Genomic DNA, 57,671 nt, shown 5'->3' on the forward strand with positions numbered 1-57,671 from the left:
CAAGAACGGACTGAAGTCCGCACTACGAACAGGTTAGTAGTGAGGACTTTAGTCCTTCTTCGCTTAACTCAAGAACGGACTGAAGTCCGCACTACGAACAGGTTAGTAGTGAGGACTTTAGTCCTTCTTCGCTTAACTCAAGAACGGACTGAAGTCCGCACTACGAACAGGTTAGTAGTGAGGACTTTAGTCCTTCTTCGCTTAACTCAAGAACGGACTGAAGTCCGCACTACGAACAGGTTAGTAGTGAGGACTTTAGTCCTTCTTCGCTTAACTCAAGAACGGACTGAAGTCCGCACTACGAACAGGTTAGTAGTGAGGACTTTAGTCCTTCCTTAGTTTAACTCAAGAACGGACTGAAGTCCGCACTACGAATCTATTCCCTATTTAAAACCCGTCAACACCCCGTAAATCGCCCAAATCGCCATCGCCCGCAAATAGTGACTCGCCCGAAAAGTCCCCCCAGCCGTAATTGCTTCCGGCGTGCGAAACTGTAACCCATTCTCATAAATCTGCTTCACCACCGCATCCGTCAACTTAAACGCTTTATCCTCCATTCCCATCTGTACCAAAAAGGCCGCTAACCCAAAATTAATCCCCGTCCAAACTTCCAAAGGATGAGTCGCATTCGGATTTTCCGGGGAACCGTTCAGCATCACCCCATTCGCTGCGCCGAACTCGCCGTCATTGAAGTTTAAAAAGCAAGATTCATAGACGGTTTCTAAAGCGCTGACTGCACATTCAGGCGGCACAATATCTGGCAATCCCAACAGTTTTGCGTAAAATTGACCGCACAATTGATCCGCCATCACGACTTCGGAATTACTCTCGCTGTCCAAACGGTAATATTGACCGTTCCACAGTTTTTCTTGATAGCTGGGTCTGGCTTGTAGTAGCCAACTGTGATATAATGCAATCTTTGCTTGCGGATTCGGAAGGATGTCCGGTGCTGCATCTTCTAAGATTTCGCCGATCGCGATCGCACTCTCCAACGCCGCCAACCACAAACCGCCACAATACGCACTAATTCCCCGCATTTGCCAATCATCAAACGTTTGATCCGGTGCACCGGAATTCTCAGGAATGCCGTCCCCATCCTCATCAAAGGTTTTCAGATAAGCCAAAGCCTCCACAATTGCCGGCCAACACTCTTGCAAAAACTCACAATCTGTGCCACCAGTCAACAGGAAATCCCGATAAACCTGCAACACAAAATCGCAAGGTAAATCCTTCCACAAATTGCAATCTTGATAGCTAGTATAATTCGTTTTCTCCCAAGGATGTTCGTTCGGAGCACCCAAATCGTGGGGCGTCGCGCCGACAGCTTTTCTAATCGCCGCAGCTTGATTCCAGCCAATAACTCTCGGCGTGTCGTCACCCGCAGAAATTGCCCTCGCAAAGGCAATCATTACCGACTTTTCTAATTCAGGCCACAACATCAACAAAGCAAAAGAACCATAAAGCCGCACGTCCAAACTTTCGTACCAGCGGTAATCAATGCACTCCAAAACCCCAAATTGACCTTTCGGATCGCGTTCATCCGCCGCACTCCACAGAGTACCGCCGTCAGTCAAAATATACAACTCATTAAACAGCGCCATTTTAAAACTATCAGACAAGTCTGTGCGTTCTAAAATGGGTTTTTGCCAAGCTTCTATACTTTCGCGCCAAGTATCGGAATGCTTCATCGCCGTGCGAATCATCGGCCACACATTTTTGCCATTGCGCCCGAAGAAATCGGTATAGCGGCGGTAGTAAGAAATTCCCGATGCAAATTCAGTAACGGGCAAATCCCAAGCTATGATAAAAGGGATTTTGCGAGTTTTTCCTGGTCTAACTGTAAACCGAACTGCGATCGCACAGGCTAACTGTTCCCCTGGGGCGGCGGCTGTCTCATCTTTGTCATCCAACAAGAAACCTTCCGCAGCAAAGTGCCGCCAAATATCCTCACCGTTTCCCGCCGGGTTCCAGCGAGTTTGATAGAATACTTCTACCGCCGGATTAGTAATTGTGGCGATCGCCCACTGTCCCTCCCCTTCTTGCGGTTCATCATCAGCCGTCAGTCGCGTCATCACGCAACCGATGCGGTGAAAGTCTTCCACCAACAAATTAAAATTTCCCGCACTTTCTCCCCACCGGGGTTTATAGTCATAAAATGGACTGCCATCATCTCGCACCTTCACTTCTGGCGACTTGTTGGCGTTGGTAAACCAGCCAACAAGATTCTCCCAAGTTAGCATGATGCTGAGAGTAATCGGCGCATCTGTGGGATTGTGCGCCACCCATTCAAACATGGCTACTGGGTAACTACTTTCTTGATAATTATTGGGCAGAATTGGCGAAAATTGCTCGCAGGTTAGTTGAGCTTCAAATACATTTTCGTAAACAAACCAACTCCGAGGATACAAAGCATGATAAGTCCCAGAATAATTAGATTTTTCCTCTCTCCCTTCAGCCTTCTGTTTCCCATCCGTTACGTCCGTTAAAAAATCCGCTGCCGAACTTCCTTCTTCCGACTTCCCTCGGACTTCTGAAGGATACCATTTCCAGGTAGATAAACTGCCATCTGTAGGCGGTTCAGTGGACAGTGCATAGGCTTGTTTCTTGCCTTTTGTTTCTTCAAATATGCTGAATTGACAAGCAGGTAAACTGCGAAAAATGTGCTCGCCGCCGTCGATGTGCCAGAGGTTAAAATCGCCCCGGGGCGATCGCCCAATGCAGCCTGCACCGAAGCCGCCCAAAGGCATTCCGTGCCAGGGCCCGTCGTCGAGATTGCTTGCGTAGCGGACTGTGTAGGGATTCTCCCAACCGAGGCCGATGGGACGTTTCCAAGCCTGCGGGGGGATGTTTTGGTTAGATGTGCGATCGTTATTCATGGAATTAATCTTAGCGCGCGATCGAAATTAACAATCATTTTTGATTTAAGAAATAGAGGACACGGCAGGGCCGTTTCCCTACCCGATGAAATAGAGGACACGGCAGTGCCGTTTCCATACAGGTATAATCTTCGTCAATTGTAGAGTCAATCTAAAATCTCAAATCGAAAAATGGAAAATCGACTCACAGTTTCGTGGGGGCCCTGTGGGTAATCTGTCAACTAATTCTCCGTCGGCGATCTCGTAGCGGCAGTTGTCACAATATCGATCGAGAAATGCTTCAAAGGTGAGGATTTTTGGCGCGGTGTAAGTCATTGCGAACTAATAGTTTTTTACGGAAAATTTGCTGCTTTCAATAAATAGAATTATCCAAAATATTGCTAGAATATATTTTGGGCATTGTTTATGAGAGTTCTTGAACGGTGCAGGTGCGTCGCTATGAAATTGTGGATTTTTGGGCAGAGATTTTTAAGGGCGACACACCCTACGGCTTATTCTATCAACTCAGCAAACCCCAAATCAGAACCTTTTCCCGCGTGCACTAAAGCCAACTTTTCGTAACGCTTAGCGTGTTCCACCAACTCCGCAGATTCCTCTTCAGACAGGTCTCGCAGCCGCTTCGCAGGCACTCCCGTAACTAGCGTGTGAGGGGGAACGTCTTTGGTGACAACCGCCCCTGCACCGACGATCGAGCCTGTGCCAACTCTCACTCCATCCAGGACGATCGCCCCAATCCCGATCAAACAACCCCGTTCAATGTAAGCTGAATGAATCACCGCTCGGTGTCCGACTGTCACAAAATCTTCCAAAACAGTCGGTTTTCCCGGATCGCCGTGTAGAATTGCTCCATCTTGGATATTGGTACTTTTGCCGATCGCAATTCGCTCTACATCCCCGCGCACCACCGCCCCGTACCAGATACTAGCGCCCGCAGCCACTTCTACCCTGCCGATGACAACAGCGCTAAAAGCGACAAAAGCAGCTTGGGAGAGATCCGGCGCGGGCCAATAGGTAGAAAGTGCAGGCAGAGGTTCGTTGAGATTGCTCATCTTTTTGGTCGATCGTGATACTTCTAGCAGATTAGCTGGTTGTGGATACGGGATATAATAAAACTATTTGCCACTTTTGCAGATAAATATGCTGGGACGCAATAAATGATTGAAGTTGCCTTGCAATACCCGATGTTTGGCCCGGAAATTCAGTGTCCACACTGTCGCCAAACAATTGCGGCTTTAACACTCACCGATACCTATTTGTGTCCGCGTCACGGGGCATTTGAGGCAGATCCAAAAACGGGGGAACTCGTTCACCTTCAGTCTGGGCGACACTGGCGCCGCTGGGAAGATGAATGGTATCGCCAGCACACTCACCCCGACGGAATTCGGTTTGAAATTCACGAAGCGCTCGATCGACTCTATACTCAAGGCTACCGAGCAACTCGCGTGATCGTTGCCCAACGCTATCGGGAATTAATCAGCGCCTATTTAGAACGCAGCACACCTTGGCGAAGCCAGCCGGACTCGCCACGCCCCCGGCTGTACGGTTTACCAGTCGATTTTAGCCCCGATCCCCAAGAGGAACCTTGTTGGGAAGTGATTAATTTTGATTTGGAAAAAGAGCCGGGAGTTCCAATTAGATATCCCTATTTTCGGTTATTTGAATAGTCAGTAGTCATTAGTCAGTAGTCATTAGTCATTGGTTGATTAGTCGTAGGTAATACCATTTTTTTAAAGTTATGAGAAACTTTCATGAACAGGTAAAGGAAATAATTACAAAGCCCAATTGTCCTGTATCTCTATCAGATCTTTAAAAAATGGTATGGCCATAATAAAAATGGTTCGTAGTGTGGACTTTAGTCCGCAATAAGAGCGGACTAAAGTCCACACTACGAACCTTATACCATTTTTTTAAAGTTATGATAGAGTTTTATGAAAAGGTCAAGTAGATAATTACAATGTCCAACGGTCGTTTATCTCTATTGCATCTTTAGAAAAATGGTATAACAACAACTATCAACTATCAACTGTCAACTATCAACTATCAACTGTCAATTGTCAACTGTCAACTGCCAAATGCACCACGCCTCAATTCGCACTGCTAACATTCACCGGGCGATCGCCTTTTACGAACAGTTAGGATTTACTGTGAGCGATCGCTTTACTACAGGTTACACCCTCGCCTGTTGGATGGAAGGTCTCAACGGACGCATCGAACTCATTCAAATCCCGGAACCCAAACCCGCACCCGATGCTTTTGCAGACGAGCATTATGTTGGATATTATCATTTATCCTTCGATTTAACTGAGACGACAACTGATTTGCCCAGTTGGTTGCAGTCTCTCAAACAGCGGTTTGACGAAGCAGCGAAAGACGAACCAAATCAGTTTCAAGCTTTGAAAGTGTTATTAGAACCGACTCAACAGGCGATCGGGCAAAATGTTTATGAAGTAGCTTTTATTGCCGATACCGACGGTTTACCCTTAGAGTTTATCCGGCGCCTTAATTCTATCAATTAAAAGTAGGGAAACGGCATTGCCGTGTCCAGCTCTGGGCTCTGCGATTTTTAACTAAATCTTTGATGCGAGCCACTCAACCGCAGATATCAGGCAGATTAACACAGATAAACGCAGATGAATTCCTGATTGGAAAGTGAAGGAAAGCAATTCAAGTCTATTGAGCGATTGATTTTTGGCGATCGCCCGTACTTCCCTTCAACCTCAAAAATATACACAACTTAATATATACCGGGACTCCGCCAGATTTTGAGCCATCCGACTGATGAAATTTAACGAGATTTGTGAGAATATGAAAAGAATATGAAAAGTCTTGAACCGTAAAACCAATGACCCACTCGGAAAACAGACCCAGCCTTCCTGAAGTCCACCGCAGCATCCCCATTCCCAACAGCAAAGGCTTCTGGCGTAAAATGCTGGCTTACGCAGGGCCTGGATATCTGGTTTCCGTGGGTTACATGGACCCGGGAAACTGGGCGACTGACTTAGCGGGGGGAGCAAAGTTTGGCTACGCGCTATTAAGTGTGATTTTGCTATCTAATTTGATGGCAATTTTGCTGCAATCACTGTGCGTGCGGTTGGGAGTCGCAACGGGACGAGATTTGGCACAAGCTTGTCGAGATTATTTCAGCCCGCGAGTCAGTTTCTGTCTCTGGATACTTTGTGAAATTGCGATTTCTGCTTGCGATTTAGCTGAGCTTGTTGGTAGCGCGATCGGGCTGCAATTGCTATTTCGCATTCCCTTAGTTTGGGGAGTGTGCATTACTGCATTAGATGTGATGATGGTGTTATTTTTACAAGGCAGAGGCTTTCGTTATATCGAAGCTTTGGTGATTACTATTATTACAATTATTGGCGGTTGCTTTGTCGCGGAAATATTTTTTGCTAAACCCGATACCGGAGGAGTTTTACTCGGTTATGTTCCCAGCCTAGAGATTTTGCAAAATCAGGGAATGCTGTATATTGCGGTTGGGATTTTAGGGGCAACTGTGATGCCGCACAATCTCTACCTGCATTCATCGATCGTGCAAACTCGCGCTTGGCAAGAAACTTCTGATAAAAAATGGGAAGCAATTAAGTTTGGCACAATTGATTCTACAGTAGCGCTGTCAATAGCTTTGTTTATTAATTCAGCCATTCTAATTTTGTCTGCTGCAACATTTCACTTTACTGGCTATCAAGAAGTAGCTGAAATTCAAGATGCTTACAAACTGCTTTCTCCGGTGCTGGGTGTGGGTTCTGCTAGTGCAATTTTTGCCTTTGCTTTATTGGCTTCGGGGCAGAATTCAACCTTGACTGCAACTTTAGCAGGACAGATTGTGATGGAAGGGTTTTTGCATTTTCGTCTGCGGCCTTGGTTGCGGCGCTTGCTGACTCGACTGGTGGCTATTGTGCCGGCTTTGCTCTCAATTATCTGGTTCGGTGAAGGCAGTACAACTAATTTACTGGTTTTCAGTCAAGTGATTCTCAGTTTGCAATTACCTTTTGCCGTAATTCCTTTGGTAATGTTTACTTCTAACGGGCGCTTGATGGGAGAGTTTGTCAATCCATTTTGGCTGAAAGCGGTAGCTTGGTTAGTGGCTAGTATTATAGTAGGATTAAATAGTTGGCTGTTATTACAAACCATTTTCTAGTAAGTAATCTGAGGCTAAATCTGGCTTTAATACCGCGTTTATTCTTGAGTCCACGGAGGTGGACTTCGTTTGTATAGCAGCGGTTTCAACCGCCGAATTTTTTCAAATCAAACCACAAAAACAAAACCCGCCGGTGCGGGTTTTATCTTAAAGCTGATTGTTAATCGCTGATAATTTCAACTACTTCTTAGGAACAAGAGCCTCAGCAGCAACGGGACGGGAAGACGAGGCGCTAGTTTTCAAAAGTGCGATCGCCTGCGCGTAGCAAGGATCGTCCTTAGTAGCAACCAACGTCGGTTTGTTAGCTAATTTCAGCTTTTGTTCGTCGGTGACTACCACCTTAACATCGGGAGTAACACCCTTGTGGCTGATGTCCGTACCGTTGGGAGTATAGTAGTGAGCGATCGTCACCGCCAATCCCGAACCGTCAGACAAAGAATGCACCGACTGCACCAAAGCCTTACCAAAAGTTTGGCCGCCCATGACAGTGGCGCGCTTGTTGTCCTTGAGAGCACCGGCCAAAATCTCGCTAGCGCTGGCGGAGTTGTCGTCCACCAGTACCACCAAAGGCTTGTCAGTGATCGCAGTGCGGTTGGCCCGCATTTCCTGAGAATCGCCAGCCCGATCGACTGTACGGACGATCGCCCCAGTATCCATCCACATCCGGGCGATATCAATGCTCACCCGCAACAGCCCGCCGGGATTGCCGCGCAAATCCAACACAAAAGCATCAGCCTTCTGATCCGAGAGCTTTTTAATCGCCGCCTGCATTTGTTCGCCCGCGTGGGAACTAAACTCTTGCAAGCGGATGTAACCCACATTCTTGCCGCCTTCATTCTTGAGGCTGTAGCGCACCGCTGCTACCTCAATTTTCGCCCTAGTCAGAGTGAGTTCAAACTCGCTTTTGCCCTGACGAGCAATCCGCAGCGTGACTTTCGTACCTTCAGCACCCCGAATAATCTGAGCCGCATCCGAGACAGTCATGCCTTGGGTAGTTTTGCCGTCAATCACCAAAATCCTGTCACCCGCTTGAATCCCTGCCTTGAGGGCCGGGGAATTTTCCATCGGTTCGACTACCGTAATCGCTTTGGTTTTCTCGTCTTGTTCCAACCGCATCCCCACCCCTGTCAGTTCCCCAGAAGTTTGATTCGTCAGCGCTTCATACTGCTTGGGGTCCATGAAGCGAGTGTAGGGATCTTGCAATTTCTCCAGGGCTTTGCGGAGGGCGGTGTAAGCAGCTTCGCGAGAAGTATAATTTTTGCCGAGCAAGTCTTGGCGGGCCGCGGCCCAGTCAGTCTTATTAAAGCTGCCATCGACATACTCTCGGTTCACAATTTGCCAAGCTTCGTCTAAAACAGCTTTGGGGCTATCTTGAAGCTCAGCGCGGACGGATTGAAAAACCCCCGGAACGAGTAAAGATATCGAAGCGGTTGTTGCCATCGCCCCAGTGAACAGGGCTGCCTGTAACATAGAAAAGCGTTTGCGGGCTTGATTCATTGAATTTTGGCTCAATTCGATTTTAGATTTTTGATTTGAGATTTTAAATTGCTAAAAAATCTCAGACTACGATTTAAACTATTGTGTGGAGGCTCCACTATCCCTGTGGACAGTTTAACGAGATTCATAGCCGATCGCCAACCAATCATTACTCTATTTTAATAAACTTAATTTTAAACTTGGATTTAAAGGTGCCGTGGAAGCTAAACTCGAACAATTTTCGCGTAAGTGGTTGAGCCTGCTCGTTAGTGGAGCGATCGGTGTAGCAGCGCTGGCGGCCGTCGTTACCATACAATTGAACGGCCCGTTTGGTTCAACTGCCACAGTTAACCAGAAGGGGGAAAAGCCACTCCCTGCCGTGTCAGCAGGCAGATTCAAGCAAGAATCCCAGCAAGAATCCCTGAGGCTGAAAATGCTCAAAACAATGCCTAGTTTCGGATTTGATAATTTAATTGCCGACTGGACATTTCTCAAATTTTTGCAATATTTTGGCGACGACGAAGCGCGGCGGGTGACGGGCTACAATCTCAGCGAAGATTATTTTGACATAGTGACGCGACTAGATCCGCGTTGGGCAGACATTTACCTGTTTCTATCGACAGCAGTATCTTTTTATCAGGGAAAGCCTGAAATTGCTGTTAAATTGATCGAGCGCGGTACTAACGCCCTATCGCCACAAATTCATCCGCAAGCGTGGATAGTGTGGCGAACCAAAGGTTTGGATGAGTTGCTGCTGTTGGGCGACATTCCCGAGTCAATTCGCTCTCATGAAATGGCCGCTGAGTGGATCGAAAAAACGCCAGATGGGCCGAAATTGGCGCCAATGTTTCGAGCAACTGCTGAGTTTTTGCGCCGAGATCCCGATAGCGTAGCGGTGCGGTTTAATGCTTGGAGTGCCGTTTATTATCAAACAACTGATAAGTTAGTGCGTCTCAGGGCGAGACAAGCTCTTGTCAAGTTGGGAGCTCAGGTGAAAAAAAATCAAGATGGAACGGAGATTTTTATTTTACCTCCCAGAAAGTAGGGTACGGGCCGCCCGCCCCAAATGAGGTTTAGCGCAACTCTGAAAACGATGTGATTTCTGTGCGAGTTAATTCGCGCCATTCACCGGGTTTAAGCCCTTCGAGACACAAATTCCCGATCGCGCTCCTCACCAGCCGCAGCGTCGGGAATCCTACTGCTGCGGTCATCCTGCGTACTTGACGGTTGCGGCCTTCAGTCAGAGTCATTTCCAGCCAAGCTGTCGGAATGTTTTTGCGAAATCGAATCGGGGGCTCGCGGGGCGGCAAAGGAGGTTCTGTCGGCAACAATTGCACTTTTGCCGATCGAGTCCGATAATCTTGAATAGTGACACCTGTTTGCAAAGCTGCGATCGCAGCAGCATCAGGAATCCGTTCGACTTGCACCAAATAAGTGCGAGGATGAGCAAATTTCGGGTCACTGAGGCGATGCTGCATTTGTCCGTCATCGGTTAACAGCAGCAAACCTTCACTATCGCGATCGAGCCTGCCGACTGCATAAACATCAGGAATTGGAATATAGTCTTTGAGAGTGCTGCGTTTAGTTTCCCCTGAATTGTCAGTGAACTGAGTTAAAACATCGTAAGGTTTGTAAAATAGAATGTAGCGATATGGCATAATAAATAAAACATAAAAAATCTCCAATGCCCGAGATAATTTTAACATTAAATACCTTGGCATGAACTAACATTATGCGCCCCGCAATCATCTATGAGTTATGTGCAGATTCGCGGAGTCCAAAAACATTTAACTCTTGTGAAACAGGCATCCTGCCTGTTCTTAAAAATAGTAAAAATCTGAACATCAATAAACTCAACTATATTTTACCATGCCCGAAGCCACACACCGCGTTTGCATCGTCCTAGGAACTCGCCCAGAAGCGATTAAACTAGCCCCAGTAATTCAACAGTTCAGAAATTGCCCCAACTTTGACACCCAAGTAATTTTAACCGGTCAGCACCGAGAAATGGTCGAGCAAGTAATGCAAATGTTCGACCTAAAAGCCGATCGAGATTTAGCAATCATGCAGCACCAGCAAAGCTTGACGGACATTACATCCCGGAGCTTGCAGGGTTTGGAAGCCTGCTTTAAAGAGTTGCAGCCAGACATCGTGTTGGTTCAGGGAGATACAACAACAGCATTTGCGGCTGCTTTAGCAGCATTTTACCAGAAAATACCAGTAGGTCACGTAGAAGCCGGATTGCGGACTGACGACGCGTTCAACCCGTATCCCGAAGAGGCTAACAGGCGGTTGATTTCGCAGCTTACACGGCTGCATTTTGCCCCAACAGCGCTGGCCGAGGATAATTTAGGGCGATCGGGCGTTTTAGGAGAAATTCACCGTACAGGCAACACAGTCATCGACGCTTTGCTATCAGTCGCCAAACGCGAACCAGAATGCAACATTCCCAACCTAGATTGGAGCCAACATCGGACTATATTAGCAACAGTACACCGCCGCGAAAATTGGGGACAACCCCTAGCCGGAATTGCGCGAGCATTCATCCAAATATTAGATAAATTTCCAGACACAGCATTGCTGTTACCGCTACACAAAAATCCCACAGTCCGCGAACCATTAAAAGCACTATTGGGCGACCACCCGAGAATCTTTTTAACAGAACCCTTAGACTACGCCGAATTAGTAGGAGCCATGCAAAGAAGTCATTTAATCCTCACCGATTCCGGCGGCTTGCAAGAAGAAGCACCGAGTTTGGGCAAGCCAGTTTTAGTATTGCGAGAAACCACAGAAAGACCCGAAGCAATTTCTGCGGGAACCGCTAAACTTGTCGGTAGAAATTCAGATACAATTACAGAAGCAGCCGCAGAATTACTGAGCAATTCCGCAGCTTACGAGGCAATGGCAATGGCAATCAATCCCTTTGGCGACGGTTTAGCAGCATCCCGGATTTTGAAAATAGTTGCAGACTACTTTTCAGACTAAAAAAGTAATCATAAAATAGGTTTGTAGTGAGGACTTTAGTCCGCATCCATCCGAGGACTAAAGTCCTCACTACAAACCAATATGATTGCGGTCATTATAGAGAAAATGATCTAATTCACAATCGAAGAAAGTGCGCTTTTATAGCACCTTAGAACTATCAGTAATCCCCACCGCCACCGCCACCCCCAGAGTCACCACCGCCAAAGCTACCGCCAGAGTCGCTGCTGCTACTGCTGTAATCACTGCTGCTGCTACTACTGCTACTACTACTGCTACTGCTACCATTAGAAGACCGGATCAGAAGCAAAATCATCCATCCTATCAATAAGGCAACGACTAAGAAAAACATTAACACATCACCGGGAGAGCTATTATCCGCAACAACTGGTGATTGAGCAGATATGGGCGACGGTGTTAGCGCTTGATTTGGTACTGTTCGAGCCAAAGGCAGCGTGTTTTGAGCTTGAGTATTTCCCGAAGGTTTTACACCTTGCCCTGGTACTATTGGAGCCAAAGGCAGCACGTTTTGAGATTGCACGTTTGCAGTGGGAGTTTGTAAAACATTAACTAACGCCTTTGTCCCCGCCAATGTCCCCCCATCAAAGTCTTGCTGTTTAAATTTTGGCGTAATTTCCGTTTGAATAACGCTCACTGTCTTGGCATCCGGCAAAATGCCTTGAATGCCGGAACCTGTTTCAATTTGAACGCGGCGTTCCCCTGCGGAAATTAAGAGTAAAACTCCATTATTTTTACCTTTTTTGCCAATTCCCCAAGAGTTAAATAATTCTGTAGCAAATGCTTTTGGTGTCGCAGATGGCTTAGTATCAGGCACTGTCACGACTGCGATTTCAGAGCCATTTTTTGCCTCCAACTCCGCAATCATCAGATTTAGCTGAGTTTCCGTGCTGTCGCTGAGAATGTTGGCTTTATCCGTTACCCAAGTGTTATTTAATTGTCGGGGATTAGGTACTTATTGTACAGTTATAGCTTGGCTAGCTACCGGAAATGCAATTGCCGATAAGCACAGCAAACTGCTAAAAAATATTTGTTTGTTGCTGGATTGTAACTGCATTGTTTGAGTCTCCTCAATGAGCGCTAATATGAGATTTAAATAGATATGTCCGCCTACTTACAATTAAATAACCAGCTCGCTGTGATGTCAATTCATATTATTCAGAAGTTGGAGTCATAAAAGTCATAATTTTAGCTACTTCTGCACCTTACGTTTATACTCCTAGACACAGGGGTGGCCAGAAACCGGGTTTTTAACTAAAAAATTCCCCATAACCGTCAATCTAGGTTCAAAAACCCGGTTTCTTAGGGTGCTAGTGTCGCTAACTAATTTAGATATGGTTAAGGAGAGGGAAGTGGTGGCTGAAAGTTGCTGCTGCCTTTATAACCGGATAAGATAGCAATTTTTTCCAAAGATAGCCTACCTGGGTAATATTTGCCGCGAATTTCCCAAGTGGGATAAGCTTGAATCTTGGCGGCTTTGCACAAATCTGGTTGAGCATCTTTTCCTCTGGGATCGCACTCAATGTAAGTAATTGCGCTAAACGCTTGTTGCCCGAAAAGTTCTTGTTGCGTGTGACAGTGCGGGCACCAGTAAGCACCGTACATTTTGACTCTGATCCTCTGCAAATGGGTTGCTAAAGCTATTTGATCCGGCCCTGATTCGCTAGTAATCGGCGGCGCTTCTTGTTCGGTGACAGGCAATTTTGCAGGGGCAGGAGGGGGAGGAGGAGGGAGGGTTTGTGCTAAAGTTTGAGTGGATTTGTTGCGGAAACTGAACTGTGCAATTCCTCCGTCTGCTTTGGTGCTGAGGCAAATCCCCAAAGTTAGGAAAATGCCGATCGCACAAAAGTTGAATTTGCTTACTCTCATCTTGGATTTCATCTGGGATTTGCTAGGATTTCACGAACTTGATTCATAGCCTCTACAGCATTGTTTACCACAAAAATGTTAGATTCTGCTAATTTTTTAAAGAAAAGTTGGCTCTCCCGGCTGTCATTTAACAAAATAACTTGCTTGTCAGCTTTGAGGGCGAGGGCTATTTCCGAAGCTGTTCCCGATCCCATACCGCAGGCAATTATTAAATCTGAAGAAAGAATGTTGATGTTATTGCGGGCGTTTCCCATATCGGTGACAATGGCAATATCTACTGCTTGAGAAATGCCGCGAGTGTTATTCCCGGGAAGGATACCGATTGTTAAACCGTTAGCTGCTTTTGCGCCTTTGTTGGCGGCATCCATCACGCCGCTATTTCTGCCGCCAGTTAGCAAGATCCATCCTGCACCGGCGATGAGTTGTCCGAGTTGATAGGCGTTTTCTAAATCGGTTGATGTGGCACTTTCGCCGGGGCCCATGATGCCAATGATGATTTTTTTCATGGTTTTGAACGAGCTGATATCGGCTTAATAAACATCTTACAAAAATAACTATAAAAGGGTTATTCTGCCCGTCCCACATTTTTTGTGGGACGTTGTTCCCAGCATCCGAAAGTTTAATTGAAAGAACTTTTGCACTAAATATAGTTAGCTCATATCGGGTCGATTACCTCAACAAAAACGGTTTGGTTCGTAGTGCGGACTTTAGTCCGCTATAAAGCTGCGGACTGAAGTCCAGCATCCGAAAGTTTAATTGAAAGAACTTTTGCACTAAATATAGTTAGCTCATATCGGGTCGATTACCTCAACAAAAACGGTTTGGTTCGTAGTGCGGACTTTAGTCCGCAGCTTTATAGCGCAATACGGTTTACTTAACATGATCCGAAGAGAGGAACGTGAGCGAAGCGATATTTTATGAAAGCAATCGCAATGTCTATTTATCATCGGTTTTCCCTGTTGTTATTTCTTAAGTGAACTGTATTGCTTTATAGCGGACTGAAGTCCGGACTACGAACTCAACGGTTTGTATTGACAACTTACTTCAGCGAAATTTAAGGTTATTTTTAACTGCAAGCTTCATTTAATGAGTTCTTCTAGTGAGGGAAAAAGTAAGTTTTCGGCGCTTTGTTTTGGGCAGTCGCAAGGCTGTTGAATGGCGGAAATTTCAGATACATTACCCAGCAGCAAACGGATACTTTCTATTAATAGCGGCAGTGTTAATAATACGATCGCCCCGGACACCAACAAGCTAATCAAGCCGTCCGCCCAATTCCAGTGCAGCCAAGCCACGGCGATCGCTGCTACAATTACCCCAATCGAAGAACAAATATCCGCAACTGCGTGCAGAAAGGCGCTTTTAAGGTTGAGGTCGCCGTGGCAGCAAGAATGCAGGCAAAAAGCGTTGACAGAGTTGACGCTTAAACCGACAATGGCGGTAATTAACATCGGCAGTCCATCTACTTCGGGAGTTGGGGACAGCAATCGGTCGATCGACTCGCAGGCAATCCACAGGGCGATCGCCACTAAACTGATACTATTAACTAAGGCGGCAACGATCTCAGGGCGATCGGGCAATCCCGAAGCATGAGGCGCATTTCCGGCTTTTCCTGTCTTCCTGGAGGAAAACCAAGTCGCGGCCAAAGTTATCGTCAAAGCCGCCACATCTGAGAGGACGTGCCCCGCATCCGCTAGCAGGGACAAACTGTGAGAAGCCATCGCAGCGATTAACTCTGCTACAAAAAAGCTGCTAAGCAGTACCAACGCCGTTTGTAACAGCCGCACTTTGCCAACTTTGGGCTGGGAATTTCCGCAGCGGGCGATCGTCTTCGTTGATGAGCCTCCCGTAGGGGCGGGCTTAGCTAACGCATTTTTGGTCTGAGAATCAAAATTGTCCTTAACTGGAAATATCATGCAGCAGTCCTTGAAGTCAAATTCCATTCTCAATTAAACATTAAATTAATGATAACTGTATACGGTTCAGTTAGGATTGTCATTGCGAGGCACGAAGCAATCGCAGAGTCTATTTTTTACATGGTTTTATCTCTTTGACGCTCTTAACCCAATGATATTGAATTATAACGGTATACGGTCGCACAAATAAATTAGCTTTACTCTACTTTGTTTAAGCTGTGTTAAAAGTATCAGGTTCGTAGTGAGGACTTTAGTCCTTTCTTAGATGCGGACTAAAGTCCTCACTACGAACCTAAATTAATATATTTGAGTTACATGACTTCTCATCCGCCAACTCCCGATTCGGAACCGCCTCCTTCTGTCGCCAATTCCCCAGATCCTGCGATCAATTCTCTGCCAGTTAGCGAGAATCAGTCAAATAGTTTGACAGGTGAATCTTTAATTGATTTGCGGCTGTATGATCAGTCAAATTTCGATCGCGGCAGGCCTAATTGGCTGATATTGCTGTGGTGGTTCGTGCAGGCGATCGCCTTTCCCCTCACTCCACACCCTTGTAATAGCATCAGAAGCGGGCTGCTGCGGTTATTTGGAGCAAAAATAGGTCGAGGTGCGGTGATTCGCCCTACGGCTCGTTTTACCTATCCCTGGAAAATTGAAATCGGAGATTATAGTTGGATTGGTGATGATGTTGTCTTGTACAGTTTGGAGCGAATCGCGATCGGCAAACACTGCGTAATTTCTCAAAAAAGTTACCTCTGCACCGGCACTCACGACCCTCAAGACCCAGCTTTTGGCTTAATTACAGCATCTGTTATCATCAATAATGGCGTTTGGATTGCTGCTGACTGCTTCATTGGCCCGGGTGTAGAAATCGGTGCCAATGCTTTAATTGGAGCTCGCAGCAGCGTCTTTAAAAATATGCCAGCTAGCTTTGTTTGCACGGGAACACCCTGTCATCCCCGCTATCTGCGAGAAATTAAAAAAAGTTTGGATTAACTGAGATATTGCACCATTTTCAATCACAGGCTTTCTGACTTTTTCCACAAAAAATCAAGTTGATTGTGGGGTGTCCCGCCCGCTATTGAAAAACTTATTAGCAATGATACAATATCTCAGTAGCAAGCAAGTTCCTCCTAGATTATCCAACTTCGCCGCTCGATATTAAAGCGGTTGAAATAGCAATATATTTACTAATTTGCCACAAAATGACTGTAGATACAATCCCCCAAGAATTACTGACAGATATCTCCCAGGTATTTACATCTACCTTATTTAAAATCGGGGACAATCCGGTATCGCTGCGGTCGATTGTGGAACTGATTGTATTGTTCATGGCTGTCCTGGTTATATCGCGATCTTTTACAGACTTTCTGAAGGAACGCTTGCTGGTTAGATTGGGAATTGACGAGGGAAACCGGGAAGCAATTGCTGTAATTTTGCGCTACTTAATCGTAGCTTTGGGAGTTGTCACCGCCATCCAAAGCATCGGTTTCAATCTCGCTTCTTTGGCAGTAGTTGCGGGGGGATTGGGCGTGGGAATTGGCTTTGGAATACAGGATTTAACCACTAATTTTGTCAGCGGTTTAACGCTGCTTTTAGACAGACCGGTGAAAGTCGGAGACTTTGTGGAATTAGAAGGATTGATGGGAATTGTCAAAAAAATCTCGATTCGATCGACGATTATCACTACCAACGATGACTCCAGCGTCATAGTTCCCAACAGCACCATGATTAGCAACAAAATTGTTAACTGGAGTTACGAAAACCCGCTACTCTGTCTGCGACTCTCCATAGAAGTAGCCGAAAATAGCGACCCGCTGTTAGTGACAGAAACGCTGTTAAATATTGCTTACGCCGAAGCAGGGGTTTTGTACGAACCAAATCCGAAAGTATTGTTTGTTGAGTTTGGCGATGATAGCTTTAAATTTGAGCTGTTAGTTTGGACTGACAAGCCGACGGAAAGAGAAGTAATTAAAAGTTCGTTGAATTTTGCGATCGAGTACAATTTCCGCCAGCAGGGAATCGATTTTCCATTCAACGATCGAGAAATTTATTTGAAAAATCCTGAAGTTTTGTTGTCGTTTTTCAAGAAAAATGAAACTGCAAATGAGGCGACGGAGAAATCCTCACACAACGGTAAAAAAAATCCGATTTCCCCAGGTGAAATAAAAAAGCGATCGTCACTTAGCTGTTTGCTGCGAGAGGTAGAATACTTTGAAACTCTGACGGATCTCGAATTGCGTCAATTGATTGAAGTTGGATACCGCCAAAGGCTGCGGCCGCAAGAATTTTTATTTCGCGAAAATGACCCGGGAGATGCTTTTTACCTGATTCTTTCAGGTTCGGTAGAAGTGTTTGTCGAAGCTATTGACAAGCACTTGAACAATCTCGGCGCTGGTCAGTTCTTGGGGGAACTTTCTTTGATGTTGGGAATCCCCAGAACGGCTTCGGTGAGGGCTTTGGAAGAAACAATTTTATTTGCAATTAATAAGGAAGGTTTCCAGAAAGTTTTAACGGAGCGACCGGATTTATCGGAACAAATTGTTCAAGAGATTGTCAAGCACAAAGAAGAGTTAAGCGAGAGACAGCAAATATTGCGAGAAATGGAATTGGTAGATGCAGCCGAAGATGATGAAAATCCTGTAGAATGGGTGAGAAAACGGCTAAAAAAATTGTTTAATGTGTGAATAATTTATATGACAAGATTCATTCACGATCTGTTTGCCAAAGAATACCTAGAGGAATTGCTTTCGCCACTGGGAACAGTGAATATCGGTAGAGATGTCAGTTCCGAAGTGCGAGAAATTGATGTTTATTTCACTCCGAGCACCGCAAGTCCTGAATACTCGGAAACGCTGGGATTGTTGGGTAAAATGGCAAGCACGACGGCAATGTTTGAACCTTTTCGCAATCCGGCAAGTGTCAGTGAAATTTGTACCTGTCTGGGCAAGTTATTGGACGTGCGGGGCGAATTGGAGCGAAAATTTAGACGAGAAAATACTCGGTTTGATGACGATCGATTGCCGAGGTTGTGGATTCTGATGCCCACGGCATCCAAACCTATGGTAGATAGTTTTAATGCGATAGCGGATACGGAGAATTGGGTGCCGGGAATTTATTTTTTTGGTGCATCGTTGCGTACCGCCATTGTGGCGATTCACCAGTTGCCGGAAACTCCCGAAACCCTGTGGTTGAGGATTTTAGGTAAGGGTGGAGTGCAGCAGCGGGCGATCGCCCAATTGACTGCTTTAGCAACGGACGATCCGTTACGGATTATTGCGCTAGAATTGCTATATCGGCTACAGTCAAACTTAGTAACTGATACCCAACAGGAATTAGAGCCAGAAGAGCGGGAGTTAATTATGGCGATCGCACCACTTTTTCAACAACAATTAGAAGCAGCGCAGCAACAGGGACTGGAACAGGGACTAGAGCGAGGACTGGAACGAGGCCTGGAACGAGGGCTGGAACGAGGGCTGGAACGAGGACTAGAACAAGGACAAGAACAAGGCAGACAAGAACAACAACGCTTAATATTAGAGAACTTTCTGCGAGTGAGATTTGGAGAATTAACTCCAAAAATGACAGCTTTTCTCTCTCCAATCTCCAAGTTGCCGGCGGCGGAATTTACCATGCTGTTGCTGGCATTGTCGATGCTGACAGTCGATGAGACAGGGCGGGAATCAGCGGTAAAATTGTTGGCGGAAAGTGTCTTGCAAGGGCGATCGCCCGATTTAGGCGATCTTCTGCCAGCAGCCGTTACTAATTTATTAGCATTGCCTCTGGCAGAATTGACATTGTTTGTAGAACAACTGCCGCAGTTATCGGCTGATGAGTTGAGGCAAAGGTTAGGTGAAGCATCTGAGTAAAATTTGCGATCGATGTGAACCTTACGCAACGCGCTTGCCCAACATTTTCAAATAGGATTGACGCTCGTGTTGGGTTTCGTTACTGGACCCAACATACACAAACTACTGCGCGCGACGATTCATCGCGTCAGCTAGCAACTGTGCTTCCTCTCGATCGTTACTATCCCAACCACCAGTGGTATGCCTCAATTGAAAAATTACAATTGGATTTTCGACTAGCTCTACTCTCCAGTTTTCCAAGCGGGAAGTCGGGCAGATAATCGAGATAAATTTGTGAGTATCCCGTTGCAATCCCACAACATAAGGACGCTCATAGCCATCTCCAGACCAGCGACGACAAGGATAAACCGCACTTCCTGGCTCAAAATGCTTAGATCCGCGAATCTCGATGCCTTTAATTGAGTAGGTGGCATTTTTGACATTAGCGACTAAACTCCAGACAGGATGCAGCGGCCGAATAATCTGACTATTTATACCTGTCGGCAGGCTCTTGAGAATATTTAAGTCGGAGGTGATAACAACGCATACTTTCAGTTTACCGTTGTTAAGATGGCTGGGAATAGACGTTTTAAACGATCGATCTATCCGATCCTGCCACTGCTGTCGCCACTCGTAGAGGCTACTTGCAATCTGCACATACTGCTCTCGATCGGTTTGAGGAATCCAGATCTGTACCGTTCCAGGGGAAACCCCAGTAAATCTGTGTTTTATCCACTGAAACGTGCGGTACAGGGCTCTGGCGGATGCTTGGTGTAAGTAGCAGATCGTACTAAGAAGGTGAGGTCTGAGCATTGAAACCGTTGATACTGCTAGACTATTAGCTTACCTTCTCACCATAAATACGAGAGATCCGCCCTTAGGAATTCGACTGCGGGGGTAAAATCAAGTGCAGCAGAGCGTCGATTACTCGATCGCGCTCCATTGGGATAATATCTTTACCGTGCATCATCTCCTGCGTTAACTGGAAATATACCAGAGAGCCAATAAAAATCCGCGCTGTCGCCTCCGGATCGGGCAATTTTAACTCTGGATGCGATGTTAAATATTCAGTCAGCCGATCGATACCCGGTTTAGCCAAGTTTCTCACAAATGTCTGCGCTAGCTCGGGAAAACGCCCCGACTCCGCAATCACTAACCTGACGAAATTGAGAAATTCTGGTTCGTGCGTCGCCTGATCCAATATAGTTGTGGCAATAAATCGCAGCGCTACGGCGGGTTCTTCATCGAGAATTGTAAAATGGATTTTTTTTAGCGCCAGCCACTTAACCAAGGCCGCGAACAATCCCTCTTTATCTTGAAAGTAGCTGTAAACCGTGGCTTTGGAAACTCCCCCCGTCTTTGCTACCTTGTCCATACTCGTGCCCGCGTAGCCGTGGGTTAAAAATTCTTGCATCGCACCTTGCAGGATTTGCTCGCTTTTATCACCTGCTGCTGCGTCTGGTTCGATCGGTTTTGTCCTGGCCATCGTTGGTTTCTGTAATTTTTGCTTGGGGTCTTGACATCATTATACTGAACGGTTTAGTATTTAAACATAAACTAAACCGTTTAGTTTTTTACTTACCAAAATCATGAGGTGTGTCATGGTACACCGATTAACCGCAGAAACCTTATCCTCAAATTCACCCTTAGTTAAACAACTCCTAGTTGTGGCAGCGTTAGCAACGGTGGTGACAGGGGGAACTACTGGTTACACGATCTGGCGATCGCACATTCGAGATCCCAACGCAGCAACCGCAGCCGCCACCGTCGCAGCATCCCAATTAACCACAGTGACAGCTTTGGGGCGACTGGAACCTAGGGGAGAAGTGATTAAAGTTTCGGGATCTGGGGCGGCGGATGGTAACAGGATCGATCGACTCCTGGTAAAAGAAGGAGACAGATTGAAAACAGGTGAAACGATCGCAATTCTCGACAATCGCGATCGCCAGCAAGCCGCCTTTGAGCAAGCTAGAGAACAAGTGCGTGTAGCCGAGGCAAATCTTGCAAAAGTGAAAGCCGGAGCCAAAAATGGCGAAATTCAAGCCCAGAAAGCCAGTATTGCCCGCTTGCAAGCCGATCGCAGTAACGAAATCACAGCGCAACAGGCGATCGTTGCTCGCTTAGAAGTCGATCGCAGCACCGAAATTACAGCCCAACAAGCCACAATTGCGCGCATAATCGCCGAACAACAAGGGGAAATTCAAACCCAACAAGCAGCAATTGCGCGCATAGAAGCCGAACTCCGCAACGCCACAAACGAACAACTGCGGTACTCGCAACTGTATCAACAAGGAGCAATTTCGGCCTCAACTAGCGACAGCAAAAGCCTCGCCGCCGAAACAGCCCAACAGCAACTCAACGAAGGAAAGGCCAAACTCAACCAAATTCGCCAATCCCGCCAACAACAAATTAACGAAGCCCAAGCCAAACTCAACCAAATTCAGCAATCTCGCCAACAGCAGATTAACGAAGCCCAAGCCAAACTCAGCCAAATTCAGGAATCTCGACAACAGCAAATAGACGAAGCCGAAGCAAATCTCGATCGCATCGCCGAAGTGCGCCCCGTTGACATAGAAGCAGCCGCCGCCGAAGTCGGTTCCGCCCAAGCCGCCGCCAAACAAGCCAAAGCCAATCTAGCTCTAGCTTACATCCGCGCTCCCAGAGATGCTCAAGTCCTAAAAATTCACACGTATCCGGGGGAAAAAGTCGGAAACGACGGGATTGTCGAACTCGGACAAACTCGCGAAATGCTGGCGGTGGCTGAAATCTACCAAAGCGATGTGGACAAAGTACGGATTGGACAGCCAGCCAAAATTACCAGCGATTCTTTCCAGGGGGAATTGCAGGGAAGTGTCGAATACATCGGTTTGCAGGTGCAGCGGCAAAATATTGTTAACACCGATCCTTCTGCCAATATTGATGCCCGAATTGTGGAAGTAAAAGTGCGCTTAGATGCAGCTTCCAGCCAGAAAGTAGCGGGATTGACTAATTTGCAAGTCAAGGTTGCGATCGGGGGAAATTAAGAATTAAGAAGTTTTTAACCGCAGAGAGCGCAGAGGACACAGAGAAAATAGAGGAAGAGAAGAGAGATATGATTGGACTAATTAAACCCTTACAACAGTTAAGAAACAGAACTCCTATCGGATGGTTGCAACTGAGTCACGACAAAGGACGAATGGCGGTTGCAGTAGCAGGAATTGCTTTTGCTGATATTCTGATGTTCATGCAGTTGGGATTCCAAAATGCCCTCTACACCAGCAATACGCGCCTGCACACAACCTTGCAAACAGACTTAGTTTTGATTCACCCCCAAGCCCGGAATTTGATTAATTTGTCTTCATTTCCCCGGCGCAGATTGTATCAAGCAATGAATGTACCGGGCGTGAAATCAGCGGATTCGCTTTATGTCAAAATTGCCAACTGGAAAAATCCCGAAACTCGGCGCGAAACCTCGCTGATGGTGGTGGGTTTCAATCCAGATCGCCCTGCGTTTGCTCTACCGGAAGTCAACCAAAATTTGAGCGCGATAAAATTGCCGGATACGGTGCTGTTCGATCGCGCTGCGAGGGGAGATTACCAAAGGACGATCGCGCAAATTAATCAAGGAACATCGGTTAAAACAGAGATCGAGCGGCGCACCGTTAGCGTCAGCGGTTTATTCACAGTTGGAGCATCTTTTGCCGCCGACGGCATCTTGATGACTAGCGATCAAAATTACCTGCGCCTGTTTCCCAGACAAAACTCCGGGAGTGTTAATGCCGGATTAATTCAACTGCAACCTGGTGCTGACCCCCTGCAAGTTCAACAAGTTTTAACAGCATACTTGCCGGATGATGTCAAGGTACTAACTAAACAAGAATTTATCGATTTTGAGAAAAATTACTGGGCTAAGAATACTGCGGTTGGCTTTGTGTTTAATTTAGGCGTAGCGATGGGTTTTGTAGTTGGCGTCATTATTGTTTACCAAGTTCTGTCAACCGATGTCAGCGACCACATGGGAGAATATGCTACTTTTAAAGCGATGGGCTACCGCAATGTTTATTTACTCGGAATTGTTTTTGAAGAAGCTTTGATTTTATCAATTATCGGTTTTTTACCAGGATTAGGAATCTCTTTCGGACTTTACGCCTTAACTCGTAAAGCCACAAATCTGCCGCTGTATATGACGCTGGTTCGAGCAGTTACAGTATTAATATTGAACGTGGTCATGTGCAGTATTTCAGGCACGATTGCTACTCGAAAACTGCAAGCAGCCGACCCGGCAGATATGTTTTAATCTCGTTCGTAGTGAGGACTTCAGTCCGCATTTGCCAGGTTCACAGTATATAAGTCGTAGGGTGCGTCGCTTTCTAAATCCCCAAATAAACATGGACAATCTCATAGCGACGCACCTATGCCTACAGGATTAACTAAATAAACCAAAGAAAATAATTGTTAGGCAGAGTGAAACGAAGGGGTGTTTACAAAAACTGCAATGGCACAGGTGCGTCGCTACCAGATTGTCGATTTTTTTAGGTATTTTTAATGGCGACGCACCCTACGACTAGAAACCTAACTTTGAATTGATTTCTGAACGGAGGGTTGTTTACAAGAACTGCAATGGCACAGGTGCGTCGCTACCAGATTGTCGATTTTTTTAGGTATTTTTAATGGCGACGCACCCTACGACTAGAAACCCTCCTAGGGGTAAAACGCTATGAAAAATAAACTGTGCGATTGCTTCGTTCCTCTCTTCGGACAATATTAAGTAAACCGTATTGAGGTATAAATTATGAATCATGCTACTGTTTGCGAAACAACCAACAATTTACAGATTCCTGAACCTGTAATTTCTGCACATCACCTCGACCACTACTTCGGTCAAGGTCAACTGCAAAAACAGGTACTTTTTGACATCAATCTGGACATTAATGCTGGTGAAATCGTGCTGATGACGGGGCCTTCCGGTTCGGGAAAAACTACGCTTTTGACTTTGATTGGCGGACTGCGGTCAACTCAATTTGGCAGTCTCAAAATTCTCGGTCAAGAGATGTGCAAGGCTAGTTCCGATATATTGGTGAAAGGGCGCCGCAAAATAGGCTATATTTTCCAAGCACACAACTTACATCGCAGTTTGACGGCGCTGCAAAACGTGCAAATGGGTTTGGAGGTTCATGGGAATTTGTCGCGTGCCGAAATGCGCGATCGCTCTTCGCAAATGCTAGCATTGGTAGGGCTCCAAGAACGGGTTAACTATTATCCCGATGATTTGTCGGGCGGACAAAAACAAAGAATTGCGATCGCCCGCGCTTTGGTGAGTCGCCCGCAAATTGTTTTGGCTGACGAACCAACAGCGGCCCTAGATAGCAAATCCGGGCGCGAAGTGGTGGTGTTGATGCAGCAACTTGCCAAAGAGCAGGGTTGTACTATTTTGTTAGTGACCCACGATAACCGCATTTTGGATATTGCCGATCGCATCGTTAACATGGAAGATGGAAAACTAGCTTAGCCTAATTTTTAACATCCCAAACCATAGACATAACCCATAAATCCCCCAGTCTCAATTTTGGCTGTTAAAATTTCAACCAAAATCCCTAAACTCAACTCGTAACTCGTCGTTAAAATATTGACTCACAAGAAACGGCTACCAGCCCCCGATGCTTATGAGTAGATACTCCTCAAATTTTAGACTTTTGTTCAAGCTCCCAGATTCACTGCGCTGCAAGTAAAATCTCAAATCTCAAATCTCAAATCGACTGTCTAATGGCTGACAACCAATTCAGGGCGGTAAATCCCTAAATTTTGGAGGTACATTTGTTCGAGTTTGGGCATCGACGAGTCCACGGAACCGCCAAAACGCCGAAAAGAAGGCCAAATGTAAGCGAGTTTTTTGACTGCTGACTCCAATCGACCCGCTTCTATATCTTCTAAGGCACCTTTTTCTCGGATTAACTCTACGGCTACAAAATCTTGATTTTGGGGGCTAAAATCGGTGAGGCTAAATTTTTTGGCGAATCTGTCCCAAGTTGTGCTCAGAAACTGATAGCGCCCCGCAGCGTCGGAACATAGCTTTGTGCCGTAGCGGCGGCCGCATCTCATTTCTCTGGGATGATCGCTGAAACTGGCAAATTTGGTGCCGGTGTACTGGGTGTGGTAGCCGTCGGGACTAGCGGTGCCTTCGGCGGCGGCGATGGTGTCGAGAAAGGCTTTGACTCGATCGCGCTCGATGCTATCGTCAGTTGCAACTTTATCCTCAGCAGCAACCGACGGCAACGGCTGGGGAGAGGGCGAACTTTCTGTCGGGATACTCAGGCGTTTCGGAGGTGGCGATATTTCTGCTGAGACTGTTTGACCCCAAAGTTTTGGGGTGATTCTACCCAAAAAAAAGCACAGACAGATGCACAAACTCCACCGCAGCCTTAAGCGGAGGCGTTTGGACTGCTCGTTGGGCTGTCGCACTGGCCACGCATCCAACGGAATGACTGCGGGCAAGATTCTCGTTTGCTGGCCGAAGGCGAACAGAGATTTCAGCGCTAGCAAGGTTTGCTTGTAGAAACGGGGTGGAACTTTGCGAACCCTCATCGCTGCGGCGAAAGTCTGGACATCTGTCAGAGTCACTGCTGCGAGAGGTTTTTCTACAAACAGCCGGAAACGGTTTGCCGCCTGCCAGCTAAAGCGCTTGCTGCGGTGGGATTGGCGTTCCACCCAGAGGCGAATTAGCTCGATGTCTTCTATGGGTTGCAGATGGCTTCCCAGATGTTCGGGTGCGTACAAGAGTACCTCCTGATATCACTTCTAGTTGAAGGTTCCCAGTTATAACGGATGAGATGGATAGGGATCAATGGAAACTCGCTTCAACCATACTAAGTGATACTACTAAGCGCTCACGGGGTCAAGTTTCATCACGGCTTTTTCGAGCAGTTGAGTGTAAAGTTGACTTAGTTGGGAGGCTACACCGTCCCAACTGAAATAGGTTTGGACGCGCACTCGGCCTGCTTGTCCGAGTTGCTGGCGCCATGCTGAGTCAACTAACAGCCGATCGATCGCACTTGCAAACAGTGCTTCATTTTTCGGCGGCGCCAGCAAACCGGTTTGTCGCGGCACTACGGTATATTTCAGCCCTCCCACGTCGGAGGCGACTACGGGCGTGCCGCAGGCCATCGCTTCAATGGCGACTAAACCGAAGGGTTCGTAGTGGCTGGGAATGACGCAGACATCGGCTGCGGCGTAGTAGGCGGGGAGAATGTCTCGGCTCAAGCCACCGGGAAAGCTGGTAATGTCGCTTAAGCCTAATTCTTGAACGATGCTGCCGATGCGATCGCGCTCTTTACCGTCGCATTGTCCCTCGCGCCAGCCGCCGCCGATAATTAGTTTTAAATCGCCTTGGCGCAGCGCTGACAGCCCCACAGCGCGCACTAAGGTTTCGATGCCTTTGCGCGGATCGAAACGGCCGACGTACAACACGACTTTGGTTTGCGGGGCTATTCCCAACTGTTGGCGGGCTGCCGATCGCCCGATCGACCCAAACCGCTCTATTTCGGTACCGCAAGGAATAATATCTATATTGCCTTTTGAGGACACGAGAGACCTCATGTGTTCTTTTTCCTGGGGACTGGTAGCCACCACGCGATCGGCTGTTTCCAAAAGAGTTTTTTCCACTTGCAGCCTGGTTTTGGCAATCATCGGAATTGTCGAAACCGACTTGTATTTAACCGCTGCCAAAGAATGATAGGTGTGAACTTGCCGCAGGGGTTGAGATTTTTTCAACTCCATTCCCACCCAAGAAGACAGCCAGTAATTCGTGTGAACTAAGGGACATTGAATGCCTGACTCTAACTGAAACTTCTGAAATTCGCGCACAAAAATAGGCAAATATGCGTAAAGTTCGTCGCGGGGAATAAATTCTTGTGGCCCTGCTACTAGGCGGATTGTCCGGCAATTCGGGCTGTGCGGGACAATGCTTGCTTGTTGGCGATCGGACGATCGGGTGAACATATCAACTTGCCACCCCTGTTTCGCCAGAGCTTCACCTACTTGACGCACGTAAACATTTTGCCCGCCCGCTTCTTCTTTGCCAATTTCCACAGCCGGATCGCCGTGTACCGAGATCAGGGCGATGCGTTTTTTAGTTAATGAAATCATGATTGTTTACCAACATTTAAAAAAAACTTACTGCCGATTCAATGTGCGATTTTGGCTACTGTGCGGGAAATGGAAGGTAACTGCTAATTGTTATTAAAGTCAAAATAGGCGATCGATCAATCATCCCTCAGGGATAAATTGCAGGCAAAAAATTGATAAACGACTTCCTTCTGCTGACAGAGACCAGCAGCAGCTCAAACTCTAGATAATCTAAATGGAAATAAACGAGGGTGAAGAGATTTTTCTGGATTTGAGCCGCTGTCAAACTTCCACCAGCTTTGAGGTTGCTGTCCCAGATGCTCCCGTCAGTCACAGGTCTAATTTTTACCTTTCGGGATCAATGGTTTTGGTTGTGGAGAAAGCAGAAGTAAATCATCCTCTAGACATAATTTTAGAGGCCGATCTCAAACAAAGCAGAATTATTGCCTTCAAAATTGTTCTTTTCTTCCGCTTTCTGCCTGCTTAGCTCTTGCTTCTATCAAATGCGGGTATCTAGTTTAACCTCTAATTTTCAAGTTGTCAAATATTAAGAATTGTTCCGATGTTTGCCTGTAGGAGATTCCCCCTTTTCGCTGTGAAGGGTACTATTTCGCGAAGCTCGCATTCGAGAGCCGTATCGGTTAGCCCAAACTTGGGTAAACTCGGCGCCCAAGAAGAGAATTTGAGCGGAATAATTAATCCAAAGCAGGATAATCACGAACGATCCCGCAGCACCGTAGGTAGAGGCAATACCGCTACCTCCTAGGTAAACTCCTATTAGGGATTTGCCGATCGTAAACAGGACTGAGGTGATGGCAGCGCCGATCCACACATCATTCCAAGCAAGATCGACATCGGGCAAAAGTTTGTAAATCAAGGCAAACAGTAACGTAACTACACCAAAGGAGATAGCAAAGTCCACAATCTGCCAAATGTTGACGGGTAAGTGTAGCAAACCGTTCAACCAAAAGCTGACGGCTGCTAAAACAGCGCTAATTACTAAAGATACTAACAGTAGAAAGCCGATGCCTAAAATCATCGCAAAAGACAATACGCGGTCTTGCAAAAATCCCCAGATACCCCGTCCCGGAGGAGGCGAAACATTCCAAATAGTATTGAGAGCTTCTTTGAGATTAGTAAACACGTTGGAAGCGCCCCACAAAAGTGTAGCGATGCCGACTAAAGTAGCAATCATTCCCGACTTGGGTTCTGAGGCTTTGAGAATCAGTTCTTGGACAGTTTGGGCGCCATCTTTGCCGATTAGACTTTGGAGTTGGCCGACGATTTGACCTTGGGCTGCGTCTGCACCAAAGACTAAACCGACGATCGCAATTACGATAATTAGCAGCGGGGCGAGGGAGAAAACTGTGTAATAGGCTAGGGCAGCGGCTAGGGTTGGCGCTTTATCTTCTTGCCATTCAGCAAAAGTTTGTTTGAGCAGCGATATGACTGTTTTTAAGTTCACGACCTTGGGTTTCCTGATACTTATGCTTTACCAAGGGATTGTAAGAGTTTAGGAGTTCTTCAGCCTCAGCCACAAGATAGATTTATCGATTAGCCAACTCAGAAAATTACTTTTATGTCAAATTCCAACACAACTGTTAACAGCACCGATGTCAAAGCGCCCAAAAAAGTAATTACTTGGGCAAAACTGAGCGCATTAGTAGCGGTGGTCAATTTCTTGCTGGTGCTTTTCCATTTTAGTTACCTTCAGTTGCGCCCTGTTTATCAGAGTTATTTGCCCGGTATAGTGAAACTTTACGACCCGATTAAAGGCATTAATTCGAGTTTGCCCAATTCGGCATATTTGCCAAAGGCTGACCAGTTTTGGCGAATTGATGCGTGGTTGATCGGTTTTTTCTGGGCGGAATTTGCGATTAAAAGTCTGTTCCACACCCGCCGCAAACCGGGAGTAAGTTGGTCGAATTTTGTGCTGAGGCGCTGGTACGAAGTGTTTCTGCTGGTGCCGATTTGGCAGGGGTGGCGGATTCTGCCGGTGTTGGTGCGCCTCCACAAGTCTGGTTTGGTGAATCTCGATCGCGCCGTTGCTCAAATTACCTACGAACCAGTGGCTTATTTAGCCGATACAATGTCCGAATACATGATGGTGCGGTTTATCAATCAAGCTCAAAGTTCGATCGAACAAGGCGACGCAGCGCGGGTACTGCTGGAACCGCAGCAGCCGTACCTTCACGTCAATCAGGAAAATACGATCGAACAAATAACCAACCGGATTTTGGATCTGACAATTTACAAAGTTTTGCCGCAAGTGCAACCGGGTTTAGAAGAATTGCTGCACCACAATCTGGAAACAACCATCAAACAGTCGGATTTTTATCAACTCCTGCAAACTTTCTCGCCGATTAATATTTTGCCTAAGGAAATGACCGAACAGCTAGCAAATTATCTGGCTCAAACTGCGGTTGATGTGGTAGCGACTACTTACGAAGATGATAAAGGGCGCAAAATTATCGATAATTTCAGCCAAGAATTCAATCAAAGTTTGCGGCGGGAATTGCAAGATGAGAAAACTCTCGCGGAATTGCAGTCTCTGCTGTCGGATTTGTTGGAAGAAGTGAAGTTGAATTACATTCAAGGCGGGTTGAAGTCAGATCCGGAGGAGACTTTGACGGAAATTAACTCGTTGCGGGAGGTAAGGGAGAGTTGATACAGCAATTAGTTTGGGGTTTGTTAATTGGATTCTTTTAACGAACCGCGCCCGAAGGAGAACAGGCGAGACGCCTGTTCCACAAAGTAAGAGCCGTAGGGTGCGTCGCCCTTGAGAATTCTTTGCATCAAAATCGACAATTTTATAGCGACGCACCTATGCTAACCGTGTTAAGTCGCGAAGGAGCCGTAGGGTGCGTCGCCCTTGAGAATTCTTTGCATCAAAATCGACAATCTTATAGCGACGCACCGATGCTAACAGTGTTAAGTCGCGAAGGAGCCGTAGGGTGCGTCGCCCTTGAGAATTCTTGGCATCAAAATCGACAATCTTATAGCGACGCACCGATGCTAACCGTGTTAAGTCGCGAAGGAGTCGTAGGGTGCGTCGCCCTTGAGAATTCTTTGCATCAAAATCGACAATCTTATAGCGACGCACCGATGCTAACCGTGTTAAGTAAACAAACCCCAAAATGAGGTGGATGCAAATTGTTGTATCTGGTGATTGGGATTTTTTAACGAACCGCAAAGGCGCAAAGAGCGCGAAGGAAGAGAAGAGAAGGAAGAGTAAGATTTCACAACATCTAGGGGTAAGTAAGCTGCGTATTGCTTATCCTACGAATACGGGTAGTGCGGATATCCGATGTCAATCTTTCTGAATGGCTAAGCTAAAATAAGAGTGTTAGCGGAAAACATCTATCATATTATTTATCTATTTTGAACAACCTTACTTGTCTGGAAATAGAAGTCGCCGAAACATTGCTGAGGTTAGCAATGTTGCTGGGCTTAACACTTTTAATCGCGTTTTTTGTGGCGTCAGAACTAGCATTAGTATCGGCAGATCGCCATCAAATCCGGCAACTCGCTCAGTTGCCCGATCGCCCAAACGCCAAAACCGCCCAACTCGTCCACCAAGCGCAGAACAACATACCGCATTACCTGTCGGTGACTCAAACAGGCACTACAGCGGGGAGTTTGCTGTTGGGATGGTTGGGGGAGGGAGCGACTGTACACTGGATCGAGCCTTGGATCGACAAATTGCCGATCGGTCATTTTCCGGCAATGCTGACGGCGCACTCGATCGCAGTTCCCGTAGCTTTCATCTTCGTTACATACATCGAGATAGTATTAGGAGAACTCATCCCCAAAGTATTAGCAACCCACGCTCCAGAGCGCACGGCTTTGTTACTGATGCCCGCCCTGGAAATCTGCTCAAAAATACTGTGGCCGCTGCTAGCAGTTCTCAACGGTACTGTGCGGCTGCTGACAGGTTCGATTACCAGCAAACCGTCAGAGCCGCTGCTACCAGCTTCCGAAGCAACTCTGATTGAAAAAGACGCTCACTCAGCCCTAATTTCCGGCGTCTGGGAAGTAACAGCAGTTAACGAAAAACTCGGGATCAATCTCCCCACGAACCAAGCTTACCAAACAATCGCCGGATTCGCGATCCACACTTTTGGTAAAATGCCCGCTCAGGGCGATCGACTATTGTGGGGCGAATTAGAAATAGAAGCAGCAGAGGTAGTAGAAGGCAGCTTAGAAACAGTCCTGCTGCGCCAAGTAACACGCCCTTTGTTTGAGCCGAAACATCCAGAACTCGTCTTGAATTGATAGCAAATCCGGGTTTAAATTTGATTGTATATCCAACCATGATAATGGCATTGCAATAACCGACTACAACTCTTTCCTGCGGATAAACGACTGCTGCGGTGCAAACAGCGAGTCCGTAATGTTGCAGCTTGTCCATCTTCTGTGCGAAACATTGCCAGCCACTCTCCGTCAAGCGATCGGGCTAAAACAGTGTTAGGTTGTAATTAGTCGCTCTGTGCGACAACCTACCAGAAATCTGCAAATTGCATAATAAAGCATAGTTTATGAGGTGGATATGCTGAAAACGCTTTGGGCTACTGTTCGACAAGGGAAAATTGAACTGCTGGAGTTATCAGAGTTACCCGAAGGGGCAAAAGTATTAGTAACACTCTTACCTGATGAAGAAACTGAGTTTTGGCTTCAAGCCAGTCAAACATCATTAGATACAGTTTGGGATAATACTGAGGATGATGTCTATGCCCAGCTACTCTAAAAATGACATAATTTTGGTTAGATATCCCTTTTCAGACTTGTCTAGTTCTAAGGTGAGACCAGCAATTGTTGTGAGTGCGCCGCACGTATCTCAAGACATCATGATTGTGCCATTGACAAGCAAAACTGCATCCTTACTTGAGGGTGAGTTCGTACTTGCTGAATGGTCAACAGCAGGGTTAAATGTGGCTACAGCAGTCAAGCGAGGTTTGTATACAGTGCATGAAAGCTTGGTTCTAACGACAATTGGCAAATTAGCGGATTCTGATGCTGAGCGACTGGAGCAATCTCTTCGAGGTTGGTTAGGGTTGTAGTGCACCCATACAGTATAATATTTCCTGTTTGTCGGGTTTCGCATAAGGAGGGCGATCGGGCAATGCCACAGCTTGTACGTCTTCTCCCCGAAAAACTGCCAGCCACTCTCTAAGAGTGATTGGGCTAAAACAGTGTTAGGTTGTAATTGGTCGCCCAGTGCGACAATGTACCAGAAATATGCAAATTGCATAGACTATACTTTGTGAGGTGGATATTCGGAAAACGCTTTGGGGTAATGTTCGACAAGGGAAAATTGAACTGCTAGAGTCATCATAGTAGTTAAGAAATATTAAAAAGTGATTTAGTAATGCAGAAAAAGTGGGATTATTGATTAATACAAGAAATTTGTCGTAGAGCGTATTGAAATATAAGAGCTAGGGCTCAAAGCTAAAAAAGGAAAGTATTACGATTAAAAGCAACGATTATTCATCTGAGTTTGAGATAAAATCCAAAGAGAGTTATCAGATGCAAAAAAGTGTAGATGAAAATAACATTAACCCAGGAGAACAGCTAAGGGAATTTATCAAACAAATTTTCCCTGCTGATGTCAAAAATGACTCCTTTATTTCAAGAATAGATTATATTCTACAAGCTGATGGAGAATTGAGAGATTTAGTTTACAATAGCACCATCAACTATGTATTGCGACGACTGATAGTAACCGCTGATTATTTTCAAAGGAAGTGTAAAAAAGAGGATAAAGGAAATGAAAAATTCATAACTGATTTGAGAGCTTTCCTGAAAGATGATATGCGCTTTCCTGAAAAGCATATTGGAAAAATTATTGCCTTAATTCGTGAGTGTTTGGATAAGAGAAATGCAGACGTAGCAGACAGCACTAAACATAACATAAGAAAGAGAGCCAGAAATAATAATAAGGCTTGCTATATCTGTGGCGGCGAACTGGAGTTTGATATAGGAGATTCATACAACTCAGTTCAAGTGGAGCATAAATGGCCGAAAGCAATGGGCGGTTCAAGTCATAATTTCAATCTTGAAGTCGCTTGCCCAAAATGTAATTGTAAAAAGTCAGATCATATAGATGCTAGCGATTTTCATTATGAAAAGATATGTCTCGTAAGTGATGAAAACGATAAACACTTTTCGACGGAGATGAACAGGGAATATGAATTGGCTTTATGGGCTAAAAGAGAATTTAAGTGTTCTATTTGTGAAAAATCAGCAGCCGATGCGGGAAAGTTAAAATTTGGACGCAAAAATCCCAATGATAGTTGGCATTTCTTAAATATAGAGATTTTTTGCGAAAAACATCACAAAATAAGGGGATAGTTATGACTGAACACAGGTGTTATTTTGGCAGTTTAATATCACAGCGCACAGATGAAAAGGTAACTCGTTTTTTTGTTTTTAATGCACGCGCAAAAGATTTGAAAGAGTGGTTGGGGATTCGACGAATAAAAGATGTCAAAAAAGGAGCGCAGCGTGTACTAAGAAAAGCTAGAGCTAGTGCAGTTACGAAATTCATAGAGGCTAGTTCAATCAATACAATTCCTAATAGTATACTTATAGCTTTTGATCCCGAAAAAGCAAAGTTTACCTCTTTAAGTACAAAAATTAGCGAAGGTATTATTCAAACAAAGAGTTCCTTAGAAAACCCTGTAGACATATTCAATGCCTGTTATAATCAACTCGATTGGGGAATTATTGAGTTTTCATTTGAACACAATGAACCGGAAGATACTAAACCAGCACTTATTGTAGACGGACAGCACCGTCTTTATGGTATGTCTGAATTTGATAAAGAGGATTTACCAATAACTGTTGTTAGCTTAATAGATGCTAATCGTCAAGAACAAGCTTTCCAGTTTATTGTAGTAAATAATAAAGCAGTACGAGTTTCAGCCGAAAATGTCAAATCTATTGTTGCAGATTTTAATGAAGATGAACTTGAGAAACGACTTGTACTAGCGCGTGTTAAATATGGTGATAAGCCACTGATACTTAGGTCTCTCAATGATTCTCCATCAAGCCCATTTCAAAATTTATTAGATTGGTCTTATAACAGAGAGATTACAGAAGAAACTCATCTAGTGCCAATTACTGCCATAGAACAAACAATGCGATATATTCGTAAGTCTTTTACAGTGCTTGAAAATGATGAAGATTCCTTAATCGAGTTTTTCTGTGCAACCTGGAGAGCGGTGAAAGGAAATTACCCAGAGCTTTTTGGAAAAAATAATCAATTTATGAGGAAGGCAAATATTAGTGCTTTCAATGAGTATATCACTGACCGATTAGTATATTTTTGGGAGATGGATTTACTAGATGTATTTGAAAGTGATGAAATTGAAGAAAAAGTGTTAGATATCATTAAACGTTTACCTAAAGAATTCTGGCTAAAAAATTGGAAGCTTAGAATTCAAGACACTCCAAATTTTAGAGACATCATAAAAAATGATTTAAAGACTATAATTACTAATTCAAAATTAGGCAAGGATTGGATGAATGGTTTAGAGTTGATTGAAACAGAGGAATAGAGAATGTCCATATATTTGAAGCATTTCTTTTGCCCTTAAAAATCAAGTTCCAATTGTCTAACTAATCGATCACGCTAGACAGACCTGGGTGAGCTGCGGCCCACCCTAGGTTATATGCATTTACTTCACAGCAAGCTCGATCGCACCCCCAACAAACCGCTCGTAATCCTCCAAAAACCAAGGCGGCAAACAACTATTCGCATCCTGAACTTGCAACTGTCCAGCGCGACAAAACAGCATCGCCGCCAGCAAATTATTCACAGCTTTAGGCGTTCCAAACCCTTTACTCAACTCAGCAACCAACGAGTTAAAAAACCCGCGTTCATTCTGGGCCAGCGGCTCATTAATCAACCCGCAGCCCAGCACTGCCTTGTAACCCTTGCCGAAATCGCTCCGGTACAAAAGTTCAAGTTGTTCGTCGGAAACACTCAGCCACAAATTGGCGAGTTGCGTCCGAATTTGCCGCAAATCTGCGATCGCAAATTCAGCCGTCGGGTCGATTTCATAAAGATTGACAGCAGCAGTTAATTGATTCATAAACTGCGGTAGAACATCTTGGTTGACAATAGTTTGTTCCGCTACCGCAAACGCAGTTTCAAACACATTTTCGTAATCCTCAATCAACCACTGCGGCAACCGGGTGCGAGCCTCGGGTACCCGCATTTTTCCCGGCACAAAATACAGCATTGCACCCAGCAAAGCATTGATAGCTTGAGGCTGCACCAACCCTTTGCTAATTTCGGTTAATTGCTGCAAAAAGTTTTGTTCGGCTTCAGTCATTGATTCTGCTTGGAAGCGGCAGCTAAGCAGTGCTTGATATCCTTTGCGAAGTTCTCCTAGGTAAATATCTGGCAATTGTTCGCAAGGAACGCTTAGCCAAAAATCAGCCATTTGTTTTCTGATTTGGCGGAGTTCCAAAACTACCGATTCGTCAGAGGGATCGATGCGGTAAAGATTGACGCATCCTAATAGTTGATTGGCAAATTGGGGGGATTGAATGTATTGAGCTAGCAAGTCAGAACTTGACTCGGAATTGACGGCGGATTTTGTTTCAAAAACTTGTTCGTAATCGCCGATTAACCAGTGCGGCAAGCGGTTGCGAGGGTCGGGAATTCGCATGGTGCCCGGCGGGAAATACAGCATCGCCGCGAGCAAGGCGCTGACAGCTTTCGGGTGCACCAATCCTTTGCTAATCTGCGTTAATTGCTGCAAAAATATTTGTTCGTCTTCCATCATCGCTTGACGTTGAAAGCCGCTTTTCAGGATGATTTGATAGTTTTTTCCTGAAGGACTTTGATAGGTGGCTTCTAGATTTTCGGTGGGAACATTCAGCCAAAAATCCGCGATTTGTTTGCGGATTTGCCGCAGTTGAGATATTGCTGAGACGTTGGATGAATTTCTCTGGTAAAGCTGGACGGCGTTGGAGAGGATCTCGATCGCATCCGGCTGCCGGGGAATGCTATCCTGCAAGCTGCGGGAGGCTTCTAGGTGGCTGGTTTGCCAGTGGGTAAAGAGTTCTTGGAAGAGTTTCGCGATCGCCCCTCCATATGCAACACTATCAAAACAGGCCGGATTGCCCTGCATTTTCTCGACAATTTCCTGCCGTTTTTGCTGGCGCAGTTGCGGGTTTGTGCCGAGACTCACGGCTAGCTGAATGTAGGATGCTTCGTCACGGGCGATTAAATCGGGCATTTGCAATTCCCGCAGCATCGCCGCACCTTGACGGAAGCGCAAAGCATTTCCCTCCACAACCACCACCGGCAATCCTACTTGCAAAGGATCGATTAACGATGTCGCCCCAGCGTAAGGATAGGAATCGAGATAAACATCTGCTAGCTGCAAAAACTCTTTAACATCCGCGCGGCTTGGCAGTTGTTTTACGAATCGCAAACGATTGTTATTCACCCCGTATTTAGCACAAATAGCATTGAGATTGTTAACAAAAGGTGTTGCTGGATAAGTCCGAGTCCAAGCCGGGCCGAAGGGATACAAAATCAAGATTGAATCGGGAACAGCCGCGAGAATCTTTACCCAAGTCTCTCTCAACTCCGGCAGAATTTTGTAGAAGTTAGCGCCGGAGACAAACACTGTTGTGCTGTCAGAAATTCCGAGACTTTGGCGCGTGGGTTTGACTGTAGCTACTTCCGATTCTGTGGCATATTTGAAACAAAAACCGCTGCCTTCTAGCACAGCCAACTGTTCGCGATATTGTGATTGATAGCTAGCATCCGGTACAGTATATTTGCCTGCGATGTAGTAATCCATGTGCCGGAGTCCGGTGGTTGTCGGAGAACAGAAAGATGTAGTTTGTACCCTTGCTAAACGGTGCATTGCGAGCGAACCAACGTGTTTGTTAATAGCAGTTAAATTCGTACCGAAAAACAGAATATCTAAGTCGTCGGCGCGGATGGTTTGGACTTGCGATGCAAACTCTTGCGGGAGTGTCACCAGTTTGTCGGCGCGGCTTTGACAGTATTGTTCTAATTGGTGGCCGCTGGTGTTGAGCGCGTACAGGTAAATCTCGAACTGGTTGCGGTCTAAATGCTCGAAAACCGGGATAGTAGCGAAGGTTTCGGTTTGCGGCGCGAAATGGTCGCTGATGATGCCCAGGCGGATTTTTGTGCGCGCGGGCGATCGCGCCGGGAAGATACAATCAATAGCAGATCCGCGAGTTTTTAAAGCAAACTCAATAATATCCGCCCGTTTGGTGTAAAGCTCGCGCAGGTTTGCGGTGGTAAAGTACAGCGGGATAAAGTTAGCGATTTGGGCGAACAACACAGCAATATTCTGCCAAAGTGGCGAATCGGCATTTTTGAACAAATTCTTATGTATGTAATCAATCCATCCCGCGATAAATTGATAGTAACTGTCTGCTTCTCCCCGACTTTGAAATAGGTTCGGACAGGTAAACATGAACTTCAGATATTCATTAGCGAACCAGTTAGGAATCGTAGCGCGCTCGTATTTGAGCGGCAGTTTGTCGGCGCGACAGTACAGCATTGCCGCTAGCAGGTAATTAATAGCTTTGGGGTTGTTAAATCCCTGCGCTACATTGGCGACTAATTCCCTCGCAAAAGTCTCTTCTGTATCAGTTAGCGGTTCGTCTCTAATATCGCTGGCGAGAATTCCCTGGTGCTGTTTGCCGATATCACCCACAAAGGCGCTGGCTACTTGTTCGACTGGTAAATTGAGCCAGATGGCTGCAATTTGTTGGCGAGCTTGGCGGACATTTGCGAGGGCGGATAAATCGGCGGAGTTTTTCTGGTATTGCTCGATAATGGTTGACACTAAAATTGGAGCTTCCGGCGCTTTTACCGCGATTTGCTGTTGATTTCCGGCAGCTTGCATCAGTGCAGAACTCACTGTTTTTGCCATTGACGACCAACTGAATTTGCGGCATTGTCCGAGTCCGGCAGCAATCAACGAGTTGCGAATATCTGGTTTCTGCACGTCAAACAGTGCATTTCCCAGCGCATTGACATCATTTTCGCTGACATAAAATGCTGCTTCTCCCGCTACTTCGGGAATCGAGCTGTTGGGAGATGTAATCACCGGACAACCGCAAGCCATTGCTTCCAAGATTGGCAGCCCGAAGCCTTCATATTTCGAGGGAAATACGAGGGCGATTGCACCCGAGTAAGCCGCTCTTAATTCATCGTCACCCAAATACAGCAGGTGGACGTTGAAACCAGCCGTGTACTGCTGTAATATAGGTTCGAGCGCAGGTTGACCGCTGGTGCACACAACATCAAATCCAGACTTGCTGCTGAGTCTAGATAAAGCTTGAAAAAAAGCAATCGTATTTTTATAACCGTTGAATCCTAAACGTTCTCCAATTATTAAAAAGTAGGGCTTTTCAATCCGGTGTGCAGTTTTAAACGTGGCAATTTCTGGTAAACTAGAAGGATAAAAATGTTTTTGAATGCCGCAGCGAGCGACAGTAATGGATGGGAGAGATATTTCTGGGAAAAACTTTACTAAGTCGCGGGCTGTGCTTTGGGAAATGGCGATGTAGGAAGCTGCTTGGCGGATAGCGCGATGTTTTTCTCGCCACATGGGATTATTGAGGTCAGCTCCGGTAACTTCGGGTATCATGTCATAGGCGACAAATGCCGATCGCGCAGTCAGCGGTGTTGTATAGTAGGTAGAGACAAATAAATCTGCATTTTCGCGATCGCACATTTGCTGCAACATTTGTCTGTCAGCATCAGTTTTGTTGTAATCGTAAACCGGAATCGACCGATATTCAATGCCCGCAATCTTCGGTATTGTGCCCGCGCGGTCTAACATAACTATATGCTGAGCAAAACCATCTTTTACCCATTCTGCCATCAAAGACTGCCAAACGCGAGCAATCCCGCTTCTTTGCTGACTTTGAAAAAATATACCGTCAATAACTATTTTCATGGTGAGTTTCCTGTAAAATTACCGTAAAGCAGTTCGATAAGCAGCGATAGTTTGCTGAGTGCACCTTTCCCAGCTAAAAAGTTTAGCTTGCGCCAAAGATTTTACAGACATACTCGAACGCAGTGACGAATTGTTGTAGATTTCCAGCATACTATGACACAGCGCGTCCGTATCTTTTGGGTCTACCATAATTCCCGCTTCCCCAACCACTTCGGGAAGCGAAGATGTATTCGAGGTAATCACAGGTACACCACACTGCATCGCCTCCAGTGGCGGCAAACCAAAACCTTCATAAAACGACGGATAGACAAACGCTAAAGCACTGCTATAAAGCGCCGCCAAATCAGATTCTGGCACATATCCTGTAAAAATTATCCGTTCTTTGAGGAAGTTTTTCTGAGATATTTCTTCCATAATTTTGTCGTATTTCCAGCCCCGAGTCCCGACTAGCACCAGATATAAATCTTTGATCTTTTGTTCCTCAATTAGTTTCGCAAAACTGCGAATTGCACCGTCGAGATTTTTGCGCGGTTCCAACGTACCCAAACTCAAAATATAAGGAGCATCGGGAATGCCGTATTTGTTGCGAGTCGATGCAAGTTTTGCCGCATCAGCGCAGGGATAAAAGATACTCGGCTCCGCAGCCAGAGGCGTGACAAAAACTCTCGACTCGTCTATGTTTAGATAATTGCACAAATCGTTTTTTGTGGAATGCGATATGCAAGTCACCCAGTCTTTCTGAGAAATGCTTGCTAAAGTTTTTTTGTAAAGTAGAGGAATTTGTTCGCTCAGCAGAAACTGCGGATATAAAATTGGAATTAAGTCATAAATAGTTAGAAATGCTTGCACGTTGTTTGCTTGCTGAACAGATGCAGGAATTTCATCGTAGGGAGAGTGAAAAATATCGACTGCATCTAAGTTGCGAGAGTCGATAGCATTAGCATAACCGCCCATCATTCTCAGCGTGTTTTCTAGATGATTTTTAACTTGTTCTAAAAATAGCTTGTCCTCTGCGATATTGCTCGCCTCATTAATTTTTGTTTGACAACCCACCAGATTGTAAGTATCGAGGAGCTTTTTGTGGAAAATCCGGGAAAAGCTGGAGTGCAGCAGGGGAACTTTTGCTAATTTAGGATTAGATTGTAGGTAATCGAGACTAGCATCTAGCAACTGAAAATACTGACTGACACTAAAGAGCAAATCACATTCTGGCGAGGCAGTCAATCCTTCTGCAAGACTTTCCACCACTCGGAAGATTCCGGTGCGAGCGCGCGAATGCAAATATCCTTGTCCGAGGACAGAAATATCGTAGATAACTTTGATTGGCTCTAGATTTGATGTTGGCATAGATTTGATTGATTAAACTTTTAGCTGGATAAAGCAATTTTGTAAGCAGCCGTTGTCTCCTGAATGCACCTATCCCAACTGAAGTTTTGAGCTTGTTTGAGCGACTTTAATGACATCTCGCGACGCAAAGATGGGCTGTTATAAAGTTTTAGCATATTGTGGCACAGTCCGTCAGCGTCATCAGGAGCGATCGTAATTCCTGCATCGCCAACTACCTCGGGAAGAGATGAGGTATTGGAAGTAATGACTGGAGTACCGCACTGCATTGCTTCTAAAGGTGGAAGCCCAAAACCTTCATAGAGCGACGGATAAACAAATGCTAGCGCACCGCTGTACAGTGCCGCTAAATCTTCATCAGCTACATAACCAGTCATAATTATCCGCTCTTTTGCTAAACTGTTTTGGGATATTTCGGCAAATATCTGCTCGTAATCCCAACCGAGAGCGCCAACTAATACCAGGTACAAATCTTTGATACCTTGCTGCTGGACTAATTGGGCAAAACAACGGATGGCGTGTAAGATGTTTTTGCGAGGTTCTATGGTACTTACACCCAAGATGTATTGTGCGTCGGGTATGGAGTATTTTTGTCGGATGGCTGCAATCTTGTTGGTATCATAACAGGGATAGAATGTATTTGGATCGGCTGCGAGATAGGAAACGAAAACTTTGGCTGGGTCAAGATTTTTTACATGATTCAGCAAGTCGTTTCTCGTAGCTTGAGATATGCAGATTATGGAATCTTCAGGAGTTAAGGTTTGTAATGACATTACCATTCTCTGATAATCGCCGTCGTTTTTGCCGATAAATAAATCTGACAAGACAATCGGAATCAAATCGTAAATTGTCGAAATTGTTTTGAGGTTTTTAAATTGCCTGATTTGGTCGGGAACGTGATAAAACGTGGAGTGATAAATATCTGAATTTCTCAAAATATTGGGATCGAGCGAATTCTGCTCGACAGTCAACTTTATCGTTTCAGCCAGAGGATGTTGCAAGCTTTCTATTAAAGACAGATTCTGTGAGTCGCTGCCATTATTTATCAGAACTTTACTCTGATTTTCCAGCATTCTGTAAAGTTCAATTAGTTTGGTTCTAAATTGATAAATAAAGCTGGGATAGACAAAGGGTACGTCTTTAAAAATTGGCTGCGATTCCAAGTAATCGAGCGAATTATGCACGGCATATATAGAATGAGTGGCGCTAAAAGATAGCTCTAATTCTGTGGAGGGAAGTAAACCTAAGGCGATATTCTCGATAACTCTCGCCACGCCTGTGCGAGAACGACTGACGTGACGGCCGTATCCGAGTACAGAGATGTCGTAAATTAATTTTATTTGTTTTTCCGTTGTCTGACTGACAACTGGTACCCTGGGGGCAAAATCGGCTTTTTGACAACCATCTTTGTGGATAATCAGCAGTAGAGATGTGGCAACATAACCGCCCATTTCTAATTTGAGATGCGGTTCAGTATAAGGTGGTTTTGCTACTTTTAAGTCTGGTGCTTGATTTCCCATCTCGTAGCTGATAGGCTCTACCCAATGTCCTTGTTTTTCTAATTCGCCAATTAGTCGATCGATATCTTGACGCCTGTAAAATACTAAATTGGGTAAATCTAGCGTACCTGCGTTGGAGGTACAGTTATATTCTGTGGTGTGCAGCGCCATACCGCCGCTCTTGAGACAAGCTAAGGATTTTTGGACAAATTGCAGTCCTTTTTCGATGGAGCCGATGTGTTCAAAAGCACAAGACGACCAAATAAAGTCAAATTCTCCTCGCTGCAAATCTTCAGGAATGTAGTTCATATCTACATCCCGAACTTCAACTAATCTCTCAAACTGTTCGGGCGGACAAATATTTTTCTCATTGAGAGCTGCTTTGCCTTTACACAGTTGGTTTGTCTGGCCCCATTCTTTTTGGCTAATCGGATTCAAACCTTGATCTGTGGCGACAATCTGGCAGCCTAGGGAAGCAAATAAAGAGGGTAACGGTTCATTTCCGACGGCAAATCCTAGACCTTTTTTGCCATTACCTAGCCAGTTTCTTTCGTGCAGGGCTTGGACAATTGCCACGAATTCCCACTGTTTGCGGGCGGGAGTAAACTCCTCTTTCATTTTGGCAATCCAATGCCGATAATATTCTGTTTGGAAATCTTTGTAGACGCACAGCTTGCTGGTGAGCAACAGTTTTTCTGGCTGTTGCGGAATGCTTGGTATAGTTAACTTTCTGGCAGCAACTTTGGTCATTTCTATAACTGCAATCGCATTGGCAAAACTAAAAGGCGCATTATATTCTACGTGGCTTAGTTCTCCGGGATTTGCCTGTACCCAAACTGAACGGTGCGTCGGTCGGTTGTAGGTTTGAACTAACTTTAAAAAGCTAGGTTTAATGGCGGTTTGCGGAATATTGTATTTGTCAAATAAGAGTTTCAAGTAATCAACATCGAACTGAATAAACCATCCTCTTTCTAGAAGTTTGCCAAAGGGTACTGTAATCAAGGCTTGACCGCCGTCTGATAGCAAATCATAAATTTTGGCGATCGCCTTTAGGGGCCCTTCTCGATCGCATTTGTCGCTGCTTTCACCATAGGTTTGATTCGGTTCGGCTCCTTGTCCGATATGTTCTACTGTGGAGATGGAAATTATAGCACTATATTGCTCGGATGCTGGAATTTCCATTAAATCAATATTGTCTACTCCGTCAGCTATTTCGTATTTGTCTACAATTCTTCGAGCTTGAATTTCGACCAAATCTCGATCGATCAGTTGTTCGTAATGTTTGAGGACGTTGCCGACTTCCAGCAGTTTACTTTTATCCTTCAATCTGGCAAGGAACTCGCCAGCTACCGGAATTTCTACTGCTCTCTCAGAACACGGAAAATTATTATGTTTGAGTCGATTGTAGGGCAGTGTCTGACCGTTAAAAATAAAAGTATCTGGTGGCAAATCTGACATTGATATTTTCTCGCAAATAAAAGTTTTTTAACAGAAAAGTTCTTCGCAAAATTGAGTTGATTTCACCCAATAAATACATTAACCGATTGCTTGAGCCATTGACGCTTCTACAGTTTGGCTAGTTCCATCTTGGCAAAGTAGCATCATCCCGGCACAGTGACGCTTCGATCGCACTCGCACAACATTTTCAGCTATCTTGACAAATTAACGCTTTGGGTGTAATGAGCAAAGAAGTGATAGGTCGATCGCCAGTTGAACATCCGATTAAATCTAGCCCAGAAGCGCACTCTTGGGAAGCCGTGGGGCGATCGCGGAACTGACTGTTCTGAAATCTTCCAAATATCCTCCGCCGTTCGCCGCAGCCCAGCCCAGCCCTGCGCTCCTTGCCAGAGACGAGCAAACTCCCGATTGTTTCCCAAGATACTTGCGTGCCGCAAATAAGTTACAATTACGTTAAGATTGATGAACATAAATAAAAAATCCCAAATCACAGGGACTAAATAATTAGGAGGATCGACCTCGGTGAATAAACGGTGGAGAAACGCTGGACTGTACGCACTGCTGGCTATTGTAGTCATTGCCCTAGCCACGGCATTTTTTGACAAACAGCCCCCAAGTAGGGAAGTTTGGAAGTACAGCCAATTCATTCAGGAAGTCGAGAGCAAGAAAGTAGACAAAATAAATATCAGTTCCGATCGCAGCAAAGCTCTCGTAACGGCTCAAGACGGCAACAAGGTACTCGTCAACCTGCCGAACGACCCCGAACTGATCAACATTCTGACCAAGAATAACGTAGATATTTCAGTTCTGCCCCAAAACGACGAAGGCTTCTGGGTAAAGGCTCTCAGCAGCTTGTTCTTCCCAATCCTGCTGTTGGTAGGACTGTTTTTCCTGGTGCGGCGCGCCCAAAACGGGCCCGGCAACCAAGCCATGAACTTCGGCAAATCGAAAGCTAGAGTTCAAATGGAGCCTCAAACTCAGGTGACTTTCGGCGACGTAGCAGGCATCGAACAAGCCAAGCTAGAACTCGCCGAAGTCGTGGACTTCCTGAAAAATGCCGATCGCTTCACCGCAGTCGGAGCTAAAATCCCCAAGGGCGTGCTGCTAGTCGGCCCTCCCGGAACAGGCAAAACCTTGCTCGCTAAAGCAGTTGCTGGAGAAGCAGGCGTTCCTTTCTTCTCGATTTCCGGTTCGGAATTTGTGGAAATGTTCGTGGGTGTCGGTGCTTCCCGCGTCCGCGACTTGTTTGAACAAGCTAAAACAAACGCTCCTTGTATCGTATTTATTGATGAAATTGACGCGGTAGGCCGCCAGCGTGGCGCTGGTTTGGGCGGTGGTAACGACGAACGGGAACAAACCCTGAACCAGTTGTTGACCGAAATGGACGGTTTTGAGGGCAATACAGGGATCATTTTGATTGCTGCGACGAACCGCCCCGACGTGCTTGACGCTGCGCTGCTGCGCCCGGGCCGCTTCGATCGCCAAGTTGTGGTCGATCGCCCTGATTTCTCTGGTCGCCTGGAAATTCTCAACGTTCACGCCCGCGGCAAAACCTTGTCGAAAGATGTGGACTTGGAAAAAATCGCCCGCCGCACACCCGGTTTCACAGGTGCGGATTTGGCTAACCTGCTGAACGAATCAGCAATTTTGGCCGCGCGCCGCAACTTGACCGAAGTCTCCATGGATGAAGTCAATGATGCGATCGATCGCGTGCTCGCAGGCCCAGAAAAGAAAGACCGCGTGATGAGCGAAAAGCGCAAAACCTTGGTAGCTTACCACGAAGCCGGTCACGCTTTAGTTGGCGCTTTGATGCCCGACTATGACCCCGTACAGAAAATCAGCATTATCCCCCGCGGCCGCGCTGGCGGTTTGACTTGGTTCACACCCAGCGAAGATCGCATGGATTCTGGCTTGTATTCTCGCTCTTACTTGCAAAATCAAATGGCGGTAGCCTTGGGCGGCCGCATTGCTGAAGAGATTGTCTTCGGTGAAGAAGAAGTCACCACTGGCGCTTCCAATGACTTGCAACAAGTGGCAAGAGTAGCACGGCAAATGGTGACTCGCTTCGGAATGAGCGATCGACTAGGCCCTGTAGCTCTCGGTCGCCAACAAGGAAATATGTTCATGGGTCGCGATATCATGGCCGAACGGGACTTTTCTGAAGAAACCGCAGCCACTATCGACGATGAAGTCCGCTTGTTGGTAGAGCAAGCTTACCGTCGCGCTAAAGATGTGCTGGTTGGTAACCGCCACGTCCTGAACGCCTTGGCAGATATGCTAGTTGACAAGGAAACTGTCGATGCTGACGAATTGCAAAATTTGTTGGCTAACAGCGATGTCAAGATGGCAACAATTGCCTAATTGATTTTTGATTTTAGACTTCGACTTCGCTCAGTCGAACGATTTTTGATTTAATCTAAAGTTGGAAATCGGTAATTGGGGTGGTTCTGGGATTGTCTGGAATCGCCCCGATTTTTTTTGTGGTGCGATCGGCTATTTCAGATTGTTGTGTACTGCGATCTGGCGATCGCACTGTATCATTTTGATGTAACCGGACTTAATATCACCCTTGGTAAACTTCTCGTCGGTGACGCACTTTACTAGACAAGATTGCATAAATCTTTGATGAATACAGGAACCGCAGATGAAAAGAAGATGAACACAGATAAACGCAGATAGTTTCCAGATAATTTGTGAATGAATGCAATCTTGTCTACTGATATCGATCGTCTGGCTGTCGTCATCAATGGTGTATATTACCCTGTAATCGCCAACCCGAATTCGCCAGCCGTTTTTCTCCCCCTTTAACTTGAGACAGCCTGGGGGACGGGGCACAACTGCTAAAGCATTTATCTGGGGATAAATGCGACTGCTGATTTCAACGGGCAGAGCATCCAGGTCTTTTTGAGCCGAACGTGCAGTAATGACCAAGTAATCAGACATTCAACATACCCTTTTTCTCAAGCTGGCGCTTAACTTCTTCCCAGGGAACTCTTGGTTCATCTTTTCTAGATTCAATAGTCAAAGAGTCATAAACATCCTCCCAGAGTTCGCCGTGCTTCTCGAATTCAAGCACCACTGCAATCTTTTCGCCTTCGCCGTCAACTAAAAACTGAAAGTCGATCGGTTCGCCACATTCAGCCAACACGTCAACCCAAAATTCGCTATGTTCTTTGAGGTCAACAATTGCAGCGGTTTTGTTGCCTTCATTGTCGGTTAAAAACTGAACGCCGCGCATATTGTAGTTTGGCATATATTTAATTTTGTAATGTGTACTAAAATTATATGCGAGAGAGAATGAGTTAGCATGAATCATCAATCTTGGTTGACACTACTAAAAAAACACCGCGCGATCGCCGTCATCCGTTCCTCCGACAAAGAAGTCGCTTGGCAAATGGCATCAGCAGTAGCAGCAGGCGGAATTCAGTTTATAGAAATTACTTGGAACACCCACAAAGCGCCTGAATTAATTGCCGAACTCCGCTCCGAATTCCCTACTTTTAGTATTGGTACCGGCACTTTATTAAACTTAGAACAGTTGCAGCAAGCCATAGATTGCGGCGCTCAATTCTTGTTTACTCCCCACACCGATGTAACGATGATTCAAGCAGCAGTTGATGCCGGAGTGCCGATCGTCCCCGGTGCTTTTTCTCCCACAGAGATTATGGCAGCCTGGGAAGCGGGGGCTACCTGCGTCAAAGTATTTCCGATATCCGGTTTGGGAGGTGCGGCTTACCTGAGGAGCCTGCAAGGCCCTCTGAGCGGGATTCCTTTGATTCCCACGGGCGGGGTGACGCTAGAAAATGCCAAGGTATTTATTGACGCTGGGGCGATCGCCGTTGGTTTGGCCGGAGACTTATTTCCCAAACACTTAGTGCAAGATCGAGATTGGGGGGCGATCGTTCAAATTGCCAAAACTCTTACTCAAAACTTAACAACTTGTTAAGCCCTCTTTCCCAATTTAAAATCTATAATCTACAATCTAAAATAGTACCTGGTGTGAAAGTTTACCAAACTCAAATCTCAAATCTCAAATCTCAAATCGTTCTGGGTGTGAGGAATGAACAACATTATTAAATCTACTTACTTGCGTCGTGCTGGAACTTTCTGTGCTGGCTGCGTCTTAACAGTTGCGGCATTCTGCGGCGGGCTTGCTCCAGCATTTGCAGCCGAACAACACAACACAATTGCCAATAGAATTATGCAGTTGCAGCAATCCAGCCAGCGCTGGATTGAAATTGATTTGTCTAGACAAAAATTAATAGCATGGGAAGGAAATAAACCAGTTTATGCGGTGAATATTTCCAGCGGCAAATCATCGACTCCCACCCGCACGGGAACCTTTGCCGTTCAAACCAAATATCGCGTTGCTAGAATGACTGGGGATGATTACGATGTGCCGGACGTTCCCTATACAATGTATTACGACGGCGGTAATGCAATTCACGGCGCTTACTGGCACAATTTGTTTGGCAATCCCGTCACTCACGGCTGCACCAATGTAGCGGTAAATCACGCTAAATGGTTGTTCAACTGGGCCTCGGTGGGGACGCCTGTGGTGGTGCACAAATCGGAGATTTAACTACAGGTTCGTAGTGAGGACTTTAGTCCGCAAAAAAAGAAAGGACTGAAGTCCTCACTACGAACCTGTGTTTGTAGTGAGGACTTTAGTCCGCAAAAAAAGAAAGGACTGAAGTCCTCACTACGAACCTGTGTTTGTAGTGAGGACTTTAGTCCGCAAGAAAAGAAAGGACTGAAGTCCTCACTACGAACCTGTGTTTGTAGTGAGGACTTTAGTCCGCAAAAAAAGAAAGGACTGAAGTCCTCACTACGAACCTGTGTTTGTAGTGAGGACTTTAGTCCGCAAAAAAAGAAAGGACTGAAGTCCTCACTACGAACCTATAATTACCAACACATCTTAACTTAGCTGCACTACTGGCCTATCCTCTAACAACGTTTCATTGGTCAACAAATCTTCAACAGTAATCCGCAAAAATCGCTGTTCGTCAACCCGGAAGAAGATTTTGACCCGATCGCTCCCCGGATACCCAGGTGGCGTCAATTGCGCGATACTGCGAGCTCCGTCTTTGTCATTTAGCGCTTGTACCGATGTTTCGCCCGCGATTTGGCGAGTAATTAGCCTGTCGCCGTCAAAATAAATCTCCGTGCCGCCAGTTTCCGCTCCCAATTCGCCGATAATTAATTCTATGCTGGGCTGATTTTCTAAAGAAGCTCCCAAGACTAATTCTACCGGCTCGCTCATTGGGTAAGACTGACCGGATTTAATTAAACTGTGCCAACTGTGGCAATTGTCACGGCGGTTCCAGTAGCGAATGCCGTAACTGTGATAAAGAAAATCTTTGATTTCTACGCCTTGACTCAATTGTAGAGCACCTTGGGCGATCGCCTCAAACGGTTTGTCGCACCGAATCTTTGCCGGATCGAAATATTGCTGCACCCAACGCTGCACCGCAGGAATTTGGACTGTACCGCCCACAAGCAAAACTGCATCGATATCGCCAATTTCTAAGCCTTGACGCCGCGCTTGCTGCAATACTTGATTCATGCACTCGTCGAGGTTCTCAAAAAACTGATGTTCGGCGAGGATAGATTCAAAGCCATCTCGATCTAATTCTAATTCGTAACTCTCAAAATTTTCATCATCGAAATAAACCTCAACCGCCTTATTTACCAAAGATAACTGAATCTTTAACCGTTCTGCCAATCTCGCCGTAATCGGAGATTTTGTCAATCCTTTTGTTTTGACAAAATAGTCAACCAGCCAATTATCAATATCAGAACCGCCCAAATTTTGTCCCGCTTTAGCCAAAACCCGGGCAACTTTTGCCTTTTGGGCGGAAGATTGGGCCAATAACTTCTCGCCCCATTTGAGTAGAAAACCCAGGGGTTTTTTGTTACCGCTACTCTCTGGCCGCACCAAGGAAAGATCCAGAGTGCCACCGCCGAAATCAATCACTAATAGAATGGAGCGATCGGCTAAACCATAACCCAAAGCAGCCGCCGTCGGTTCGTCCAACATCCGCACCTGTTCTACTTGCAGAGATTCAGAAACTTTACCCAGCCAATGGCGGTAAGCTTCAAAACTATCTACCGGCACAGTAAACACCAAAGAATCTATCGACAAAGGCAATTCGCGAATTGACCTGACAATTTCGCTCAAATACCACTCACCTACTCGTTGAAAATCAACCATTTGCCCGTCCAGTTCCGGGACAAAACCCTGAACAGAAGTGCCGATCCCCCGCTTAAAATTCCGAAAAAACCGAGAATTTCCACTCAGATCGAGACCTTTGTCGCGGACTTGCTGACCCAGTAAGACTTTACTTTGAGCAGCGTCCTCAACGTAGAGCAAACTGGGAATTAAGGGTGGAGTTTGAACCGAGATTGCCGACAATCCCGGTAATTTCAAAGTTTCCGGCTGCTGGAGGGCCTGATTCCAGCGAGCGACGACAGTGTTGCTAGTTCCAAAGTCAATTGCGATCGCCATTTAGCCAAAACACAGCTACTAATGATTAAATCATCTTATGGTATTTGCAGTCGCAAATGCAAACAAATGCTCAAAATGTTCTTGCACGAACATTTGGCTGCAACCAAAACTGTTTGAGTAAAGGAGCCTGCCATTTTGTGCAACTGCACATTCTGCGATGCCAAAAATGCCAGCCACTTATATAAGCGGCACAAAACTGACAGCATTTGAGATTTGAGATTTTAGATATGAATAACTGACTGCATCAGAATTGCAGGCTTGCTTGGCTTTGCATTCTTTTGAAAAGCTGGTATCGCCTGTTGTTAGCAGCGGTCAAGCTTTTACCTTTGATGTCAATCCAATTTTACAACGAAGCGTAAAAAATAATGCTAGACACGGGCGATCGCTTCACAGCACTATCGGCTCTCGCACTGCTTGTCCCGGCTGCAAGCATTGGCTCCTTAGCAGCATTGTCTGTTACTGGAAGCTGGGGACAACCACTGTCGGCGTTGTGTCAAGTTTGGTTGCTGGTTTTCCCGATCGCCTGGTCTGTTTTAGTCGATCGACAAAAACTGCATTTATCTCTCCCCAAGCGCCGAGAATTGCTCGCTGGAGCCATTTGGGGAATATTCATGTTTGCAGTAATTGTGGGTATTTACAGCCTTTTCGGTCAGCACTGGATCGATCCTGTAGCTGCCAAACAAAAAGCGCAGCAATTAGGTATTAACAGCCATAATATTTACTTAATAATTGAAGCATATTTTGTGCTAATTAACTCACTAATTGAAGAATTTACTTGGCGGTGGTTTGTCTGCAACAAATGCCAGATTCTGATACCGGGAAAACCCGCCATATTTCTCAGTTCGCTATTGTTCACGCTCCACCACATTTTGGTAATTGCAGCCTACAGCGACTGGCGCGCAGTGATTTTAGGCTCATTCGCTGTCTGGGGAGCCGGGATAATTTGGTCGCAGTGTTATCTGACTTACCGTTCGCTGTGGCCTAGTTATATCAGCCACGCGATCGCAGATTTAGCCCTGGCAATTATTGCTTGGCAAATCCTCTTTAACTAGCTGCTATCTCAGCTACTACCGCTGCCAATTTATTCATAAAATTTGACCCTTCCAATCGTTCTCGCGACTAATATCTCTCCCCGCAATCTGACAAAAATTATTAGTAATTGCCAGTCCCAAAACCGCATCGCTACTGTAAGTGATATCGTGTCCAGATTAACGCACACACGGATCGGTGCGCCCGAAAGTCGGTAGCCCCAGAGCCGACTTTCGGGCGTACTACAAACGATTTTTGCGATGGTAATCGAGCCCAGATGATATCAGAGGAGTGTCGCTGACAGGGCTTTTGAAGCACAGGTGGCGCCCCCCGGCGGGCGCAATGCCCCTGCCGGGGGGCGCTACCTGTCCTTCTAAATTGTCAACTGCGACAAGGTATCTGTCCCCGTAGCTGCCGTTGATGCTTTCCGCCGCAGCGGCAACTGTTGGCTGGGATTCATGCTGGCTGTACTGGAATTTTGACTGACGCTCGGCCACACTTGAAGGTTCCTTCGTTCGCACTTGGAGATGCTTTGGGTTAAGCCATCTGCTTTTAATTCTAAGTTTTGTGGCGCTGGCGATAGAATCACGAACCATATCGCTGAAACCATCGCCAGCACAACTCCCAAGAGTACGCCGATGGTCATCGAAAATCCTAAACTTAAGAAAAATGATTTTTTCTTAACATAATTTTTTTATAAGCGAGCTGCTTTGATACGTACCGCTAAGCTGTGGCTGCTGCTTAAAAGTCAAGGTTGGTTCGATTTATGGCATTGTACCCTAAGTATTTCTTCGATATTTACACGCTGATTAGATTATTTGCGAAATTTTGTTTTTACGGTAATTACTTAGACAGGACTCGCGGGCGCTACAGGTAGTCTACCCAGAAGTAGCGGTCGCTTTTTCACACTGTTTCCGGGGATCGCCCTTGATTTAAAAATTTAAAACACACCAGCCAATTAAATTTTTACTGGGGAATTTGTATCTTCTGTACTGCAATCGATCGACATAATTTTCCAACAGTCTCTGAGGCATCAACCTGGTGTTGCATACTTCAGCGACCAGGGACAGCGAGGGATAGTTTAAAAACCTAGTTTATTCCATAATTGGCGCGTTCAGGACTTTATTCCCGCGATCCTATGTTTTTTAGCGAGCACTCCTGTGTACAGCTTTGATTGAATTACATCTATAAATTATACTTAGATTAAGTATTTAAAATTTCTTTTTATTAGGTTATAGAATCAAACAATCTATCAAGATATGCTATTTATCTGTGTCTTAATATAACCCAAAGATAGTAGTTTTAGTTGATATTTATCAGCTTTTAAGTTCAATCAATAAAAAATATATGTACGATATTCATCAAACGATATCTTGTTACCTGTGCTACATTTGGTTTCCCAAACTATTTACCTTGACAATATTCACCACGACCACAAAGGCTGGGTAATTTCCGGTTTCCCGTACATACCCGGCTGTAGGATAAGCAAGTGCTGTTATGCTAGACAGGAAGTGTTGTCTAGTTTGCTGTTTGGCGCTAAAAAGTTAGTGTTTAATCAGGGGTCTGCCTTGAGGAATAAATTGCACCACCTGGTAAATTTATCCCTACAGGAACTGTTTTACCCTCGCATCAATCGTTATTATCAGTTCAATGACAGCGAAGTTATGGTCGATCGATACTGGGTTGTTCCCAACACTTACCAGGTTTGATTCATTCTACGTACACACAAGGAAAGCGGTAATTAATATTCACCCGCCCCTCTTTCCTGTCAGGCTCTAAAACCAGCGCTCCTGGCAGCGCCAAAACCGAGTCGGAGTCTTCAGCGGGACTTAAAAATGAAAATCACGTTTGTTCTTCCTACTCTGTGTCTGACTGGTGGAATCCGAGTAATATCTATCTTTGCGGAACGTTTGAGAAAGCTAGGACACGAAGTGTTCGTGATCTCCGTACCTCACCCGCAACCGAGTCTGCGCCAGCAAGTCAAGTCACTGTTGCGGGGACGAGGTTGGATTGGTACACCTGAAAACGAACCTTCATTTTTCGACAAATTAGATGTCAAACAAAAAATTACCGATCGCTACCGTCCGGTAGAGGACAAAGACGTGCCTGACGCTGACGTAGTAGTTGCAACCTGGTGGGAAACCGCCGAGTGGGTAGCAAAACTCTCCCCCAGCAAAGGAGCAAAAGCTTATTTTCTCCAGCACCACGAAGTTTTCGACTATTTACCTCAAGGTAGAGTGGAAGCCACCTGGATGCTGCCAATGCACAAAATTACTATCTCTCATTGGTTGGTGAATCTGGCTCGGACGAAATACGGCGATCGCCAAGTTTCCTTAGCTCCTCCTAGTGTGGACACCAAGCAATTTTATGCCTGTCCTCGCCACAAACAATCGGTTCCGACAATTGGCATGATGTACTCCACAATTTACTGGAAAGGAACCGACATCGCCCTGAAAGCTTTTTCCCTAGCTGCTAAAAAGATTCCCAACCTGCGCCTGGTGGCCTTCGGTGTAGATGCCCCATCCCCGGAATTGCCCCTGCCAGCCAATGCCGAGTATATAATTCAACCAGACCAAGACAAAATCAAAGACTATTACAGCAAGTGCGATGCGTGGCTGCTGGCGAGCCGCTCTGAAGGCTTCGGATTGCCGATTATTGAAGCGATGGCGTGCCGGACTCCGGTCATCAGTACCCCAGCAGGCGCTGCTCCTGAAATTTTGAGCGGCGGTAGCGGCATACTCGTAAGACCCGAAGATCCTGAAGAAATAGCAAAAGCCATAGAGTATATCTATCAGTTGCCGGATGCCGAGTGGCAAGCCCTGTCGGAAGCAGCCTATGCCAAGGTAGTCAATTACAGTTGGGAAGATGCCACTGCTCATTTTGAAGCGGCATTGAAAGTTGCTGTAGACAAATCTCAACAGCGGGACGTTAAAATAATTTCCTCTTCTCCCTACTACGTAAAGGAAGAACCCGTGAACCCAGAACCACAAGAATTACCAGCGACCAACAAAAAAATCGAGGTTTCATGCTAGCTGCTGGGATTTGAACTCCTGGGCGACGCGCTCTTGAGGCGCGATTCTCAGGAGCAATTCCCTATAGTTTGGCGGGGTGCTTCTGCCAAAACCCAAATTGCCCGCGTCCTGTTTTCTACCAAACAGTTTAGATAGGAATTCTGGGTGCATCGATCGGCAAATAGCAGTAGTTTCAAGTTATAACAGTCGGGCCAAACCTCAATCGGTGTGCCACAGAGGTTTTAATGCTGGCGCCGTTATGGGTTAGACTTGTCTAGTCCTCAAACATCTCCCGATTTGTAGTGGAGACGAGTTCGCAACCACAACCTCAAGTCGGCTCGACTATCACATGACGATGCCTCCGGCATTCGCCCGCAAAGAGCACAATACTCAAAAATAGACTCATAGCGCAGTGCGAAGTCTGAGGGAGATATTTGATCTACCAGCGTGTATCTTCCATATCTATATGAAAATTACTTTTGTCTTGCCTTCCCTGGGTCGGTCCGGCGGCATGAGGGTGTTATCTAAGTACACAGAACTTCTTCAAAAGCGAGGACACAAAATAGTCATAGTCTCTACACCACAGAAACAACCGACTTCGATCCAACAATTGCGATCGCTGATCAAAGGTAAGGGCTGGCTGCCGCCTCTGCCGAAAGAAGAGTCTCACTTTGACAATATGGATGTCGAATGTCACGTGCTCGAAACCCACCGTCAAATTACCAACCGTGACGTACCGGATGCCGATATTATTATGGCTACTTGGTGGGAAACGGCTGAGTGGGTGGCCGCACTCTCCCCGAGCAAAGGAGCGAAAGTATATTTTATCCAACACTACGAGGCTTTTGACTACCTACCTCAAGGTCGAGTAGAGGCAACTTGGCGCCTGCCGATGCACAAAATCGTTGTGGCTAAGTGGCTAGCAGACATAGCTCGGGAAAAATACAACGATTTGTGCATATCTGTCGTCCCTCCCACCGTGGACACCAAAAAGTTTTACGATGTCCAGTCCCAAGCCCAGCAGCCACGAGGCAAGCAGTCAGTTCCCACAGTCGGGATGTACTATACTACAACTCCTTGGAAAGGCTGCAAGATGGCGATCGAGGCTTTCTCTCTAGCTGCTAAAAAAATTCCCAACCTCCGTTTAGTTGCCTTTGGTTCGGGGGACACTCCTCCTCCCGATTTGCTGCTCCCCCCGGGTACTGAGTATAATATATCACCAACTCAAGAGGAACTGACCAAATTTTACAGTAAATGCGATGCTTGGCTGTTTTCCAGCATCTCCGAAGGCTTCGGCTTGCCAATTATCGAAGCAATGGCTTGCGGCACTCCAGTCATCGGCACGACGGCTGGTGCGGCTCCAGAACTGCTGGCTGGCGGGGGTGGAATCCTGGTCAATATCAAAGACTCAGAGGCTATGGCAAAAGCGATCGAGCAGATTAGTCAGTTGTCTGATGCCGAATGGCAGATCATGTCTGAGAATGCTTTAAATACGGTAAAAAATTATACATGGGAGGATTCAACGGCTCTCTTCGAGGCCGCGCTGTACGCGGCACTGGAACGTCAGGCACAATTAACTGACAAGGCGTAAAATTGAGGTTGGTTTAAAAGATCGGGGGAAGAGGCGATCGTTGCGATAATCTTTATCCGGCAAATTGAGTTGTCAGGCTACAATTTTACTGCCCAAATAACCTATGCAAGCATTAATCCCAATTGTGATGTTCGGCTGGATTCCGATCGTTTTTTACCTGTTTGTGAGGTATCCGACTCAGCGGGCGGTAATTATAAGTTTTGTGGTAGCGTGGCTATTTTTGCCACAAGCTTCTTATCCGATCCCCCTGTTGCCACCCTACACCAAAATATCGGCATCTTGCTACGCAATTTTGCTGGCGACCATTGTCTACGATACTGAACGGATCACCACTTTTAAACCAGGTTGGCTGGACGTGCCAGTGCTAATTTGCTGTTTTTCTCCAATTATTTCACAAGTTACTAATGGTGGCAGCCCGATTTCTCCGACTTTCAACCAAATAATTACTTGGGGTATGCCTTATTTTTTAGGACGGCTGTATCTCGGTAGTTTAGACGGATTGCGACAATTGGCGATCGGAATTTTTGCAGGTGGGTTGGCCTACATTCCTTTTACCTTAATAGAAGGGGTTAAGGGGCCTATTCTGCACCAAATGATTTACGGCGTCAACGCCTTTGAGGACTGGGGTCAAGCAAGGCGCATGGGGGGGTGGAGACCGGTAGTATTTATGCAGCACGGTTTGATGGTGGGCGTGTGGATGATGACAGCAGCCTTAATCGGAGTTTGGCTGTGGCAAACTGGGACGCTCAAAAAGTTTCAGGGCCGCAACATCAAAACTCTAGCAATTGTATTAACAGTAGCTTTTTTCCTCTGCCGTTCTACAGGCGCCTATACTTTATTTGCAATCGCGTTGCTCATATTATTTTGTGCCAAGTGGTTTCGCACTTCTTTGCCACTACTATTCGTGATTGGATATATAGCGTTTTATCTGTACGTAGCTGCATCGGGTCAATTTTCCAGCCAAGACGTGATGAGTGTAATCAATCCCATATTTGGTGAAGAACGATCCGCCTCTCTGAAGTTTAGATTTGACATGGAAGAGATATTGGGGGAAAAAGCGCGACAAAGATTTCTGTTTGGCTGGGGGGATTCTGGGGGAAACCGCGTGTACAACCAGTACGGTAAAGATATCTCCGTCACCGACAGCTTGTGGATTATTGCATTTGGTACCTACGGTGCAGTCGGTTTAGTTAGTTTATTTTCTTCCTTGCTACTTCCTGTTGTGGTCTTTTGCGTCAAGTATCCGGCCCGAACCTGGTCTAATCCGAAAGTAGCGCCCGCCGCGGCCTTGGGAGTAGCCTTAACTATGTACGTGTTTGACTGTGTTTTGAACGCTATGACTAATCCGATTTTTGCAGTCATTGCTGGAGGAATATCCGGTTTGGTGTTAAAAGCCCCAGAAAGTCTTAAGGCTAAGAAAACCAAAATTAGTTCGCAGCCAAAAAGACAGTTGCTGGTTCAACAAAAATCAGGATGATTTTCACTCCTCGCGATCTACCCCGGCGCTCAAAGCTTGAAAATATCTGGGATTCACTGGATACAAAAACTCAAAAATATATGATTTTGGCATCAAATCAAGCTCGTGATTTTTTCTATCTTTCTCAGTGTCCCAAAAATATAGAATTGTTCTCAAGTATTGATAGCAAGCAAATTTTTGGTTTATTTGCTCAAATATTGTCACTTGTAGATTTGTGATATTTTGGAGCTTTATGCAAGGGATGGTTGATGGCTCGCCAGCCTAGAAAGAATGTTGCAAGAATCGTAAAAATCGGTAGGAGTTAGTGTCAAAAATTATTTTTCTGACGTTTATTTACAATTTAAGTATTAGCAAGGAATTATATTTAATATAGAATGTATGAAAGTTTAAATATCAATTTATTTGCCAGACTTTTGGCTGAGAGTAGATGATGCTTTACACAATCTTTAAAATTCCTTGGTGGACAGTTAGCTTGCACGGGGATATACTTAAGAAAGTATATTCACCTGCCCGCACAATTAACGAAAAACACGAGGCGGTAAAGTAGGTGACAGTTTGA

Annotated in this window: 48 protein-coding genes and 2 pseudogenes; 28 read left to right on the top strand and 22 right to left on the bottom strand. The window is 45.8% G+C overall.

Annotated features, from left to right (window positions below):
* Window positions 1-339 (top strand): hypothetical protein (locus tag QZW47_RS18635; RefSeq protein ID WP_293129519.1); only part of this gene is annotated, 339 nt, incomplete at its 5' end.
* A gap of 44 nt (window positions 340-383) precedes the next feature.
* Here the strand turns inward: QZW47_RS18635 and QZW47_RS18640 are convergent.
* Both QZW47_RS18640 and QZW47_RS18645 read right to left on the bottom strand, forming a co-directional pair.
* The gene (locus QZW47_RS18640; RefSeq protein WP_293129521.1) at window positions 384-2,876 is read right to left on the bottom strand and encodes a GH116 family glycosyl hydrolase; all 2,493 of its coding nucleotides are present in this window, start codon (window positions 2,874-2,876) and stop codon (window positions 384-386) included.
* Window positions 2,877-3,367: 491 nt separating this feature from the next.
* Window positions 3,368-3,925, bottom strand: a complete 558-nt coding sequence (locus QZW47_RS18645) for a gamma carbonic anhydrase family protein (protein ID WP_293129523.1) — start codon at window positions 3,923-3,925, stop codon at window positions 3,368-3,370.
* Between the two features lie 105 nt (window positions 3,926-4,030).
* Here QZW47_RS18645 and QZW47_RS18650 point away from each other — a divergent pair, with 105 nt between their 5' ends.
* From QZW47_RS18650 to QZW47_RS18660, 3 genes are all read left to right on the top strand, one after another.
* On the top strand, window positions 4,031-4,540 hold the full coding sequence (locus QZW47_RS18650; protein WP_293129525.1) for a TIGR02652 family protein: 510 nt from the start codon (window positions 4,031-4,033) through the stop codon (window positions 4,538-4,540).
* 408 nt (window positions 4,541-4,948) lie between these two features.
* Window positions 4,949-5,392 (top strand): VOC family protein, encoded by a 444-nt coding sequence (locus QZW47_RS18655; RefSeq protein ID WP_293129527.1) that lies wholly within the window; start codon window positions 4,949-4,951, stop codon window positions 5,390-5,392.
* A gap of 326 nt (window positions 5,393-5,718) precedes the next feature.
* On the top strand, window positions 5,719-7,023 hold the full coding sequence (locus QZW47_RS18660) for an Nramp family divalent metal transporter (RefSeq protein WP_293129529.1): 1,305 nt from the start codon (window positions 5,719-5,721) through the stop codon (window positions 7,021-7,023).
* A gap of 180 nt (window positions 7,024-7,203) precedes the next feature.
* Here QZW47_RS18660 and ctpB read toward each other — a convergent pair whose 3' ends face one another.
* Window positions 7,204-8,520: a carboxyl-terminal processing protease CtpB gene (gene ctpB, locus QZW47_RS18665; RefSeq protein WP_293129531.1), complete on the bottom strand. Its 1,317-nt coding sequence runs from the start codon at window positions 8,518-8,520 to the stop codon at window positions 7,204-7,206.
* A gap of 196 nt (window positions 8,521-8,716) precedes the next feature.
* On the opposite strand from ctpB, the gene QZW47_RS18670 reads away from it, so the two are divergent.
* A complete protein-coding gene (locus QZW47_RS18670; RefSeq protein WP_293129533.1) occupies window positions 8,717-9,544 on the top strand; it encodes a hypothetical protein in 828 nt (275 codons plus the stop codon).
* Between the two features lie 28 nt (window positions 9,545-9,572).
* Here the strand turns inward: QZW47_RS18670 and QZW47_RS18675 are convergent, their stop codons facing one another.
* Window positions 9,573-10,157: a pseudouridine synthase gene (locus QZW47_RS18675; protein WP_293129693.1), complete on the bottom strand. Its 585-nt coding sequence runs from the start codon at window positions 10,155-10,157 to the stop codon at window positions 9,573-9,575.
* Between the two features lie 211 nt (window positions 10,158-10,368).
* Between QZW47_RS18675 and wecB the strand changes: the two genes are divergently transcribed.
* Entirely contained in the window at window positions 10,369-11,484 is a 1,116-nt protein-coding gene (gene wecB, locus QZW47_RS18680; RefSeq protein ID WP_293129535.1) for a non-hydrolyzing UDP-N-acetylglucosamine 2-epimerase, read from the top strand.
* Window positions 11,485-11,641: 157 nt separating this feature from the next.
* Here the strand turns inward: wecB and QZW47_RS18685 are convergent.
* The 4 genes and pseudogenes from QZW47_RS18685 to QZW47_RS18700 all read right to left on the bottom strand — a co-directional run.
* Window positions 11,642-12,409, bottom strand: a pseudogene (locus tag QZW47_RS18685) (TPM domain-containing protein); the annotation flags it as partial.
* Between the two features lie 428 nt (window positions 12,410-12,837).
* Window positions 12,838-13,368 (bottom strand): hypothetical protein, encoded by a 531-nt coding sequence (locus QZW47_RS18690; protein WP_293129537.1) that lies wholly within the window; start codon window positions 13,366-13,368, stop codon window positions 12,838-12,840.
* 8 nt (window positions 13,369-13,376) lie between these two features.
* A complete protein-coding gene (locus QZW47_RS18695) occupies window positions 13,377-13,874 on the bottom strand; it encodes a TIGR00725 family protein (protein ID WP_293129539.1) in 498 nt (165 codons plus the stop codon).
* A 573-nt stretch (window positions 13,875-14,447) separates the two neighbouring features.
* Entirely contained in the window at window positions 14,448-15,281 is an 834-nt protein-coding gene (locus QZW47_RS18700; protein ID WP_293129541.1) for a cation diffusion facilitator family transporter, read from the bottom strand.
* Window positions 15,282-15,596: 315 nt separating this feature from the next.
* Here QZW47_RS18700 and hpsU point away from each other — a divergent pair, with 315 nt between their 5' ends.
* From hpsU to QZW47_RS18715, 3 genes are all read left to right on the top strand, one after another.
* A complete protein-coding gene (hpsU, locus tag QZW47_RS18705; RefSeq protein ID WP_293129696.1) occupies window positions 15,597-16,277 on the top strand; it encodes a hormogonium polysaccharide biosynthesis acetyltransferase HpsU in 681 nt (226 codons plus the stop codon).
* Between the two features lie 209 nt (window positions 16,278-16,486).
* Window positions 16,487-17,968, top strand: coding sequence for a mechanosensitive ion channel domain-containing protein (locus QZW47_RS18710; protein ID WP_293129543.1), 1,482 nt, complete (start codon window positions 16,487-16,489; stop codon window positions 17,966-17,968).
* 9 nt (window positions 17,969-17,977) lie between these two features.
* A complete protein-coding gene (locus QZW47_RS18715; RefSeq protein ID WP_293129545.1) occupies window positions 17,978-19,150 on the top strand; it encodes a flagellar assembly protein H in 1,173 nt (390 codons plus the stop codon).
* A gap of 102 nt (window positions 19,151-19,252) precedes the next feature.
* Here the strand turns inward: QZW47_RS18715 and QZW47_RS18720 are convergent, their stop codons facing one another.
* Both QZW47_RS18720 and QZW47_RS18725 read right to left on the bottom strand, forming a co-directional pair.
* The gene (locus QZW47_RS18720) at window positions 19,253-19,942 is read right to left on the bottom strand and encodes a hypothetical protein (RefSeq protein WP_293129547.1); all 690 of its coding nucleotides are present in this window, start codon (window positions 19,940-19,942) and stop codon (window positions 19,253-19,255) included.
* A gap of 64 nt (window positions 19,943-20,006) precedes the next feature.
* Window positions 20,007-20,615: a TetR/AcrR family transcriptional regulator gene (locus QZW47_RS18725; RefSeq protein ID WP_293129549.1), complete on the bottom strand. Its 609-nt coding sequence runs from the start codon at window positions 20,613-20,615 to the stop codon at window positions 20,007-20,009.
* A 115-nt stretch (window positions 20,616-20,730) separates the two neighbouring features.
* On the opposite strand from QZW47_RS18725, the gene QZW47_RS18730 reads away from it, so the two are divergent.
* The 3 genes from QZW47_RS18730 (at window position 20,731) to QZW47_RS18740 (ending at window position 24,617) form a co-directional block, all read left to right on the top strand.
* On the top strand, window positions 20,731-22,152 hold the full coding sequence (locus QZW47_RS18730; protein ID WP_293129551.1) for a biotin/lipoyl-binding protein: 1,422 nt from the start codon (window positions 20,731-20,733) through the stop codon (window positions 22,150-22,152).
* A 68-nt stretch (window positions 22,153-22,220) separates the two neighbouring features.
* On the top strand, window positions 22,221-23,405 hold the full coding sequence (devC, locus tag QZW47_RS18735) for an ABC transporter permease DevC (protein ID WP_293129553.1): 1,185 nt from the start codon (window positions 22,221-22,223) through the stop codon (window positions 23,403-23,405).
* A gap of 495 nt (window positions 23,406-23,900) precedes the next feature.
* Window positions 23,901-24,617, top strand: a complete 717-nt coding sequence (locus tag QZW47_RS18740; RefSeq protein ID WP_293129555.1) for a DevA family ABC transporter ATP-binding protein — start codon at window positions 23,901-23,903, stop codon at window positions 24,615-24,617.
* A gap of 251 nt (window positions 24,618-24,868) precedes the next feature.
* On the opposite strand, the gene QZW47_RS18745 is transcribed toward QZW47_RS18740, so the two are convergent.
* Together QZW47_RS18745 and QZW47_RS18750 are read right to left on the bottom strand one after the other, a co-directional pair.
* Window positions 24,869-25,882: a glycoside hydrolase family 104 protein gene (locus QZW47_RS18745; protein WP_293129557.1), complete on the bottom strand. Its 1,014-nt coding sequence runs from the start codon at window positions 25,880-25,882 to the stop codon at window positions 24,869-24,871.
* 102 nt (window positions 25,883-25,984) lie between these two features.
* Window positions 25,985-27,250 carry a glycosyltransferase family 1 protein gene (locus QZW47_RS18750; RefSeq protein ID WP_293129559.1) on the bottom strand — a complete coding sequence of 422 codons (1,266 nt, stop codon included), beginning with the start codon at window positions 27,248-27,250 and terminating at the stop codon, window positions 25,985-25,987.
* 214 nt (window positions 27,251-27,464) lie between these two features.
* Here QZW47_RS18750 and QZW47_RS18755 point away from each other — a divergent pair, with 214 nt between their 5' ends.
* Window positions 27,465-27,716 carry a hypothetical protein gene (locus QZW47_RS18755; protein WP_293129561.1) on the top strand — a complete coding sequence of 84 codons (252 nt, stop codon included), beginning with the start codon at window positions 27,465-27,467 and terminating at the stop codon, window positions 27,714-27,716.
* 60 nt (window positions 27,717-27,776) lie between these two features.
* Here QZW47_RS18755 and QZW47_RS18760 read toward each other — a convergent pair whose 3' ends face one another.
* Complete coding sequence (locus QZW47_RS18760) at window positions 27,777-28,694, bottom strand: YihY/virulence factor BrkB family protein (RefSeq protein ID WP_293129563.1); 918 nt, start codon at window positions 28,692-28,694, stop codon at window positions 27,777-27,779.
* 114 nt (window positions 28,695-28,808) lie between these two features.
* On the opposite strand from QZW47_RS18760, the gene QZW47_RS18765 reads away from it, so the two are divergent.
* From QZW47_RS18765 to QZW47_RS18775, 3 genes are all read left to right on the top strand, one after another.
* Complete coding sequence (locus QZW47_RS18765) at window positions 28,809-29,897, top strand: hypothetical protein (protein ID WP_293129565.1); 1,089 nt, start codon at window positions 28,809-28,811, stop codon at window positions 29,895-29,897.
* Between the two features lie 158 nt (window positions 29,898-30,055).
* Window positions 30,056-30,370: a hypothetical protein gene (locus QZW47_RS18770; RefSeq protein ID WP_293129567.1), complete on the top strand. Its 315-nt coding sequence runs from the start codon at window positions 30,056-30,058 to the stop codon at window positions 30,368-30,370.
* A 240-nt stretch (window positions 30,371-30,610) separates the two neighbouring features.
* Window positions 30,611-31,504: a CNNM domain-containing protein gene (locus tag QZW47_RS18775; protein ID WP_293129569.1), complete on the top strand. Its 894-nt coding sequence runs from the start codon at window positions 30,611-30,613 to the stop codon at window positions 31,502-31,504.
* Between the two features lie 14 nt (window positions 31,505-31,518).
* Here QZW47_RS18775 and QZW47_RS30185 read toward each other — a convergent pair.
* Window positions 31,519-31,692, bottom strand: a pseudogene (locus QZW47_RS30185) (Rieske 2Fe-2S domain-containing protein); the annotation flags it as partial.
* 86 nt (window positions 31,693-31,778) lie between these two features.
* Here QZW47_RS30185 and QZW47_RS18780 point away from each other — a divergent pair.
* From QZW47_RS18780 to QZW47_RS18795, 4 genes are all read left to right on the top strand, one after another.
* The gene (locus tag QZW47_RS18780) at window positions 31,779-31,976 is read left to right on the top strand and encodes a hypothetical protein (RefSeq protein WP_106333869.1); all 198 of its coding nucleotides are present in this window, start codon (window positions 31,779-31,781) and stop codon (window positions 31,974-31,976) included.
* Window positions 31,960-32,289, top strand: a complete 330-nt coding sequence (locus QZW47_RS18785) for a type II toxin-antitoxin system PemK/MazF family toxin (protein WP_293129570.1) — start codon at window positions 31,960-31,962, stop codon at window positions 32,287-32,289. The genes QZW47_RS18780 and QZW47_RS18785 overlap by 17 nt, the downstream gene beginning before the upstream one ends.
* 466 nt (window positions 32,290-32,755) lie before the next feature.
* A complete protein-coding gene (locus tag QZW47_RS18790) occupies window positions 32,756-33,580 on the top strand; it encodes an HNH endonuclease (protein WP_293129572.1) in 825 nt (274 codons plus the stop codon).
* A gap of 2 nt (window positions 33,581-33,582) precedes the next feature.
* On the top strand, window positions 33,583-34,788 hold the full coding sequence (locus QZW47_RS18795) for a DGQHR domain-containing protein (RefSeq protein WP_293129574.1): 1,206 nt from the start codon (window positions 33,583-33,585) through the stop codon (window positions 34,786-34,788).
* A 120-nt stretch (window positions 34,789-34,908) separates the two neighbouring features.
* On the opposite strand, the gene QZW47_RS18800 is transcribed toward QZW47_RS18795, so the two are convergent.
* The 4 genes from QZW47_RS18800 to QZW47_RS18815 all read right to left on the bottom strand — a co-directional run bounded on the left by QZW47_RS18800 (window position 34,909) and on the right by QZW47_RS18815 (window position 43,966).
* Complete coding sequence (locus QZW47_RS18800; protein WP_366930898.1) at window positions 34,909-39,195, bottom strand: glycosyltransferase; 4,287 nt, start codon at window positions 39,193-39,195, stop codon at window positions 34,909-34,911.
* A gap of 18 nt (window positions 39,196-39,213) precedes the next feature.
* A complete protein-coding gene (locus QZW47_RS18805; RefSeq protein WP_293129577.1) occupies window positions 39,214-40,542 on the bottom strand; it encodes a glycosyltransferase family 1 protein in 1,329 nt (442 codons plus the stop codon).
* A 20-nt stretch (window positions 40,543-40,562) separates the two neighbouring features.
* A complete protein-coding gene (locus tag QZW47_RS18810; RefSeq protein WP_293129580.1) occupies window positions 40,563-43,496 on the bottom strand; it encodes a glycosyltransferase family 1 protein in 2,934 nt (977 codons plus the stop codon).
* A 191-nt stretch (window positions 43,497-43,687) separates the two neighbouring features.
* The gene (locus tag QZW47_RS18815) at window positions 43,688-43,966 is read right to left on the bottom strand and encodes a hypothetical protein (RefSeq protein ID WP_293129583.1); all 279 of its coding nucleotides are present in this window, start codon (window positions 43,964-43,966) and stop codon (window positions 43,688-43,690) included.
* 52 nt (window positions 43,967-44,018) lie between these two features.
* Between QZW47_RS18815 and ftsH3 the strand changes: the two genes are divergently transcribed.
* Complete coding sequence (gene ftsH3 / locus QZW47_RS18820; protein WP_293129586.1) at window positions 44,019-45,857, top strand: ATP-dependent zinc metalloprotease FtsH3; 1,839 nt, start codon at window positions 44,019-44,021, stop codon at window positions 45,855-45,857.
* A 132-nt stretch (window positions 45,858-45,989) separates the two neighbouring features.
* Here the strand turns inward: ftsH3 and QZW47_RS18825 are convergent, their stop codons facing one another.
* Window positions 45,990-46,439, bottom strand: coding sequence for a type II toxin-antitoxin system RelE/ParE family toxin (locus tag QZW47_RS18825; protein WP_293129589.1), 450 nt, complete (start codon window positions 46,437-46,439; stop codon window positions 45,990-45,992).
* Window positions 46,432-46,749, bottom strand: a complete 318-nt coding sequence (locus tag QZW47_RS18830) for a hypothetical protein (RefSeq protein ID WP_293129592.1) — start codon at window positions 46,747-46,749, stop codon at window positions 46,432-46,434. The genes QZW47_RS18825 and QZW47_RS18830 overlap by 8 nt, the downstream gene beginning before the upstream one ends.
* Before the next feature lie 54 nt (window positions 46,750-46,803).
* Between QZW47_RS18830 and QZW47_RS18835 the strand changes: the two genes are divergently transcribed.
* Both QZW47_RS18835 and QZW47_RS18840 read left to right on the top strand, forming a co-directional pair.
* Entirely contained in the window at window positions 46,804-47,442 is a 639-nt protein-coding gene (locus QZW47_RS18835) for a bifunctional 4-hydroxy-2-oxoglutarate aldolase/2-dehydro-3-deoxy-phosphogluconate aldolase (protein WP_293129595.1), read from the top strand.
* A gap of 114 nt (window positions 47,443-47,556) precedes the next feature.
* A complete protein-coding gene (locus tag QZW47_RS18840) occupies window positions 47,557-48,078 on the top strand; it encodes a L,D-transpeptidase (RefSeq protein WP_293129598.1) in 522 nt (173 codons plus the stop codon).
* A 336-nt stretch (window positions 48,079-48,414) separates the two neighbouring features.
* Here QZW47_RS18840 and QZW47_RS18845 read toward each other — a convergent pair whose 3' ends face one another.
* Window positions 48,415-50,004: an Hsp70 family protein gene (locus tag QZW47_RS18845; RefSeq protein WP_293129601.1), complete on the bottom strand. Its 1,590-nt coding sequence runs from the start codon at window positions 50,002-50,004 to the stop codon at window positions 48,415-48,417.
* Between the two features lie 365 nt (window positions 50,005-50,369).
* Here QZW47_RS18845 and QZW47_RS18850 point away from each other — a divergent pair, with 365 nt between their 5' ends.
* Window positions 50,370-51,056: a CPBP family intramembrane glutamic endopeptidase gene (locus QZW47_RS18850; protein ID WP_293129604.1), complete on the top strand. Its 687-nt coding sequence runs from the start codon at window positions 50,370-50,372 to the stop codon at window positions 51,054-51,056.
* Window positions 51,057-51,406: 350 nt separating this feature from the next.
* Here the strand turns inward: QZW47_RS18850 and QZW47_RS18855 are convergent, their stop codons facing one another.
* Entirely contained in the window at window positions 51,407-51,679 is a 273-nt protein-coding gene (locus tag QZW47_RS18855; protein WP_293129607.1) for a hypothetical protein, read from the bottom strand.
* A 1,189-nt stretch (window positions 51,680-52,868) separates the two neighbouring features.
* Here QZW47_RS18855 and QZW47_RS18860 point away from each other — a divergent pair.
* The 4 genes from QZW47_RS18860 (at window position 52,869) to QZW47_RS18875 (ending at window position 57,330) form a co-directional block, all read left to right on the top strand.
* Window positions 52,869-54,065, top strand: a complete 1,197-nt coding sequence (locus tag QZW47_RS18860; RefSeq protein WP_293129610.1) for a glycosyltransferase family 4 protein — start codon at window positions 52,869-52,871, stop codon at window positions 54,063-54,065.
* A 490-nt stretch (window positions 54,066-54,555) separates the two neighbouring features.
* Window positions 54,556-55,635, top strand: a complete 1,080-nt coding sequence (locus QZW47_RS18865) for a glycosyltransferase family 4 protein (protein ID WP_366930899.1) — start codon at window positions 54,556-54,558, stop codon at window positions 55,633-55,635.
* 103 nt (window positions 55,636-55,738) lie between these two features.
* Window positions 55,739-57,112 carry an O-antigen ligase domain-containing protein gene (locus QZW47_RS18870; RefSeq protein WP_293129615.1) on the top strand — a complete coding sequence of 458 codons (1,374 nt, stop codon included), beginning with the start codon at window positions 55,739-55,741 and terminating at the stop codon, window positions 57,110-57,112.
* Entirely contained in the window at window positions 57,109-57,330 is a 222-nt protein-coding gene (locus QZW47_RS18875; RefSeq protein ID WP_293129617.1) for a hypothetical protein, read from the top strand. Before QZW47_RS18870 ends, QZW47_RS18875 begins: the two co-directional genes overlap by 4 nt.
* Window positions 57,331-57,671 lie beyond the last annotated feature (341 nt).

The sequence above is a fragment of the Microcoleus sp. bin38.metabat.b11b12b14.051 genome (assembly GCF_013299165.1).
Classification (GTDB): Bacteria; Cyanobacteriota; Cyanobacteriia; order Cyanobacteriales; family Microcoleaceae; genus Microcoleus.

Bases quoted from the DNA above. Each gene is read 5' to 3' on its own strand.
- QZW47_RS18640 (WP_293129521.1), bottom strand. From the start codon at position 2,876: ATGAATAACGATCGCACATCTAACCAAAACATCCCCCCGCAGGCTTGG.
- QZW47_RS18645 (WP_293129523.1), bottom strand. From the start codon at position 3,925: ATGAGCAATCTCAACGAACCTCTGCCTGCACTTTCTACCTATTGGCCC.
- QZW47_RS18650 (WP_293129525.1), top strand. From the start codon at position 4,031: ATGATTGAAGTTGCCTTGCAATACCCGATGTTTGGCCCGGAAATTCAG.
- QZW47_RS18655 (WP_293129527.1), top strand. From the start codon at position 4,949: ATGCACCACGCCTCAATTCGCACTGCTAACATTCACCGGGCGATCGCC.
- QZW47_RS18660 (WP_293129529.1), top strand. From the start codon at position 5,719: ATGACCCACTCGGAAAACAGACCCAGCCTTCCTGAAGTCCACCGCAGC.
- ctpB (WP_293129531.1), bottom strand. From the start codon at position 8,520: ATGAATCAAGCCCGCAAACGCTTTTCTATGTTACAGGCAGCCCTGTTC.
- QZW47_RS18675 (WP_293129693.1), bottom strand. From the start codon at position 10,157: ATGCCATATCGCTACATTCTATTTTACAAACCTTACGATGTTTTAACT.
- wecB (WP_293129535.1), top strand. From the start codon at position 10,369: ATGCCCGAAGCCACACACCGCGTTTGCATCGTCCTAGGAACTCGCCCA.
- QZW47_RS18690 (WP_293129537.1), bottom strand. From the start codon at position 13,368: ATGAGAGTAAGCAAATTCAACTTTTGTGCGATCGGCATTTTCCTAACT.
- QZW47_RS18695 (WP_293129539.1), bottom strand. From the start codon at position 13,874: ATGAAAAAAATCATCATTGGCATCATGGGCCCCGGCGAAAGTGCCACA.
- QZW47_RS18700 (WP_293129541.1), bottom strand. From the start codon at position 15,281: ATGATATTTCCAGTTAAGGACAATTTTGATTCTCAGACCAAAAATGCG.
- hpsU (WP_293129696.1), top strand. From the start codon at position 15,597: ATGACTTCTCATCCGCCAACTCCCGATTCGGAACCGCCTCCTTCTGTC.
- QZW47_RS18710 (WP_293129543.1), top strand. From the start codon at position 16,487: ATGACTGTAGATACAATCCCCCAAGAATTACTGACAGATATCTCCCAG.
- QZW47_RS18715 (WP_293129545.1), top strand. From the start codon at position 17,978: ATGACAAGATTCATTCACGATCTGTTTGCCAAAGAATACCTAGAGGAA.
- QZW47_RS18720 (WP_293129547.1), bottom strand. From the start codon at position 19,942: ATGCTCAGACCTCACCTTCTTAGTACGATCTGCTACTTACACCAAGCA.
- QZW47_RS18725 (WP_293129549.1), bottom strand. From the start codon at position 20,615: ATGGCCAGGACAAAACCGATCGAACCAGACGCAGCAGCAGGTGATAAA.
- QZW47_RS18730 (WP_293129551.1), top strand. From the start codon at position 20,731: ATGGTACACCGATTAACCGCAGAAACCTTATCCTCAAATTCACCCTTA.
- devC (WP_293129553.1), top strand. From the start codon at position 22,221: ATGATTGGACTAATTAAACCCTTACAACAGTTAAGAAACAGAACTCCT.
- QZW47_RS18740 (WP_293129555.1), top strand. From the start codon at position 23,901: ATGAATCATGCTACTGTTTGCGAAACAACCAACAATTTACAGATTCCT.
- QZW47_RS18750 (WP_293129559.1), bottom strand. From the start codon at position 27,250: ATGATTTCATTAACTAAAAAACGCATCGCCCTGATCTCGGTACACGGC.
- QZW47_RS18755 (WP_293129561.1), top strand. From the start codon at position 27,465: ATGGAAATAAACGAGGGTGAAGAGATTTTTCTGGATTTGAGCCGCTGT.
- QZW47_RS18765 (WP_293129565.1), top strand. From the start codon at position 28,809: ATGTCAAATTCCAACACAACTGTTAACAGCACCGATGTCAAAGCGCCC.
- QZW47_RS18770 (WP_293129567.1), top strand. From the start codon at position 30,056: ATGCTAACCGTGTTAAGTCGCGAAGGAGCCGTAGGGTGCGTCGCCCTT.
- QZW47_RS18780 (WP_106333869.1), top strand. From the start codon at position 31,779: ATGCTGAAAACGCTTTGGGCTACTGTTCGACAAGGGAAAATTGAACTG.
- QZW47_RS18785 (WP_293129570.1), top strand. From the start codon at position 31,960: ATGCCCAGCTACTCTAAAAATGACATAATTTTGGTTAGATATCCCTTT.
- QZW47_RS18790 (WP_293129572.1), top strand. From the start codon at position 32,756: ATGCAAAAAAGTGTAGATGAAAATAACATTAACCCAGGAGAACAGCTA.
- QZW47_RS18795 (WP_293129574.1), top strand. From the start codon at position 33,583: ATGACTGAACACAGGTGTTATTTTGGCAGTTTAATATCACAGCGCACA.
- QZW47_RS18800 (WP_366930898.1), bottom strand. From the start codon at position 39,195: ATGAAAATAGTTATTGACGGTATATTTTTTCAAAGTCAGCAAAGAAGC.
- QZW47_RS18805 (WP_293129577.1), bottom strand. From the start codon at position 40,542: ATGCCAACATCAAATCTAGAGCCAATCAAAGTTATCTACGATATTTCT.
- QZW47_RS18810 (WP_293129580.1), bottom strand. From the start codon at position 43,496: ATGTCAGATTTGCCACCAGATACTTTTATTTTTAACGGTCAGACACTG.
- QZW47_RS18815 (WP_293129583.1), bottom strand. From the start codon at position 43,966: ATGTTCATCAATCTTAACGTAATTGTAACTTATTTGCGGCACGCAAGT.
- QZW47_RS18825 (WP_293129589.1), bottom strand. From the start codon at position 46,439: ATGTCTGATTACTTGGTCATTACTGCACGTTCGGCTCAAAAAGACCTG.
- QZW47_RS18830 (WP_293129592.1), bottom strand. From the start codon at position 46,749: ATGCCAAACTACAATATGCGCGGCGTTCAGTTTTTAACCGACAATGAA.
- QZW47_RS18835 (WP_293129595.1), top strand. From the start codon at position 46,804: ATGAATCATCAATCTTGGTTGACACTACTAAAAAAACACCGCGCGATC.
- QZW47_RS18840 (WP_293129598.1), top strand. From the start codon at position 47,557: ATGAACAACATTATTAAATCTACTTACTTGCGTCGTGCTGGAACTTTC.
- QZW47_RS18845 (WP_293129601.1), bottom strand. From the start codon at position 50,004: ATGGCGATCGCAATTGACTTTGGAACTAGCAACACTGTCGTCGCTCGC.
- QZW47_RS18850 (WP_293129604.1), top strand. From the start codon at position 50,370: ATGCTAGACACGGGCGATCGCTTCACAGCACTATCGGCTCTCGCACTG.
- QZW47_RS18855 (WP_293129607.1), bottom strand. From the start codon at position 51,679: ATGACCATCGGCGTACTCTTGGGAGTTGTGCTGGCGATGGTTTCAGCG.
- QZW47_RS18860 (WP_293129610.1), top strand. From the start codon at position 52,869: ATGAAAATCACGTTTGTTCTTCCTACTCTGTGTCTGACTGGTGGAATC.
- QZW47_RS18865 (WP_366930899.1), top strand. From the start codon at position 54,556: ATGAGGGTGTTATCTAAGTACACAGAACTTCTTCAAAAGCGAGGACAC.
- QZW47_RS18870 (WP_293129615.1), top strand. From the start codon at position 55,739: ATGCAAGCATTAATCCCAATTGTGATGTTCGGCTGGATTCCGATCGTT.
- QZW47_RS18875 (WP_293129617.1), top strand. From the start codon at position 57,109: ATGATTTTCACTCCTCGCGATCTACCCCGGCGCTCAAAGCTTGAAAAT.